General features: G+C 71.9%; 52 protein-coding genes, 1 pseudogene and 1 riboswitch (2 of these 54 running past the window's edge). Of the genes and pseudogenes, 27 read left to right on the top strand and 26 right to left on the bottom strand.

From position 1 onward, the window contains the following. Positions 1-1,659: the 3' portion of a CDP-glycerol glycerophosphotransferase family protein gene (locus KBX00_RS07030; RefSeq protein WP_210824436.1), read on the top strand. 39 nt of this gene lie to the left of the window's left edge; the window shows 1,659 of its 1,698 coding nt (coding positions 40-1,698); its start codon lies beyond the left edge, outside the window; the stop codon is at positions 1,657-1,659. Positions 1,660-1,779: 120 nt separating this feature from the next. On the opposite strand, the gene KBX00_RS07025 is transcribed toward KBX00_RS07030, so the two are convergent. Further along, positions 1,780-2,427 (bottom strand): DUF4360 domain-containing protein, encoded by a 648-nt coding sequence (locus KBX00_RS07025; RefSeq protein WP_210824434.1) that lies wholly within the window; start codon positions 2,425-2,427, stop codon positions 1,780-1,782. Positions 2,428-2,889: 462 nt separating this feature from the next. On the opposite strand from KBX00_RS07025, the gene KBX00_RS07020 reads away from it, so the two are divergent. Further along, entirely contained in the window at positions 2,890-3,540 is a 651-nt protein-coding gene (locus KBX00_RS07020) for a DUF4360 domain-containing protein (RefSeq protein WP_301547477.1), read from the top strand. 136 nt (positions 3,541-3,676) lie between these two features. Here KBX00_RS07020 and KBX00_RS07015 read toward each other — a convergent pair whose 3' ends face one another. The 3 genes from KBX00_RS07015 to KBX00_RS07005 form a co-directional block, all read right to left on the bottom strand. Next, the gene (locus KBX00_RS07015; RefSeq protein ID WP_210824431.1) at positions 3,677-4,525 is read right to left on the bottom strand and encodes a class I SAM-dependent methyltransferase; all 849 of its coding nucleotides are present in this window, start codon (positions 4,523-4,525) and stop codon (positions 3,677-3,679) included. 429 nt (positions 4,526-4,954) lie between these two features. Beyond that, entirely contained in the window at positions 4,955-5,293 is a 339-nt protein-coding gene (locus KBX00_RS07010) for a hypothetical protein (RefSeq protein ID WP_210824429.1), read from the bottom strand. Continuing rightward, positions 5,293-5,601, bottom strand: a complete 309-nt coding sequence (locus tag KBX00_RS07005; protein ID WP_210824797.1) for a hypothetical protein — start codon at positions 5,599-5,601, stop codon at positions 5,293-5,295. Before KBX00_RS07005 ends, KBX00_RS07010 begins: the two co-directional genes overlap by 1 nt. Positions 5,602-5,837: 236 nt before the next feature. On the opposite strand from KBX00_RS07005, the gene KBX00_RS07000 reads away from it, so the two are divergent. After that, positions 5,838-6,650, top strand: a complete 813-nt coding sequence (locus tag KBX00_RS07000; protein ID WP_210824427.1) for a helix-turn-helix transcriptional regulator — start codon at positions 5,838-5,840, stop codon at positions 6,648-6,650. Continuing rightward, the gene (locus tag KBX00_RS06995) at positions 6,641-6,841 is read left to right on the top strand and encodes a DUF397 domain-containing protein (RefSeq protein ID WP_210824425.1); all 201 of its coding nucleotides are present in this window, start codon (positions 6,641-6,643) and stop codon (positions 6,839-6,841) included. Before KBX00_RS07000 ends, KBX00_RS06995 begins: the two co-directional genes overlap by 10 nt. 287 nt (positions 6,842-7,128) lie before the next feature. On the opposite strand, the gene KBX00_RS06990 is transcribed toward KBX00_RS06995, so the two are convergent. The 4 genes from KBX00_RS06990 to KBX00_RS06975 form a co-directional block, all read right to left on the bottom strand. Then, the gene (locus tag KBX00_RS06990; protein WP_210824423.1) at positions 7,129-7,998 is read right to left on the bottom strand and encodes a C39 family peptidase; all 870 of its coding nucleotides are present in this window, start codon (positions 7,996-7,998) and stop codon (positions 7,129-7,131) included. A gap of 236 nt (positions 7,999-8,234) precedes the next feature. Continuing rightward, positions 8,235-8,375: riboswitch (cyclic di-AMP (ydaO/yuaA leader) on the bottom strand. Between the two features lie 277 nt (positions 8,376-8,652). After that, positions 8,653-9,402 (bottom strand): hypothetical protein, encoded by a 750-nt coding sequence (locus KBX00_RS06985; RefSeq protein ID WP_210824421.1) that lies wholly within the window; start codon positions 9,400-9,402, stop codon positions 8,653-8,655. 209 nt (positions 9,403-9,611) lie between these two features. Further along, the gene (locus KBX00_RS06980; protein ID WP_210824419.1) at positions 9,612-10,139 is read right to left on the bottom strand and encodes a hypothetical protein; all 528 of its coding nucleotides are present in this window, start codon (positions 10,137-10,139) and stop codon (positions 9,612-9,614) included. Positions 10,140-10,250: 111 nt separating this feature from the next. Next, entirely contained in the window at positions 10,251-11,564 is a 1,314-nt protein-coding gene (locus tag KBX00_RS06975; protein ID WP_307868207.1) for an acyltransferase, read from the bottom strand. Positions 11,565-11,749: 185 nt separating this feature from the next. Between KBX00_RS06975 and KBX00_RS06970 the strand changes: the two genes are divergently transcribed. The 4 genes from KBX00_RS06970 to KBX00_RS06955 all read left to right on the top strand — a co-directional run bounded on the left by KBX00_RS06970 (position 11,750) and on the right by KBX00_RS06955 (position 16,217). Further along, positions 11,750-12,874, top strand: a complete 1,125-nt coding sequence (locus KBX00_RS06970; protein ID WP_210824417.1) for a glycosyltransferase — start codon at positions 11,750-11,752, stop codon at positions 12,872-12,874. Next, the gene (pseI, locus tag KBX00_RS06965) at positions 12,865-13,917 is read left to right on the top strand and encodes a pseudaminic acid synthase (protein ID WP_210824760.1); all 1,053 of its coding nucleotides are present in this window, start codon (positions 12,865-12,867) and stop codon (positions 13,915-13,917) included. Before KBX00_RS06970 ends, pseI begins: the two co-directional genes overlap by 10 nt. Before the next feature lie 52 nt (positions 13,918-13,969). After that, the gene (locus KBX00_RS06960; protein WP_210824415.1) at positions 13,970-15,076 is read left to right on the top strand and encodes a potassium channel family protein; all 1,107 of its coding nucleotides are present in this window, start codon (positions 13,970-13,972) and stop codon (positions 15,074-15,076) included. Between the two features lie 193 nt (positions 15,077-15,269). Then, positions 15,270-16,217, top strand: a complete 948-nt coding sequence (locus KBX00_RS06955) for a TerC family protein (protein ID WP_210824413.1) — start codon at positions 15,270-15,272, stop codon at positions 16,215-16,217. A gap of 10 nt (positions 16,218-16,227) precedes the next feature. On the opposite strand, the gene KBX00_RS06950 is transcribed toward KBX00_RS06955, so the two are convergent. The 4 genes from KBX00_RS06950 to KBX00_RS06935 are packed head-to-tail and all read right to left on the bottom strand — an operon-like array spanning position 16,228 to position 18,960. After that, positions 16,228-16,659: a hypothetical protein gene (locus KBX00_RS06950; RefSeq protein ID WP_307868204.1), complete on the bottom strand. Its 432-nt coding sequence runs from the start codon at positions 16,657-16,659 to the stop codon at positions 16,228-16,230. Between the two features lie 33 nt (positions 16,660-16,692). After that, positions 16,693-17,451, bottom strand: coding sequence for an SDR family NAD(P)-dependent oxidoreductase (locus KBX00_RS06945; RefSeq protein ID WP_210824411.1), 759 nt, complete (start codon positions 17,449-17,451; stop codon positions 16,693-16,695). Continuing rightward, positions 17,444-18,712: an AMP-binding protein gene (locus KBX00_RS06940; RefSeq protein ID WP_210824409.1), complete on the bottom strand. Its 1,269-nt coding sequence runs from the start codon at positions 18,710-18,712 to the stop codon at positions 17,444-17,446. Before KBX00_RS06940 ends, KBX00_RS06945 begins: the two co-directional genes overlap by 8 nt. Beyond that, positions 18,709-18,960 (bottom strand): acyl carrier protein, encoded by a 252-nt coding sequence (locus KBX00_RS06935; RefSeq protein ID WP_093403117.1) that lies wholly within the window; start codon positions 18,958-18,960, stop codon positions 18,709-18,711. The genes KBX00_RS06940 and KBX00_RS06935 overlap by 4 nt, the downstream gene beginning before the upstream one ends. Positions 18,961-18,987: 27 nt before the next feature. On the opposite strand from KBX00_RS06935, the gene KBX00_RS06930 reads away from it, so the two are divergent. Next, positions 18,988-19,548 (top strand): GNAT family N-acetyltransferase, encoded by a 561-nt coding sequence (locus tag KBX00_RS06930; RefSeq protein ID WP_307868200.1) that lies wholly within the window; start codon positions 18,988-18,990, stop codon positions 19,546-19,548. Positions 19,549-19,616: 68 nt separating this feature from the next. On the opposite strand, the gene KBX00_RS06925 is transcribed toward KBX00_RS06930, so the two are convergent. Further along, on the bottom strand, positions 19,617-21,377 hold the full coding sequence (locus KBX00_RS06925; protein ID WP_210824407.1) for a glycosyltransferase family 39 protein: 1,761 nt from the start codon (positions 21,375-21,377) through the stop codon (positions 19,617-19,619). A 252-nt stretch (positions 21,378-21,629) separates the two neighbouring features. Between KBX00_RS06925 and pseB the strand changes: the two genes are divergently transcribed. From pseB to KBX00_RS06900, 5 genes are read left to right on the top strand one after another with little or no spacing between them, the layout of a single operon-like run. Next, on the top strand, positions 21,630-22,616 hold the full coding sequence (pseB, locus tag KBX00_RS06920) for a UDP-N-acetylglucosamine 4,6-dehydratase (inverting) (RefSeq protein WP_210824405.1): 987 nt from the start codon (positions 21,630-21,632) through the stop codon (positions 22,614-22,616). Beyond that, positions 22,613-23,770 carry a DegT/DnrJ/EryC1/StrS aminotransferase family protein gene (locus tag KBX00_RS06915; protein WP_210824401.1) on the top strand — a complete coding sequence of 386 codons (1,158 nt, stop codon included), beginning with the start codon at positions 22,613-22,615 and terminating at the stop codon, positions 23,768-23,770. The genes pseB and KBX00_RS06915 overlap by 4 nt, the downstream gene beginning before the upstream one ends. 11 nt (positions 23,771-23,781) lie before the next feature. Continuing rightward, positions 23,782-24,618 carry a hypothetical protein gene (locus KBX00_RS06910; RefSeq protein WP_210824399.1) on the top strand — a complete coding sequence of 279 codons (837 nt, stop codon included), beginning with the start codon at positions 23,782-23,784 and terminating at the stop codon, positions 24,616-24,618. Then, the gene (locus tag KBX00_RS06905) at positions 24,615-26,444 is read left to right on the top strand and encodes a class I SAM-dependent methyltransferase (RefSeq protein WP_210824397.1); all 1,830 of its coding nucleotides are present in this window, start codon (positions 24,615-24,617) and stop codon (positions 26,442-26,444) included. The genes KBX00_RS06910 and KBX00_RS06905 overlap by 4 nt, the downstream gene beginning before the upstream one ends. Further along, complete coding sequence (locus tag KBX00_RS06900; RefSeq protein ID WP_210824395.1) at positions 26,441-27,175, top strand: cytidylyltransferase domain-containing protein; 735 nt, start codon at positions 26,441-26,443, stop codon at positions 27,173-27,175. The genes KBX00_RS06905 and KBX00_RS06900 overlap by 4 nt, the downstream gene beginning before the upstream one ends. Positions 27,176-27,180: 5 nt before the next feature. Here KBX00_RS06900 and KBX00_RS29630 read toward each other — a convergent pair whose 3' ends face one another. After that, positions 27,181-27,405 (bottom strand): hypothetical protein, encoded by a 225-nt coding sequence (locus KBX00_RS29630; protein WP_307868197.1) that lies wholly within the window; start codon positions 27,403-27,405, stop codon positions 27,181-27,183. Here KBX00_RS29630 and KBX00_RS06895 point away from each other — a divergent pair. Then, positions 27,346-28,227, top strand: a complete 882-nt coding sequence (locus KBX00_RS06895; RefSeq protein WP_307868249.1) for a spore coat protein — start codon at positions 27,346-27,348, stop codon at positions 28,225-28,227. The two genes, KBX00_RS29630 and KBX00_RS06895, sit on opposite strands and share 60 nt — an antisense overlap. Here the strand turns inward: KBX00_RS06895 and KBX00_RS06890 are convergent. Genes KBX00_RS06890 through trpB form a run of 3 tightly spaced genes read right to left on the bottom strand, consistent with a single transcriptional unit; the run spans position 28,192 to position 30,971 of the window. Continuing rightward, positions 28,192-28,959 (bottom strand): GntR family transcriptional regulator, encoded by a 768-nt coding sequence (locus KBX00_RS06890; RefSeq protein WP_210824393.1) that lies wholly within the window; start codon positions 28,957-28,959, stop codon positions 28,192-28,194. The two genes, KBX00_RS06895 and KBX00_RS06890, sit on opposite strands and share 36 nt — an antisense overlap. A gap of 15 nt (positions 28,960-28,974) precedes the next feature. Next, on the bottom strand, positions 28,975-29,775 hold the full coding sequence (gene trpA, locus KBX00_RS06885) for a tryptophan synthase subunit alpha (RefSeq protein WP_307868195.1): 801 nt from the start codon (positions 29,773-29,775) through the stop codon (positions 28,975-28,977). After that, positions 29,772-30,971, bottom strand: a complete 1,200-nt coding sequence (gene trpB / locus KBX00_RS06880) for a tryptophan synthase subunit beta (protein ID WP_210824391.1) — start codon at positions 30,969-30,971, stop codon at positions 29,772-29,774. Before trpB ends, trpA begins: the two co-directional genes overlap by 4 nt. Before the next feature lie 279 nt (positions 30,972-31,250). Here trpB and KBX00_RS06875 point away from each other — a divergent pair, with 279 nt between their 5' ends. Next, on the top strand, positions 31,251-31,670 hold the full coding sequence (locus tag KBX00_RS06875; protein WP_210824390.1) for a hypothetical protein: 420 nt from the start codon (positions 31,251-31,253) through the stop codon (positions 31,668-31,670). A 206-nt stretch (positions 31,671-31,876) separates the two neighbouring features. Then, a complete protein-coding gene (locus KBX00_RS06870) occupies positions 31,877-32,512 on the top strand; it encodes an alpha-ketoglutarate-dependent dioxygenase AlkB (protein ID WP_210824388.1) in 636 nt (211 codons plus the stop codon). A gap of 97 nt (positions 32,513-32,609) precedes the next feature. On the opposite strand, the pseudogene KBX00_RS06865 reads toward KBX00_RS06870, so the two are convergent. From KBX00_RS06865 to KBX00_RS06855, 3 genes and pseudogenes are all read right to left on the bottom strand, one after another. Next, a pseudogene (locus tag KBX00_RS06865) lies at positions 32,610-33,989 on the bottom strand (RICIN domain-containing protein); the annotation flags it as partial. Positions 33,990-34,203: 214 nt separating this feature from the next. Beyond that, complete coding sequence (locus KBX00_RS06860; RefSeq protein WP_210824384.1) at positions 34,204-36,687, bottom strand: DNA topoisomerase (ATP-hydrolyzing) subunit A; 2,484 nt, start codon at positions 36,685-36,687, stop codon at positions 34,204-34,206. A gap of 31 nt (positions 36,688-36,718) precedes the next feature. After that, complete coding sequence (locus KBX00_RS06855; RefSeq protein ID WP_210824752.1) at positions 36,719-38,776, bottom strand: type IIA DNA topoisomerase subunit B; 2,058 nt, start codon at positions 38,774-38,776, stop codon at positions 36,719-36,721. Positions 38,777-39,115: 339 nt separating this feature from the next. On the opposite strand from KBX00_RS06855, the gene KBX00_RS06850 reads away from it, so the two are divergent. The 5 genes from KBX00_RS06850 to KBX00_RS06830 all read left to right on the top strand — a co-directional run bounded on the left by KBX00_RS06850 (position 39,116) and on the right by KBX00_RS06830 (position 43,618). Then, positions 39,116-40,372 (top strand): hypothetical protein, encoded by a 1,257-nt coding sequence (locus tag KBX00_RS06850; protein WP_210824749.1) that lies wholly within the window; start codon positions 39,116-39,118, stop codon positions 40,370-40,372. Between the two features lie 132 nt (positions 40,373-40,504). Next, entirely contained in the window at positions 40,505-41,350 is an 846-nt protein-coding gene (locus KBX00_RS06845) for an alpha/beta fold hydrolase (RefSeq protein WP_301547503.1), read from the top strand. 174 nt (positions 41,351-41,524) lie between these two features. After that, on the top strand, positions 41,525-42,397 hold the full coding sequence (locus KBX00_RS06840) for a sulfotransferase domain-containing protein (protein ID WP_210824380.1): 873 nt from the start codon (positions 41,525-41,527) through the stop codon (positions 42,395-42,397). Between the two features lie 105 nt (positions 42,398-42,502). Then, positions 42,503-43,141, top strand: a complete 639-nt coding sequence (locus KBX00_RS06835) for a hypothetical protein (protein ID WP_210824378.1) — start codon at positions 42,503-42,505, stop codon at positions 43,139-43,141. A gap of 90 nt (positions 43,142-43,231) precedes the next feature. Further along, on the top strand, positions 43,232-43,618 hold the full coding sequence (locus KBX00_RS06830) for a hypothetical protein (protein ID WP_210824376.1): 387 nt from the start codon (positions 43,232-43,234) through the stop codon (positions 43,616-43,618). A 19-nt stretch (positions 43,619-43,637) separates the two neighbouring features. Here KBX00_RS06830 and KBX00_RS06825 read toward each other — a convergent pair whose 3' ends face one another. Next, complete coding sequence (locus KBX00_RS06825; RefSeq protein ID WP_210824374.1) at positions 43,638-44,531, bottom strand: DUF72 domain-containing protein; 894 nt, start codon at positions 44,529-44,531, stop codon at positions 43,638-43,640. Positions 44,532-44,706: 175 nt separating this feature from the next. On the opposite strand from KBX00_RS06825, the gene KBX00_RS06820 reads away from it, so the two are divergent. Beyond that, positions 44,707-45,753, top strand: a complete 1,047-nt coding sequence (locus KBX00_RS06820) for an NAD(P)-dependent alcohol dehydrogenase (RefSeq protein ID WP_210824372.1) — start codon at positions 44,707-44,709, stop codon at positions 45,751-45,753. A gap of 35 nt (positions 45,754-45,788) precedes the next feature. After that, positions 45,789-46,304 carry a 2'-5' RNA ligase family protein gene (locus KBX00_RS06815; protein WP_210824370.1) on the top strand — a complete coding sequence of 172 codons (516 nt, stop codon included), beginning with the start codon at positions 45,789-45,791 and terminating at the stop codon, positions 46,302-46,304. Positions 46,305-46,418: 114 nt separating this feature from the next. On the opposite strand, the gene KBX00_RS06810 is transcribed toward KBX00_RS06815, so the two are convergent. Genes KBX00_RS06810 through KBX00_RS06795 form a run of 4 tightly spaced genes read right to left on the bottom strand, consistent with a single transcriptional unit; the run spans position 46,419 to position 51,324 of the window. Next, positions 46,419-47,336 carry a siderophore-interacting protein gene (locus KBX00_RS06810; protein ID WP_210824368.1) on the bottom strand — a complete coding sequence of 306 codons (918 nt, stop codon included), beginning with the start codon at positions 47,334-47,336 and terminating at the stop codon, positions 46,419-46,421. Between the two features lie 29 nt (positions 47,337-47,365). Then, a complete protein-coding gene (locus KBX00_RS06805; protein ID WP_210824747.1) occupies positions 47,366-49,465 on the bottom strand; it encodes an iron ABC transporter permease in 2,100 nt (699 codons plus the stop codon). Positions 49,466-49,467: 2 nt separating this feature from the next. Further along, positions 49,468-50,451 carry an ABC transporter substrate-binding protein gene (locus tag KBX00_RS06800; protein ID WP_210824366.1) on the bottom strand — a complete coding sequence of 328 codons (984 nt, stop codon included), beginning with the start codon at positions 50,449-50,451 and terminating at the stop codon, positions 49,468-49,470. A 39-nt stretch (positions 50,452-50,490) separates the two neighbouring features. Continuing rightward, entirely contained in the window at positions 50,491-51,324 is an 834-nt protein-coding gene (locus KBX00_RS06795; RefSeq protein WP_210824364.1) for an ABC transporter ATP-binding protein, read from the bottom strand. A gap of 313 nt (positions 51,325-51,637) precedes the next feature. Between KBX00_RS06795 and KBX00_RS06790 the strand changes: the two genes are divergently transcribed. Next, the gene (locus KBX00_RS06790) at positions 51,638-53,350 is read left to right on the top strand and encodes a hypothetical protein (RefSeq protein WP_210824362.1); all 1,713 of its coding nucleotides are present in this window, start codon (positions 51,638-51,640) and stop codon (positions 53,348-53,350) included. 96 nt (positions 53,351-53,446) lie between these two features. Here the strand turns inward: KBX00_RS06790 and KBX00_RS29140 are convergent, their stop codons facing one another. Continuing rightward, the gene (locus tag KBX00_RS29140; protein WP_301547475.1) at positions 53,447-54,112 is read right to left on the bottom strand and encodes a hypothetical protein; all 666 of its coding nucleotides are present in this window, start codon (positions 54,110-54,112) and stop codon (positions 53,447-53,449) included. A 321-nt stretch (positions 54,113-54,433) separates the two neighbouring features. Between KBX00_RS29140 and KBX00_RS06780 the strand changes: the two genes are divergently transcribed. Beyond that, positions 54,434-55,402, top strand: coding sequence for a helix-turn-helix transcriptional regulator (locus tag KBX00_RS06780; RefSeq protein WP_210824360.1), 969 nt, complete (start codon positions 54,434-54,436; stop codon positions 55,400-55,402). 87 nt (positions 55,403-55,489) lie between these two features. Further along, positions 55,490-56,898, top strand: the 5' portion of a protein-coding gene (locus KBX00_RS06775) for an AAA family ATPase (protein WP_210824358.1). 1,393 nt of this gene lie beyond the right edge of the window; 1,409 of the gene's 2,802 nt are visible here — the first part of the coding sequence; its start codon is at positions 55,490-55,492; the stop codon falls past the right edge of the window.

The raw sequence follows: 56,898 nt of genomic DNA, 5'->3' as shown, positions 1-56,898 counted from the left end.
CTGGCCACCGGTGGGGCGGTCCTGGCGTTCCTGGTGGTCGCGCTCACCGGCGCGACCACCTGGGGGCTCTGCCTGGCCGTGGCGGCACTGGCCGCCACGGTCTGGGAGCGCCGGGTACGACCCGGTGCCGACAACGTCGCGGAAACCACGCTGATCGCGGCCGGGGTGCTTGTCGGCTACGCGCGGCACCTCGACGCCGGCTTCGATCCGGCCCTGGTCACCACTGCCCTGGTGCTGCTGGGCCTGGTGCTGCTCACCGGTCCGCTACGGCAGGCCGGGAACCTGGAGATCCGCGCTGCCAACCTGCCGGTACGCGCCTGGGTGCCGCAGGTCGCGGCGCTTCTCGGTGACGCCGTGGCGGCACTGCTCGCGCTGCTGGCCCTGGCCGCCCTGGCAGGGCTGCCCGCGGCCGTGGCCCTGGCGGCGACGCTGCTGGTGGGCGGCGGCGCCGGGGCGGTCGCCCTCGATCTGGCCCGGCGACGGTTCCGACCGTCACCAGGCGGGTCGGCGGTGGCCCGGGCGCTGCGCCGGCACCAGCCCGAGTTCGTGCTGCACTTCTCCGCCCCGCCGGGCTCGGAGTATCAGGTCACCATGTGGTTGCCGTACCTGGCCCGGATCGGCCGGCCGTTCGTGGTGATGGTGCGGGAGCCGGAGTTCCTGGCCCCCGTCGCGGCGGCCACCACCGCCCCGGTGGTCTACTGCCCCACCACCCGGACCATGGACGAGGTGCTGGTGCCGAGCCTGCGGGTGGCGTTCTACGTGAACCACGGCGCCAAGAACAGCCACTGCATCAGGTTCACGCAGCTCACCCACGTGCAGTTGCATCACGGTGACAGCGACAAGGCGCCCAGCGCCAACCCGGTCTCGGCGATCTTCGACCGAATCTTCGTCGCCGGTGAGGCGGCCATCGAGCGGTACGCCCGCGCCGGGATCGACATCCCCGCCGAGAAGTTCGTGGTCGTCGGCCGCCCTCAGGTCGAGGCGATCGAGGTGCGCTCGCGGCCCGCGCGGGGCCTGCCGAACCCGACGGTGCTCTACACCCCCACCTGGACCGGGCACAACGCCGACGCCGACTACTGCTCGCTGCCCGTGGCGGAGCCGCTGCTGCGACGGCTGCTGGACCGGGGAGCCACGGTCATCCTGCGGGCCCACCCCTACACCGCGCAGAACCCGACCTCGGCCCGGCAACTGGCCCGGCTGCACGACCTGCTCGCCGCCGACCGGGCCCGCACCGGTCGGGCGCACGTCTACGGTGCCGTCGCGAGCCGGCTCACGCTCCCCGACTGTGTCAACCGCGCGGACGCGCTGGTCTCCGACGTGTCCGGGGTGATCTCAGACTGGCTCTACTCGGGCAAGCCGTACGTGGTGACCGACATGGGCACCGACGGCGACCGGTTCGTCGAGCGTTTCCCGCTGGCCGCCGCCGGCTACGTGCTGCGTCGGGACATGGCCGACCTGGACGACGTGCTGACCCGACTGCTCGACACCGACCCGCTCGTGGAGGCCCGCTGGGCCACCCGCCGCCGATACCTCGGCGACTTCCCCGCCGACTCGTACGCCGAGGTCTTCCTGGCCGCCGCTCGACGCGAACTGGACCCGGCCTGGACCGCACCGGCACAACGCACCGCGGTCGCCGCGCCCTCCACCTCCGCCACCTGAGCGCACGGGCGGCAGGATCCACCGGGGTGATCCGGTGCGGCACGGTCCGCACACCCCGGGTGCCCGGTGAGGGTGGCCGGCATCGCCGACCACCCTCCTGAGGCGTAGGCCGGGGTCAGGTCACGGGCAGGGCTGCCAGGCGAGGTGGTACATCGTCTGGATGCTGCCGTCGGTCGAGTCCATCGTGAGGAAGTTCGTGTCCGTGGACCTGCCCCGGCTCAGGCGCAGCTCGGTGTTGATGTTCAGGTTGCGCAGCTCGCCGCAGGGGTGCCAGACCACGGAGGCGATCGGCACCTCGTCGGTCACCATCCAGTTGTCGTCGAGCGGGGCGGGGATCGGGTGGTTACTGAAGGTGCTCTGCGTCATGCCCTGGAAGTAGTAGTTCGCCCGCGCCGAGGCGACGGCGCCCGGGTTGAGCAGCCCGTACCCGCGGTAGTCCACCTTGACGACCGCGAAGGTGTAGCCGGCCGGGGCGTGCACCAGCACGTTGAGCTGGCAGTTCCGACGCCCGTCGGTGACCGGGATGCCCGGGCCCGCCTGGACCAGGTAGTCGCTGTAGATGGTGGTGAAGGCGGTGTTGTCCGGGGAGACCGCGACGTCGGCGGTGCCCGGTCGGCAGCCGGAGCCGGCCATCGCGACCAGGTCGATCACGACCTTGTCGGTGGGCGGATCATCCATGACTCCCTTGGCGGACGCCGGGGCCCCCACGGTCAACGACGAAGCGAGTAGCGCAAGCACCACGCCGCCCCGCGTCAGCAGTTTACGCATGAATCCTCCTCCGGTACAGGAAACGACGCCAGATGCGGAACAAGCTACGTACAGACATAGATGACTGTCAACGTAATCTCTATTCTTTGATGACGAACTACAAACCGAATCTTATTCGTCTAAGTGCGGCGGCATTGCGTCGTCCCACAGGGTGAAGATCGCCGGAAGCTTCGGCTCGCCAGAACGTTCGATCGGGCTCATACCCGTTACGCAGCAACAGTTATAGAGGTTGATCTCCACTTCCGGCAAATACGATCTAGTGTCCGCACGCAATCGATCACATAGACGTACGCTGATGCTTGCGAGGCTCGTTCCGCGTCGCTAGCATCCTCTCGCAGAACGCCACCTGAGTACCCCCACCATCGCTCACCACCGGGTCGGTAGGCGAGAAGTCTCACGGCCGTTCGGCGAAGAAACACGCGTTGAATTGTGTGAACATCAACTGCATCCGAGAGGAACGCAATGACAAAGAACCTCGTCGGCGCGAGAACCGCGATCTTCGCCGTACTCGGCACGGTTCTCGCGCTGTCCCTGTCCACACCGGCTTACGCCGCCCCGGCCAGTCCCATGGCTACGCCCGACAGCGAGATCACCGTCGAGGTGGTGGCGGCCAACGGCTCCGGTTGCTCGCCCGGCACCGCCCGCGTGGTGGCCCATCCCGACAACACCGGCTTCCGGATCCGGTACTACGACTTCGTCGCGACCGCCGGCCGGGGCGTCGAGGTCACCGACAGCCGGAAGAACTGCCAGCTCGGCGTACTCGTCAACGTGCCGGCCGGCTGGACCATCGCCGTCGCCGCCGCCGACTACCGGGGCCGGGCCCGGATCCCCACCGGCGCGACCGGTCGCCAGCGGACGAGCTACTACTGGCAGGGCTCGTCCGAGACCAGCCGCACCGACGCGACCTTCACCGGCCCCTACAACGGCTTCTGGGGCACCTCGGACGTCGCCCCCGTGCTGGTCTACACGCCCTGCGGACAACAGCGGGTGCTCAACGTCAACACCGAGTTGAGAGTGGACCCGGGCACCGCCGGATCGAGCGTCAGCATGTCCATGACGACGACCGAGGGTGACGTCGACACCCTGTTCAACCTCAGGTGGGAACGGTGCTGATCCCCTGATCCGGCAGAGTCACCACGCCGAGCCACCCGGCGGCGGGCACGGGCGAACGACCCGCCCCGCGCCCGCCGCTCTGGGTGCGTTTGGGCCTCGAACTCGGCCCATTCGCCGGGCAACAGGATCTTGTAGATCAGCACGTCGCCATGCTGCCAGAGGGCGCCCTCGGCGGTCGGTCGAGGCGTACGGCGATCTGGAGGGTGTTCAGGTAGTGCTTGCGTACCGTCCCGGCCGGGCGAGCGGCGATCAGCTGCCGGATCCCGTCGAACAGGGTCCGCCGCTGCCAGGGCTCCGCGGCAATGTGATTGGAGTACGTGGACAGCACGGCCAGGTACTCGTCGGCGGTGTAGTCGCGGCTCCAGACGTAGCGGTGCACGGTCGGGCTGGCGAAGAACCCGCTGCCCGCCATCGCCAGCGCATCGGGGGCCGCGATCGCCCCGGGTGGCTGCGGGCCGCCCTGCCCGTCACCCATGCCCACCTCGGCGTAGATCCGCTGGACCTGCCGGAAGAAGTCGTCGCCACCGGCCGGTGACACGTGCTCGGTGGCCACGATCGCCAGATGGCCGCCGGGACGCAGCAGCTCGGCCGCCCGACGGTAGGCGACCTCCGGGTCCAGCCAGTGCCACGCCGTGGCGGCGAAGACGAGGTCGAACGGCACGCTTTCGTCAGCTTCCCACCGCTCGAAGGGCGACACCACCACGCGCACGTCGCCCCGGCCGGCGAGTACCCGACGCGCCACGGTGGCCAGTTCCCGTCCCGGCTCCAGGCCGACCACCTGCCAGCCACGCGCTAACAGCCCACGGGTGGCCTTCCCGGTGCCCGTACCGACCTCCAGCACCCGGGCCGGCCCGGTCACCAGGCCCGTGGTTGCGGCCAGGTCGGCGAACAACCGCTCCGGATAGCCCGGCCGGGCCCGCTCGTACAGCTCGGCGGCCGTGTCGAACGTGGTGGCCAGCCCCACGTACGGCTCCTGCTCCCCCATGGTTCCCCCGCATCAGACGTCGAGGTCGATCTCACCCCTGATCGTCGCATCGCCCGCACCCGCCGTTCCCACCCTCACCGCACCCACCGACGAGCCGCCGCCACGCCCACCGCCGCGTCACCCCCTCGCCCCCGCGCCCCCGCGCCAAGATCCGGGCAACTTCAGGGTTACTGCTGCCTCAGCCGGACTCGAAGCAGCAGCAACAGGGAAGTTGCCCGGATCTTGAACGCGACAGGCCCTGCCGGAACGGCGCACTTGCTCTGCTTCACCTGGCGCGCAGGATCCGCGACGATCCGCAGGATCTCGTCCGGCGCGTACGCCACGCTCGCCGAGATCTTGGACAGAATCCGTTAGCGAAGAACGGAAACCTTCCAAGATCTCATGTCCGCGCCGCTTGAACCCTGGGCGATCGGGGTGGCAGCAGGGTTGCTAGGCGGGTCGGCAGCGGACCCAGGCTATGAAGCGGGTGAAGAGGGTGGCGGGGGTGGGGGCGTCGTGGGGGTTGAGGTGGTAGAGGTCGCGCATGGCGTCGTACATCAGGCCGGCGAGGTAGATGGACAGGCCCGGCAGGTTGCCGTCGTACTCGACGCGCAACAGCAGCCGGGCCTGCCCGCACGGCCAGGGTTGCCCGTCGGCGCGGCAGCACCAGATCGGCCGTAACGGGGTGTGCGGTACCTCGGCGTCGCGGGGGTACGGACGCTGGGGTCGTGGACCCCGCTCGGGAGCGAAGAGTCGGGTGGTGAGCGCACCCGAGCCGCCGGCGGTCATCACCGGCCCCCGTTGGCCCGCCACTGCTGCCCCGGGGTGAGCCAGCCGGGACGCCCCGGACGCGGCATCGGCAACGGCCGGGTCGGCTCCCGCATCCATTCCGGCAGGTGCGTGCCCCGCCGACGCTGCGGCAGGTACGTCTCGTGCCGGCCGTGCGGCAGGTGTGTGCCGTGCTGATCCTGCCGCCTCGGCGAGTGCACCGGCAGCGACTGCCGCCTCGGCGAGTGCTCCGGCAGCGACTGCCGTTCCGGTGAGTACACCGGCAGCAGCGTCGTCGGGCACAGGTACCAGGCAATCCGGGTACGCACATCAACCTCCCAGTCGGCGATCGGAGGGGCCGCCCGGACGCGGGGGAAGGCGCACGGGCGGCCCCGGGACAGAACCGCCCCGTCCCCTGTGGATGGGAGCGGCCCCGTTGCGTGACAGTCTGGTGAGGACGGCACTACGGTCGGAAGGCATCGACGCTGGCCACGGTGGGGTCCGGGTGCCCCGATCCGGCCCTGGGCGGCCTCTTGGCGATCTTGACGGACCCGGTGGAGGGGACATGGAACGCGAGCAGCCTTCCGACCTGCATGAGTTGATCCGTACGCAGCTTCGCCGGCTGCGTACTGCCGCAGGCATGAACCAGGAGGAGTTCGGTCGGCGGACGAACTATTCAGCGTCCCTGGTGTCCGCTGTGGAGGTGGGCACCCGTCCGCTCGATCGGCCGTACGCGAAGCGGGCGGACGAGGTCCTGGAGACCGGTGGGATGTTCGAGGAGTTGCTGCGGACCGCCGAGGTACTGCGCCAACCGGCGTGGTTCCTGCCCTATCTGGAGGCCGAGCGGAACGCCCGGCAGCTCCGCTGTTACCAGCCGACGCTGGTGCCGGGCCTGCTCCAGACCGAGCGCTACGCCCGCGCGGTGATCCGGACCGACGCCGCGCTGACCGAGGCGGGGGTGGAGCGGCGGCTGGCCAACCGGATGGCCCGGCAGACGGTGCTGGAGCAGGACGACCCGCCCCAGCTCGTCGCGGTGATCGACGAGGTGGTGCTGCGGCGGGTCGACGAGGAGCTGAAGGATGTGCTTGTCGAGCAGGTGCACCACCTCATGGCGCTGGCCACCCGGCCCAACATCAGCGTGCACCTGGTGCCCACCGGCGTCGCCATGCACATCGGACTGACCGGCCCCTTCATCCTGGCGAGGGGCGCGGACGGTGGCTGGGTGGGTAATCTCGAAACCCAACTCGGCGGCGTCCTGGTCGACAAGGACGACGACCTGAGTGACCTGCTGTCCCGGTGGGAGACGGTGCGCAACGATGCACTGTCCGGCCGCCAGTCGATCGAGCGCATGAAGGATGTTGTGAAGCCATGGATCTGAACGGCGCGACCTGGCGCAAGTCCACCCGCAGCGGCGCCGGCGGTGGCGACTGCGTGGAGGTCGCGGACAACCTGCCCGGCGTCGTGCTTGTCCGCGACACCAAGAACCGCGACGGCGGCACGCTGGCCTTCACCCCGGCGGCCTGGGCGAGCTTCGTCGGCCAGGCGAAGCAGCACGGCCCGCACGCCTGACACAACACCGCACGCACGCCTGATGCAACCCGAGCGCCGTCGGCCCGACGACGCAACACCGCACGCACACCTGACGCAACACCGCACGCACGCCTGATGCAACCCGAGGTTCGTCGGCCCGACGACGCAACACCGCCCGCACACCTGACGCAGCACCGCACGCACGCCTGATGCAACCCGAGCGCCGTCGGCCTGACGACACAGCACGACCCACCGCTTGACGTACCCGAAACGGAAGCCCTCGGCCAGCGGGCCGAGGGCTTCCGGGTGCAGCGCGAATAGCGCGATCAGGCCGAGTAGCCGCGGGTGGCGGCCCAGTTGGCCAGATCGATGGTGCTGAGCCAGTACGACGGGTAGGAGGCGTCGGCCGAGTCGGCGATCCTCACCAGCCGGCCGGAGTCCTGGTAACCGACCACGGCGATGTAGTGGCCGCCGGGGAAGGAGTGCCAGCGGCCGTCGGTGTCGGTGACAGAACCGGCGACGTTCACCACGACGCCCCGCCCGTCGGTGACGGCGGCGACGACGTCCGCCTGGAGCTGGTCCATCTGGGCCGGGGTGGCCGCACCGCCACGGATCATCGTGGTCTCGTACGGGTCGCCCTTGACGACGGCGTTGAGGACGCGGGTGGTGTCCTCGGCCGAGTTGGTGCCGGCGAACGTGGTGCCGAGCTGGCTGGCCAGGGCGTCCTGGCTACGTCCGACACCGGCGGCGCTCAGCGCGTTGCGCACTGCGGCGGGTCCGCAGTAGTAGCCGTTGATCTGGGCCTGGTGGTCGTACTCCAGCACCTTCGAGGCGGGCGGCTTCGGCGCCGCCTTCTTGCTGACCAGGTCCGGGTCTGCGGTGGCCTTCGGCGACGGCGAGGCGGCGGCGCTGGCCGGCGCGGCACTGCTGGGTGCCGCGCTGCTGGGTGCGGCGGTCGTCGGCGCGACCTCCGCCCGCCTCGGCGCGACCTCCGCCTGGCTCGGCGCGGCCACCGTGTCGCTGCGCAGTTCGGCGGCGGCCGTCGTGGCCTGCGCTGGCGCCGGGGTGTTCCCGGTGCCGGCGAGGGCAGCTCCGGTGCCGGTGGCCAGGACGACGGCCACGGCGGATCCGGCAACGAGCCGATAGGGGCGTTCGGTGACCAGCCGGCGGAGCCGGCGGGAAAGGGTGTGCTTCACGGTTCCTCCACGGGCTGAGGGGAGAACGGCACACCGGCTCCGGCGGTCGGGTCGGCAGCAGGGCGCCGACGACCGCCCGGGTGAGCGGGACAGGCCGTTCAAGGGGTACGCCCGGAAAGCCCGGGCGGTGGCGATGACCGGGGTCAGCTCGCGGCGGTCGGGCCGGCGAGCACGGGCACCGCGGTGCCGTGGAGGCGGGGGAACAGGGGGATCACATCGGACTGCACGAGGGTTGGTACTCCTTCCGTTACCGCCGACCGGGTTAGCTGACGGATTCGGGCGGGAAGACGCCCTACCGCGGGCCGAGGCTCGCGGATTCACCCCAGTGGTGCAGTGGGTCCCCGGTTCGTGAATTCACGATTGAGCGGGTCGGTACGGCGTCGCTTCCTGCGATCGGTTACCGCACCGGACGGGCTGACACTACTGGTCGGTCACCTTGCAGCCAACCCGCTCTGACCTGCTTAAACATGATCGCGCTCGGCAATTTTCGGGTACCTGGGAACTGACGTCGCCCAATGGGACCGACGGCATTTCGGGCGCCTCCGGGTGACAACCGGACGTCAGGTGGAAATGTCGGCGGAGATTACTGCGGCTATCGTCTCACCTACGAACAGTGACCGATTCTCCGGCCAATGTGACCCAGCTCACGGAATTTCAGCCCAGCCGAGCGGGGCGCCAGCGCGGGACAGGGTCGCGCCCGACGGTGGCCGGACCGGAGACGGTCAGTCGGTCCGGTCGGAGCCGCTCGGCGGCCGCGTACGCCTCGGCGGAAAGGCTGCGGGCCGCCTCGGTGGCCAGTTCCGCAGCCCGCCACAGGTCACGCTCCCGCTCGACGGCCGATCGGTAGGCGGCCAGGCGGTTGTCGCGTACCACCCGGGCGAGGACCATCTCCTGCTCGGCCGGGTGACGTCGGGCATCCCAGCCGGACCGGTGCGCCAGTACGTCGGTGAGCTGCCGGACGGTCAGGTCACCGCGCCAGTGGGCGGTCATCGCGGCCCGGTGCAGCCAACGCTCCCGGGCCGCGTACTCGGCCGGGGTGCGCGGGGTGCGCGGGGCCGGCAGTCCGGCGACGCCGGCCAGCCGACGGGCGGCGGCCTCCGCCTCGCCGTACGCGGACCAGGCGCGGTCCAGCTCCGCCTGGGCCACCCGCCACGCCGTACGCCGTCGCTCGGCGTTCTGCCCGGCGCCGGCTGCCGCGACCGCCACCTCCCCGGCGTATCGGCGCAGGTCGGCCTGCTCGGCCGCGAGGCGGGCCCCGTCCTGGTCGGTGGTTTTCTCCACGGCCGGCTCCGGACGGGCGACCAGCACGGTGAGTACGCCCAACGCGAGCACCAGCAGGACCGACCAGATGGCAGCGGCGCGTGGCACCTCGATCAGGAACTGGTAGAGAACGGTCTTCTCCATGTCGGCACCTCGGGAACATCGGTACGGCGTCGGTGGTCGTACCGGCAGCGGATCGGGGATGGCGTTGCGGCGCGGTTGCCGGGTCCGGGCGGGCGGTGCCGCGGGTCATGGCGAGCATCGACGGCGCGACCGGCGGCAACGGGCTGGCACGTGCTCGGCGCGGGTGCGCGGCCGAGCGCGGTGCGGAGGCGGCGAAAGGGTCGCCCGGATCAGGCGTGCGGTGGGGCGCGGGCGACCCGGACACCCGCCACCGGAGCCGGCGATCCCCGCGTGACGCCGGCGGTGCCGCTGCCGAGCGCAATCAGCTCGGGCTGACCAGCGGCCGTCGGTGGCGTCGCGGGCATCCCGGACACGGCGGAGTCACCGGCGTACCCCGGGATCGGTGACCCGGACGTCTCCGCCGCGGCACCGGCGCGCGGTCCGGTCGGCGACGCGGACGCCCCGGCCAGGTCGGCGGCACCGCGACCGCGCACGGTCGGCATCGCCAGGCCGACCCGGTCGGAACCGGTCACCAGGTCGAGACCGACCAGGTCGAGGGGTGCGGCGACGTCGCGGGCCAGGTCCCGTGCGGCGGCGGCCGGTACGGCGACCTCGGCCAGCGACGCGACGGCGGGCGGCTGGTCGGGCAGTGCCCAGGCGCCGAGGGTGAAGGCGGCGGCGACCGCGAGCCCGGTCAGCAGCCGCGCGGCCCAGCGCGCCAACCACCACAACGGACGGACGGGCGCGGCGGGAGGCACCTCGTCACGCTACTGCCACCGACCGCCCGCACGCACCGGTCCTCGGGCGTGTCGTACCGCCCGGCGCGTCGGGTACGCACCTCGATACGCGCAGGTCAGCCCGTCGGCTATCTAGCGTCCCTGGTGGACGAAGCGATCCTGCTCCGGACCGGTGGCGAGGCCCGCGCCACCGCCACCGGACACCCGCTGGCGCGGCAGCCCGTCCACGACCGGTCCACCCGGCGTCCCGGCTCGCGGGGCACCGTTCGGCCCCGTGGACCGCGCCGCGCGGTCCTCAGGGCCGGGACTCGCGGACCGCGCCGCGCCGTCCTGAGGGTCGGATCGTGGTGGCCGGGACGGGGCCAGGCGGCGCATCATCGGCTGTTCCACGTACCGGTGCAGCAGCGCGGCCAGTCCCAGGGTGAGCAGCAGGAACCCGACCACCGCGACCGGGCCCCACCAGCCGGGCAGGCCGGTGCCCCAGTCGCCGGTCAGCCGCAGGATCGTCATGATCACGAAGACGTGCACCAGGTAGAAGGCGAAGGAGACCTCACCCAACCAGACCATCGGTCGGGAACGCAGCGGCGAGCGCCGCCCGTGCACGTCCGCGTCGGCCGCCGCCGCGATCACCAGGACGTACGCCGCCGACAACAGCGCCGCCCAGAATTCCGCCCGGATCCACTGGGCGGCCGCCACCCAGGTCACCACGAAGATCAGACTGGCCAGCGGCAGTCGTGGCCCCCGCCAGCAACCGCGCAGCATGAGTTCGGCGGCGGCCACGCCCATCCAGAACTCCAGCGAACGGACCAGCGGGAAGACCTGGGCGAACCACCAGCGGTCCGGCTCCGGCACCAGCGCCTGCCCGGGCCACAGCGCCAGGATCAGCAGCGGCACCGCGATCACCACGGCCCACAGCAACCAGGGTCGGGCCCGCCGCACCGCCGGCAGCACCAGCGGCAGACACAGGTAGAAGAACAGTTCGCAGGAGAGTGACCAGCTGACGTTGTTGACGCTGTAGAAGTGGCCGGGCCGGGGATCCCAGGCCTGGACGAGGAAGAGGTTCTCCAGCGCCGCCACCGGGTTGATCGGATCGGCGAACCAGAGCATCGCCAGCATGGCCAGCGCCCACAGCACCAGGTGGTTCGGATAGATCTTGGCGAATCGTCGCCGCCAGAACCGGCGGCGGGAAGCACCGGGCCGCATGGACCAGACCAGCACGAAGCCGCTGAGGATGAAGAAGAACTGCACCCCGGACAGGCCCAGGGTGAAGATCTCGCCCACCACCGCCTGTGGGCCGGGGTCGGCGATGATGCGCATGGTGCCGGCGTGGAAGCCGAAGACCAGCAGCGCGGCGATCCACCGCAGACCGGTGAGCGACGGCAGGCGACTGGCATACCCGGGCTCGGCTGCGGGGGTCGGTCGATCGACGGTGATGGTGCTGGTCACCCCGGAACCCTACCCACTGAAACGCGAACTACCTGGACCGTGTGACGGATCAAGAAGGCCGTTCCGGCACCGGTACGCCGCATCCTCAGCCGTTAACCTGATCCCGGCCGGCTGTTCAATTACTGAACCGTCGCCGGTCACGTCAGGTTCCAGGTCTGTCCACCCGGGTGGCCAATTGTTTCCGGGTGGTCACACAGCCGACGCCAACGCCGCTGCTGAGCATCGTCGTGCCGGTGTACGGCGTCGAGGCGTACCTGCGCCAGTGCCTGGACTCGATCCACGCTGACCTCCCGGGTGACGAGGCGACGCAGGTCGAGGTGATCGCCGTCGACGACGCCTCACCGGACCGCTGCGGTGATCTGCTGCGCGAGTACGCCGCCGAGCATCCCGGGCTGCGCGTACTGCACCTGGAGCGCAACGTCGGTCTCGGGCCGGCCCGCAACGCGGGCCTGGACGTCGCCACCGGCCGGTACGTCTGGTTCGTCGACAGCGACGACTGGCTGCCGGCCGGCACGATCCCGGCCGTGCTGGACCGGCTGCGGGTGGACCGCCCCGACGTGATGATGGTCGACCACCTGCGGGTGCACGAGTGCGGGCGCGAGGAGGTGGACGCCAGCAGCCGGCTGCTGCGCGCAACCCCGGGCGTGGTGCGGCTGGCCGACCGACCGCAGCTGCTGCGGGTGCAGCACACCGCCTGGAACAAGGTGGTACGCCGGGAGTTCATGGTCGAGCTGGGCCTGCGCTTCCATCCCGGCTGGTACGAGGACATCCCGTTCAGCCACCCGCTGCTGGTCGGCGCGGAGCGCATCAGCGTGCTGGACCGGGTCTGTTATCTGTACCGTCAGGGTCGCCAGGGCGCGATCACCTCGACGCGCAGCGGTCGGCACTTCGACTCCTTCGAGCAGTACGACCGCCTCTTCGCCTGGCTGCGAAACCGGCATCCCGACGGGCGCTGGCACGCCGAGCTGTTCGACCTGATGGTGAACCACTTCCTGGTGGTGGTGGGCAACGACGACCGGCTGCATCCACACCTGCGGCGGGACTTCTTCCGCCGGGTCGCCGCGCACTACCGCAGGTACCTGCCCAGCGGCGGCTACCCCCGACCGGGTGGGGTGTCGGGGCTCAAGCACCGACTGGTCGGCCGGGACAGCTACCTGGCGTACGCGGCGTTGCGGCGGGCCCACCGGCTCGCCGGCCGGTTGCGGGGCGGCACCGGCGGGGATCCTGCGACGGACGGGACGCAACCGGCACCGGACGGCCCGAAAAAAGACCGCACGTTGGTAAGCACGCACGGAAACGGATCGGAATGACGTTCAAGATCGGATCACATCTGGTCGGCACCGGGGAGCGCCCCTTCGTGGTGGCCGAGATGTCCGGCAACCACAACGGCGACCTGGACCGGGCGCTGGCCATCGTGGATGCGGTGGCGGCCAGCGGCGCGCACGCGCTGAAGCTCCAGACGTACCGGCCGGACACCATCACCATCGACGTGGACACGCCGGACTTCCGCATCTCCGGCGAGCACGAGCTGTGGGGCGGGCAGAACCTGTACCGGCTCTACGAGAAGGCGCACACCCCGTACGAGTGGCACCGACCGATCTTCGAGCGGGCCCGCGCCCTGGGGCTGACCGTCTTCTCCTCCCCGTTCGACGCCTCCGCCGTGGAACTGCTTGAGGAACTGGACGCTCCGGCGTACAAGATCGCCTCGTCGGAGCTTGTCGACCTGCCGCTGATCCGGCTGGTCGCGGCCACCGGCAAGCCGATGGTCATCTCGACCGGGATGGCCACGCTCGCCGAGATCGACGCCGCCGTGCACACCGCCCGCGACGGCGGCGCGGGCGGCATCATCCTGCTGGCCTGCACCGCCTCCTACCCGGCGCCGCCGGCCGACAGCAACCTGCGCCGCATCCCGGTGCTGGCCGACGCCTTCGGCGTGCCGGTGGGTCTGTCCGACCACACCCCGGGTATCGGGGTGCCGGTCGCCTCGGTGGCGCTCGGCGCCTGCTTCATCGAGAAGCACGTCACGCTGGACCGCGCCGACGGCGGGGTGGACTCCGACTTCTCCCTCAACCCGACCGAGCTGGCCGCCCTGGTGGTCGAGTCGGAGCGGGCGTACGCGGCGCTGGGCGGCACGGCGGTCGGGCCGACGCCCGCCGAGCGGGAGGGCCTGCGTTTCCGGCGCTCGCTGTACGTGGTGGCCGACGTGCGGGCCGGCGACGAGGTGACCGTGCACAACGTCCGCTCGATCCGACCGGCCGGTGGGCTGCCCCCGGTGGAGATCGACCGGGTGCTGGGCCGCCGGTTCACCGCCGACGTGGCCCGCGGCGCCGCGCTGAGCTGGGATCTCATCTGACGGTGCCGGGGTGCGTCGTGCCGTTCACCGGCGTACGGGTATACCTCTGCGTATGACCTTGGTGGCGGTGGCGGCGGGCCTGGCGTTGATCGCCGTGGTGGTGGTCGACGTCTGGCTCACCGTGCTGCATCCGGACGCGGAGGGACCGATCGCCCGTACGGTCCGGCGGCTGGTCTGGCGGGCCTCGTCGCTGACCGCCGGCCGTCGCCGTACGCCGCGCCGCACGCCGCTGGTCTGGGCGGGGCCGGTCCTGGTCACCGGCACGTTCCTCGCCTGGCTCGGGCCGCTGGTGCTCGGGGTCGCGCTCGTCGTCTGGCCGAACCTGGACGGCTACCACCGGGTCGCCGGCTACGGCCCGGCGGGTTTCGTCGACGCCCTCTACTACGCCACCGGGCTGCTGACCGTGCTCGGCTTCGGCGACCTCACCCCGGACACCGGGGCGCAGAAGCTGTTCGCCGTGGCCGCCGCCGCCCTCGGTTTCGGCTTCTTCGCCGCGCTGGCCACCTATCTCATCGAGCTGATCACCGGGCTGACGGTCCGTAACCGGTTCGCGTTGACCATCCACGACCAGGTTCGCGGCACCGACGGGGTGGGCCTGCTCGCCCGGAGCCTGACCGACGAGGGGGTCGACGTGGCCCGCGAGCGGTGTACGGCGTGGGCGGCGAGCCTGCGGGAGGTCGACGACACCGTCCGTCGGTATCCACTTGTCGCCCTCACCTACCGGCCCCGCCGCCGGGACTACGACATCGAGCCCGCCCTGGAGCAGATCGCCGCGATCACCGTCGCGGCCCTGCTGGCCGCCCGGTGCGAGCCGTGGCGCGGCCTGCGCCCCCGGGCGGAGGAACTGGCGTACGCCCTGCTGCGGCTCCAGGACACCATCGCCAGTCGCTACCTGGGCCGCCATCTGCTGCCGGCGAGCAGCGAACCGGCAGCGGGTGACGCGGATTCCGATGAGGTGCTCCGCCGTCTGCACGCTCGGCTGGTCGACGAGTTGGGGCCGGGGTTCGATCAACCAGCGGACGGCGACGGGTTGATCGAGGACCTGCTCTCCCGGTCGCTGCCGTTCCACGCGGCCCTGCGCGGCTGGTCGGTGCTCGGGGTCACCCGCGACGGACCGCCGATCGGGGCGGCCCGACCGGACGAGCCGGAGCGACCTTGACGCACGAAGCATACTTCGTGAATAATGGAACGTAGTTCGAGGGGGAGTACCCGACGCACTGCGCGTCACCGTCAGTACGGGCCCGGCCCATCCGGGCCCCGGTGACGCGGCCACCGCACCGGTGGCCGGGGAGACCTTCGTCCGGCAACGCCGGGGCCCTGCGACGGGTCCGGCCGGACGAGAGGTCTTTCCGGTGTCTGTCTCCTGGTGGGTCTGGGCCCTGCTGATGCTGGCGATCGCCGTGATGCTGGCGATCGACCTGTTCCTGCACCGCGACAACCACGTGATCGGCTTCCGCGAGGCCGCGACCTGGTCGGGCATCTGGATCGCCGCGGGCCTGCTGTTCGGGGTGATCCTGTGGGCGTGGCAGGGCGGCGACGTGGCCGGCACCTACTTCGCCGGCTATCTGATCGAGAAGGCGCTGTCCATCGACAACGTGTTCGTCTTCGCGATGATCTTCGCGTACTTCGCGGTTCCCGCCGCGTACCAGCACAAGGTCCTGTTCTGGGGCGTCATCGGCGCGCTGGTGTTCCGGTTCGTGTTCATCTTCGTCGGCGCGGAACTGCTGGAGACGGTCTTCTGGACCGCGTACCTGTTCGGCGCGTTCCTCATCCTGACCGCCTACAAGATGGCGTTCCGGCACGGCAAGCAGACCCCGCCGGACCGCAACCCGGTGGTGCGCCTGGTCCGCCGTCTCGTGCCGACCGATCCCGCCTACCACGGCGACCGGTTCTTCACCCGGGTCAACGGCAGGCGGGTCGCGACCCTGCTGTTCGTGGTCCTGATCGCGGTCGAGACCACCGATCTGATCTTCGCGATCGACTCGGTCGCCGCGATCCTCGCCATCACCACCAGCACGTTCATCGTGTGGACCGCGAACGCGTTCGCGATCCTCGGGCTGCGCAGCCTGTACTTCTGTCTCGCCGGCCTGCTCCGCCGCTTCGTGCACCTGCACTACGGCCTGGCCGTGCTGCTGGCCTTCGCCGGGGTCAAGCTCATCCTGTCCGAGACCCCGGTCGGCAAGCTCCCCATCCCGGTGACCCTCGGCGTCATCGTGGCGACCATCGCGGTCTCCATCGCCTGGAGCCTGCGCACCACCAGTGCCCGCTCGGAAACGCCGCAGCCCTCGCAACTTCCCTGATGATGCGGTCTCAACCGGTGCCGGACACCGCATTATCGGGGAAAGTGCACGGATCTCGGCGGGCGAGGTCGGCGCGGCCGGTGAGGTCGGCGCGGCCGGTGAGGTCGGCGCGGCCGGCGGGGGTGAAGGCGACGGTGACGACGAGGTCGGCCAGCGGCAGGGTGCGCCACAACCAGGCGGTGCCGGGCGGCACCTCCAGGCCGTGCCGGTGCCACCAGGTGGCCACCGGCACGTCGGCGAGCTTGGCCAGACACTCCACCCGGGTCCACCGGCCCCAGAAGTCGGTGGACCCGAACCGGCGGGCCAGCGCGACGGGAGGCGCGGCGGCGGCGCGCTCGGCGTCGATCGCGACCCGCCAACCGGGCACCGGTGGGGCGTACCAGCCGACGCAGCGCCCGTCGCCGAGGTGGCTGCGGGTGACGGCGTCACCCGAGTCGGCCACCGCCGCCACCCGCAGGTGTCGGGGTGCGGCGGGTCAGATCGAGGCGGCACCGTCCACCACGATGACCTGGCCGTTGATGTTGGTCTGGTCGCGCAGCAGCAGCCGCACCACCGGCACCACCTCCTCCGGCTCGGTCAACTGACCGGTCGGCGTACGGCGCACGATCTGGTCAAGCTGGGTCTGGCCGAGCACCGCCGACATCTCCGAGGCGAAGAAGCCCGGGGCCACCGCGTTGACCAGCACCCGCCCGCCCAGCTCCCGGGCCAGCGAGCGGGTCGCCGCGTCCATCCCACCCTTGGTGGCGGAGTACGCCACCAGACCAGGAAAACCGCGCTGCGCGCAGATCGAGGTGATGTTGACGATCCGCCCACGCCGGCCCTGCGCCAGCATCCGCCGCACGGCCAGCCGGGTGAGCTGCAACGGCGCGGTCAGGTTGGTCTCGATGATCCGGGCGATGTCGGCGGTGGCGGTGTGCACGTGCAGCGAATCCTGCCCGACGGCGGCGTTGTTCACCAGGCCGTCGATCGGGCCGAGCCGCTCCTCGGCCGCCCGGACGAACGCCTGCGCGGCGGCGAGGTCGGTCACGTCGACCGAGCCGACGTGGGTCCGCTCCGGGTGGGCGTCGGCGAGCTTGGCCAGCTCGGGCGTGACGGTACGGGCGAAGGCGGCCACCTTCAGGCCCGAGTCGAGCAGGTCGGTGACGATGGCGAGGCCGAGGCCGCGAGATCCGCCGGAGACGAGCACCACGGAGCTGGGCGGTACGGGTCGGGCGGGGGTGGTGGGGTCAGACATCGCTCTTCAGGGTCTCCTTGACGGGAATCTCGGTCAGCACACGAATCCGCCTCGGGACCGCGTACTCGGGCAGTTGGTCGGCGCACCAGCGCACCAGCGTCGCCTCGTCCGGCGTCGCCTCGTCCGGCGAGCTGGCGGTTCCGGTCGGCACCACCTCGGCGACGACCATGTGGCCGAGCAGCGGGGCACGCCGACCGGTGACCCGGGCCCAGGCCACCCGCGGATGCGCGGTCAGCACGTCACGGACCACCCCGGCGGAGACCTTGCTGCCACCGACGTTGATCTCGTCCGCGTCGAGCCGACCGGTGATCAGCACCCGGTCACCGCTCACCTGTGCCCGGTCGCCGGTGCGGACAGGACCGTCCAGCCCGGCACCGTGGTACGGCGAGGTGATCACCAGCTCCCCGTCACGCACCCCGATCGTCGGGCGGCCCGGAGCCGCCCGGTCCAGCCAGTCCACCGGGAACCCGGCTCTCCCGTCGTGCACCACGATGGCCGCGCCGACCTCGGAGGAGGCGTAGATCCAGGAGATCCGGGCGGCCGGGAACACCTCCCGCAGCCGGTCCAGGATGGTCTGGTCGACCGGTTCGCCACCGAGGGTCAGCTGCCGCAGCGGCACCCGGGCCAGCCCGGCCGGATCGCGGTGCAGGGCCCGCCGCCAGAAGGTGGGGGTGCCGGAGGCGGCGTCCACCCCGTGCTCGGCCGCCAGCGCCGGCCAGTCGTCGAGCTGATCCGGTTCCACCACCACCAGGTGCTGCCCCGGCTGGGTCAGCGACAGCGTGACCACCTGCCACCAGGCGTAGGTGCCGGGAGCGTACGGGCAGAGCCAGGTCCGCGCCGGCTGCTGCCCCCGCACGGTGGTGAGCGATTCGAGGGTGTGCCCCACCCGCTTGGGACGACCGGTGGAGCCGGAGGTCAGCAGCCACAGCCGGCCGGACTCGGCGGCCCGCGCTGCGGGTGCCGTCGGGTCACCGGCCGTCGGGGCGCCCAGCTCGGTCACCGCGAACCCGGCGGCGCGCAGTTCCGTGCGCATCGCCGCGTCGACCCGGCTGGCGGTGCTGAGCAGCAGCTCGGTGCCGTGCACCGCGTGGTGCCGGGCGGCGGCGAGCGCGTACCGGGCCGAGTGGGCCAGCGCGGCGACGGGCTCCGGGAGAGTCAGCTCCGGCAGGTCGCGCCAGGTCAGCGTGGCACCGTCGACGACGATCCGGTTGTCCGCCCCCGCCGGGTGGACGGGAGTCTGCGCAGCGGTCTCGACGCTCACTGCCGCTGCAACTCGACGAGGAAGTCCAGCACGTCGCCGACGGTGGCGATCCGGCGCAGCCCGGGCGCGTCGAAGTTCAGCTCCTCCCCCGTGGCGTCCTCGACGCGCAGCGCCAACTCGGAGAAGTCCAGCGACCGGAAGCCGACCTCGCGCAGATCGGCGGCGTCGTCGGCGGGCAACGCCTTGCCCTGGTTCTTGAGAACCTCGCCCATGAGGTCGCGAATCTGCGCCCGACTCAATTCCTTCATGCGGCGGAGTGTACAGCCAGGTGAATCGTGATTAGGGTGCCCGGTGACCAGGTAAACGGAGCGGAAAGCGAGCGGTACGTGTTGCGTGACGCCACCGAGGACGACGTTAACCTGATGTTGTCCTGGCGTAATCAGGAGATCAACCGGCAGGTCAGCAAGACCAGTCACGTCATCACCGCGCAGGAGCACCGACGGTGGTGGTCGGCGGTCCGCCAGGACCCCACCCGTCGGGTGCTGACCTACCTGCGCGACGGGGTGCCCAGCGGCGCGGTCAGCTACTTCGACCTGCGGATGTCCGGCCCGCGTACCGGCGGGTGGGGTTTCTACCTGGACGCCGAGGGGCTGGCCGAACGGGGCGACACACTGCCCGCCTGGCTGGAGGTGATGCGGGAGGCGGTGGACCACGCCTTCGACGTGCTGGACCTGGACCGGCTCGACGGTGAGGTGCTCGCCCACAACACGGTGGTGCGCCAGATGAACCGTCGGTTCCGTTTTGTCGAGGGGCCTGGTCGCCAGGAGACGCACGACGGCCGGGAAATCACCGTCATCCCCATTTCCCTGGAGCGCGCCAACCGCCGCGTTCGGTGATTATTGGCATTCCGTCCACGCATTGTTCACGTGGCTGACGAGTTACGTTGGCCATTACTGCGGGAACGTCACCGGCGCCGCCATGCGGCCCACTGCCGCTGCGGGTCGCCGCCCAGCCGGACGAAGCCGTACCGCGCGCCGTCCCAGTCGCCGGGCTCGCCGGGCGCCCAGCGGGCGAAGACCACCGCCGCGTCGGCCGGCGGCCGGTCGCGGAACCACGGCACCTCGGTCCAGGTGACCTGGTGGCTCAGGTTGAACCGGAGCTGATAGCGCACGCCGGTGGAGGCGGCGACCCGCTCCGGCGGCCGGACCCCCAGTTCGGTCACGCTGGGCACGGGCGTACCGGCCACCGCCAGCGGGCGGATCAACCGCTGCGTGATCACCTGCATGGTCGCCACGTTGACCACGACCAGCGCCGCGAGCACCACCGCCAGCAGGCCGGTACGTACGGCCGGGCGGCGGGTCGCCAGCACGAGCACCAGCAGCAGGCAACCGGCGACCCCGATCGCGGAGCCGACCAGGGGCCGCATCTGTCGCCACCCGTCGGTCAGGGCCATCAGGTCCGGCGCGCTGAACCCACCCCAGCGCAGCCGCGCGCCCTGGGCCTCGGCGTGGTCCAGGCGAAGCCGGATCAGCGCCCCGCCCACCGCGAGCAGCAGCACGGTGACCGCGATCCGGCGCAGCAGCGGCCGGTACGCCGTGCCGAACAGCAGCCCGACGCCGACCAGCATCCAGAACGGGGCGAACACCTGCACGTAGCGGGCGTAGATGGCGTCCGGCACCCGGTCCGGCACACCGGCCAGGACGACCTCCGCGCCGACGGCGACGCCGACGGTGGTCAGCAGCGCCGCCCCGAACGTCCACCTGGCGGCCGCACCGCCCCGGCGGAACACCCTGGTCACCGCCTCGGCGCCGGCCAGCCCGGCCAGCCCGAAGGTGACCACCGTCAGGTACCACAGCTGCGTACCGACCGACGCCAGCACCTGCGACAGTCCGCGTACCGAGGTGAGCGCCCGCACGGCGTTGCCACTGGCCGGGTCGCCGAGCAGGTGCACCGTGTCGCCGAGCAGCCGTGCCCCCGCCTCGTTGCCCAGCGCCGCGACCGCCACCGGCAGCACCGCCGCCAGCAGCGCCGCCGGGCCGAGCCGACGGCGGACGACAAGGGCCAGGGCCAGCAGCGCGAAGCCGGCGACGATCACCACGCCGCGCGAGTGCACCAGGTGAGCCGCGCCCGCCAGGGCACCGCACACCGCCGCGGCGACCGGCCCGGGTCGGTCGACCAGCCGGTGCACGGCGAGCAGCCAGGCCAGCAGCAGCGGCCCGAGCACCGCGTCGGTCATCGCCACCGTGGCGTGGAAGGCCACCGCCGGCAGGGTCGCCGCGACGACCGCCGCCGCCAGGGCCGGACCGGGTCGCAGCCCCAGCAGCCGGCAACCGAGCAGGTACGCCAGCGGCAGGACCGTCGCGTTCAGCGCCGCGTTGATCACCCGGACCAGCAGGTAGGTGTCGAGGAAGTCCCGGTCGAGGAGAAAGGCCGGCGCGATCAGCAGCGGGTAGCCGATCCGGCGCAGCGTCTCGTTCTCGCTGCTGAATCCGCCGGGACCACCGGCCAGGGCGCGTGCGGTGTTGAGGTAACTGTCCTCGTCGGTGTGCGCGAACGGCATGCTGGCGTGGCGGGCCAACCAGACCCGCCAGGCGGTCGCCAGCAGCCAACCGCCGACCAGCAGCAGGGGCAGCAACCAACGTCGGCCTCGCCTCGACGCGGCCCGGCCCGGGTCCGCCGAACCTCCGGTGTCCCCGGCCCGGATCGCCTCGACCTCGATGGTCATCGTTCCTCCCACGACACGGCAGGGTCGGACGCGCCCCCGGTCCCGATCGGGTGGAGACCCTAGCGCCCAGGTGGACGCAGGTCGGCGCGCACGCCGAGACGACGGCAGGTGTTCGCCAACCGGGTGCCCGCCATTCACCGCCGTACGGCACGTGGTTAACCGCAGGGCTCGGGCCCGTTAACCCGCCGCGTCTAGCGTTCCCACCCGGCCGGCCGAGGCCGACCGCGAATCCGACACACACGGGAGCACCAGTTGAGCGAGCTGAACGGATCGTCCATCCTCATCACCGGAGGAACGGGTTCCTTCGGCAGGACCTTCCTGCGGCATCTCCTCGCCGATACCGATCCGGCCCGGGTGGTGGTCTTCTCCCGTGACGAACTCAAGCAGTACGAGCTGCGCCAGCAGCTCGGCGACGACCCCCGGCTGCGCTGGTTCATCGGCGACATCCGCGACCGGCACCGGCTGACCCGGGCCATGCACGGCGTGGATCACGTCGTGCACGCCGCCGCCCTCAAGCAGGTCGACACCGCGGAGTACAACCCGTCGGAGTTCATCGCCACGAACATCACCGGTTCGCAGCACGTCGTCGACGCGGCGATCGAGGCCGGCGTGCAGAAGGTGGTGGCCCTGTCCACCGACAAGGCGTCCAGCCCGATCAACCTGTACGGCGCGACCAAGCTGGTCGGCGACAAGCTGTTCATCTCCGCCAACCACTACGCGGCGCAGCACCCGACCCGCTTCGCCGTGGTGCGCTACGGCAACGTGGTCGGCAGCCGGGGCTCGGTGGTTCCGCTGTTCCGGCGGCTCGCCGCCGAGGGCAAGAGCCTGCCGATCACGGACAAGCGGATGACCCGCTTCTGGATCACCCTGGACCAGGCCGTGCAGTTCGTCATCGACTCGTTCGACCAGATGCAGGGCGGCGAGCTGTTCGTGCCGCGCATTCCCAGCATGCGCATCCTCGACCTGGTCGAGGCGGTCGCCCCGGACGCCACCACCCACGAGATCGGCATCCGGCCCGGCGAGAAGCTGCACGAGGAGATGATCGCCCCGGACGACAGCCGCCGGACGCTGATCGCCAAGGACCGGTTCATCGTGCAGCCGACCATCGCCACCTGGGGTTACCAGCCGCCGGTCGGCTGCGAGCCGGTGCCGGACGGCTTCGCGTACCAGTCGGACACCAACGACGAGTGGCTCACGGTGCCCCAGCTGCGTGAGATGCTCGGCATCACCACCGCGTGATGGCGATGCTCCCCTACGGACGACAGTCGGTCACCGATGAGGATGTCGCGGCGGTCGTGGAGACCCTGCACAGCGACTGGTTGACCACTGGTCCGCAGGTCGCGGCGTTCGAGGCGGACCTCGCCGGGTGGACCGGCGGGGTCGGCGTCGCCGCCGTGTCCAACGGCACCGCGGCACTGCACGTGGCGTACGCGGCGGCTGGCGTGGGGCCCGGCGACGAGGTGGTCGTACCGCCGATGACGTTCGTGTCGACCGCGAGCACCGCGGTCGCCCTCGGCGCCAAGGTCGTCTTCGCCGACGTCGAGGACGAGACCTTCTGCCTCGACCCGGCGGCGGCCGCCGCCGCGGTCACGCCACGCACCAGGGTCGTCTCGGCGGTCGACTACGCCGGCCACCCCGCCGACTACGACGCGCTGCGCAAGTCGGTCGAGGGCAGCGACGCGCTGCTGCTGTCCGACGCGGCGCACTCGATCGGCGGCCGGTACCACGGTCGGCCGGTCGGCTCACTCGCCGACCTGACCACCTTCTCGTTCTTTCCGACGAAGAATCTGACCACCGCCGAGGGCGGCGGGGTCGCCGCGCTCGACCCGGAGATTCTCAAGCGGGCCCGCCGGTTCCGCAGCATCGGAACGGTCCGCGAGCACGACGAGTTGCACCTTCCCGACGAGGGCGGGTGGTGGTACGAGGTGCACGAGTTCGGGTTGAACTACCGCCTGCCCGACGTGCTCTGTGCGCTGGGCCGCAGCCAGCTGCGCCGGCTCGGCGACTTCGTCGCCCGGCGGGCCGCCCTGGTGGCCCGCTACAACGAGGCGCTGGCCGACCTGGACGGGGTGCGGCTGCCGGTCCAGAAGTCGTGGGCCGACCCGGCCTGGCACCTGTACCCGATCCGGGTGCTCGACGGCCGCCGCCGCGAGATCTACGACCGGATGCGCGCCGCCGGCATCGGCGTCCAGGTCAACTACATCCCCGCGCACTGGCATCCGGCCTTCGCCGAACTCGGCTACCGGCGTGGCAGTTGCCCCGTGTCGGAGGCGTTCTACGCCCAGCAGTTGTCGCTGCCGCTCTACCCTGGACTGCGCGACGCCGACCAGGACCGCGTCATCGACGCGTTGGCCGCGGCCCTGCGCGGCACCTCGCTCCGGCCCGCCGCCTGAAGGAACGCTCGATGCACCATGCGAACCACTTCTATGGTCACGCCCACGTGCTGGCCCGCTATGCCGGGCTGGGTGACGGCCACCCACCCCGGATCAACGGGTACGTCCAGCACGGCTGGAACATCGGCGACGGCCTCGCCCCCGGACACCCGTACGCCGAGCGCACACCGAGTCTGCTGTGGTCGGAGCAGACCCGGCGGCGGGCCTGGTCGGTCGGGCGGCGCAACGTCACGGTGATCGGGGCGCCGTTCGCCTATCTGCTGGCCATGCGGCCGGCGGAGGAATCCCAGCCGCCCCGGGAGGGGACCATCTGGTACCCGTTCCACGGCTGGGAGGGCCAGCACGTCAAGGGTGACCACAAGGAACTGATCGCCCGCATCCGGGACACCGAACCCGGCCCGGTCACCGTCTGCCTGTACTGGCACGAACACCGGATGCGGCGGGTACGCCGGCTCTACGAGAACGCCGGCTTCCGGGTCATCTGCCACGGCTACCGGGGGCACTGGTGGAAAGACACCGACCCGCTGTTCCTGGACCGTCAGCTCGACGAGCTGCGCCGGCACCGTCGGGTCGCCTCCAACCGGCTGACCAGCGCCATCTTCTACGGCATCGCGGCCGGCTGCGAGCCGGCGGTGTACGGCGACCCGATGGTGCTGGCCGACGAGGACCCGACCTTCGGCGGCACCGCCCGCATCCGCCGGCAGTGGCCGCAACTGCACGGCGAACAGGTGCACCTGCCGACCGCTGTCGAGCTCGCCCACGCCGAGTTGGGCACCGACCACCGCTACCCACCCGCCGCGTTGCGGGAACTGCTGGGGTGGGCGTACCTGCAGGAGGAGACGACGTGACAACCGAGACGGCGTCAGCGGTGACGCTGCCCGGCGGCGAGATGCTCGCCTGGTCCGACCGGACGGACTCAGCCGCCGACGGCCCGCTCGCCGGGTTGGTCGCCCGCCTGGTGCCGGCCGGCGCCCGGGTGCTGCTGGCCGGGCCGCACGGTCCGGCGCTGCTCGACGCGCTGGCCCACACCCGGCTCACCTGCCTGTTGCGCGGCTACCCGGACGCGGCGGTGGTCGCCGGACAGGTGGACCGGGTGCTGGTGAGCGGCCCACAGGGCCTGCCCGCCGGCGAGGAGTACGACGTGGTGATCGCCGGTGCCGGGCTGGACGCGATCGAGTCGGTCGAGGGTGAGCGCCTCGGCTGGGACGAGCTGCTGGCCCGCCTGGTGGCGGCCGTCCGCCCCGGCGGTGACCTGCTGCTTCGGCTGGACAATCCGCTCGGCGTGCACCGGCTGGTCGCCGCCGAAAGCTGGTACGCCGGCCGGGGCGATGCCGAGTGGACCGTCGGTGGGGTGCTCGACGCTACCCGCCCCGCCAACCTGGCGCAGCTGCGCGAGCGGCTGACCGCCGCCGGGATGCGCACCGGCACCTGCTACGCCGGGTATCCGCATCCCGACCTGACCAGCGCGCTGCTGGCCGTCGACGAGCTGACCCGGCACACCAGGAGCGGGCTGTTCGACGCGGTGCTGCACGCCGCCTGCACCACCGGGTACACCGGCCGCTTCGTCCTCGCCGACCCGGCCCGGCTGGCCGTGGACGCCCTGCACGCCGGTCGCGCCGCCGACCTGGCCCCGTCCTGGCTGGTGCTCGCCCACCGGCCGGCCACCGAGCCGGCCGGCATCGACGAGGAGCCGGTCGACACCGGCGACCCGGCGCACCGTCTGCCGCGCGTCGACCGGCCGGAGCACCCGGGGGTCGGTGGGCCCGCCCGGCTGCCGGTGGCGTTCGTCGCCGACTGGACGGCAGACGGCACCGTGGTCGAGGTGCGGGACGGGCCAGCGGGCTGGCACTGGCACCGCACCGGCGTCGCGGTGCCCCCGGCCACGGCCGGCGCACCGTACGCCGGTCGCGGGACGGCGCACCACGACCCGGCCGCTCCCGACGGCCCGGTGCCCGACGGGCGTCTGCTGCGCAGCCTCCTGCTCGACGGGTGCCTGCGCCGCGACACGGCGCTGCTGCGCCGACTGCTACGCGGATACGCCGACTGGCTCGACGGCCAGGCCGAGCAGGGACGGCTCGCCGGGGCGGTGGCATTGGCCGGGGCGGACAACCTGGTCGTCGACGGTGACCGCTGGGCGGTGCTCGACCGGGGCCGGCGGGCCGGCCCCCCGTTGCCGGTCGACGTGGTGCTGGCCCGGACGCTGTGGCGCTTCGCCGCCGACCTGCTCACCGGCGGGTACGCCCACCCGTGGACCGCCACGCTGGACGTGGTGGGGTTGACCGTGCTGCTCGGTGGGGTCGCCGGACGTGACTTCGACCGAGCCGTCGTCGAGGCCGCGACGGAGACGGTCGCGACGGCTGCGGAGGCCGCGGTGAGCCTGACCGACCCGCCGCCCGGCCCCCGCAGCTACCAGCAACTGCGCGAGGCGTGGCTGCGCCAGCGGGAGGAGAACACCCGGCTTGCGGCGCTGCTCAAGTGGACCGAGGATCTGCTCACCTCGCGCGAACGTGCGTTGCGCCGGGCCGAAGCGAAGATCAACCTGCTGAGTGGTTCGCTCAGCTACAAGGTCGGGCGGCTGGCCTTGACCCCGGCCCGGATGGCCAAGCGCGGCGCCCGCGCCGCCAAACGCCGGGCCCGCACCACCATCGCCGTGAAGCAGGAAGGACCGGAATGACGGACCGTATCGTCGGCATCGTGCAGGCGCGGATGGGCTCGTCCCGGCTGCCCGGCAAGGTGCTGCGCCCACTGGCCGGACGCAGCGTGCTCGGCCGGGTGGTCCGGGCCGCCCAGGACAGCGGTGTGCTCGCCGACCTGGTGGTGGCGACCAGCAGCGACGGCAGTGACGACGCGATCGTCGCCGAGTGTGACCGGCTCGGCGTCGCCTGGCACCGCGGGCCGGTCGATGACGTACTGACCCGCTTCGTCGGTGCCCTGGACGCCCATCCCGGCGACGCGGTCATGCGGTTCACCGCCGACTGTCCGCTGCTGGATCCGGAGATCGTCAGTCTGGTCGCCTCGGTGTACCGGGCCGTGCCGGGACTGGACTACGCCAGCACGTCGATCGCCCGTACCCTCCCCCGCGGTCTGGACGTGGAGATCATCCGGGCCGACGCGCTGCGTACCGTCGACCGGCTCGCCACCGACCACCACCGGGTGCACGTGACCTCGTACGCGTACGCACATCCGGAGGTGTTCCGGGTGCTCGGCGTGACCCTCACCCCGGACCGTTCGCAGCTGCGCCTCACCCTCGACACCGACCGCGACTGGGAACTGGTCCACGCGGTGGCCGACCACTTCGGTGACGTCAGCGTGCCGCTGGCCAAACTCGTCGACTGGCTGGACGGGCAGCCGGCGCTGCGCGCGCTCAACGCCGATGTCCGGCAGAAGCGGTTGGAGGAGCGCTGAGCACGTTACGCGTCGGGCTGCGCTGCGACGCCGGGCCGCTGCGTGGGGTCGGGCACCTGGTCCGCTGTCTCGCCCTCGGTGAGGAGTTCCAGGCCCGGGGCGCCACCGTCGAGGTCTTCGGCACCGTCGACGGCGTCGGCTGGGCGGCCGACCAGCTCACCGCCCGGGGCATCACGCTGCACCCCGGCCCGGACACCCCGGACGGTCTGGTCGCCGCCGCCCGCCGGCACGACCTCGACGTACTGGTCCTCGACTCGTACGAGCTGGATCCCACGGCTGCGGGGGCGCTGCGGGCCGCCGGGGTGCTGACCCTGGCCATCGTCGACGGGGAGACCCGGGGACAGGACGCCGACCTCTACCTCGACCAGAACTTCGCCACCGACTTGGCCGTGCCGGCGGGCCGGCTGCTCGCCGGCAGCGGGTACGCCCTGCTGCGCGCGGGTGTCCTGGCCGCCCGGCCGGCGGCCCCGCGCCCGGCGGTGACGGTCGATCCCCCCTCGGTGCTGGCCTTCTTCGGCGGCACCGACGCGGCCGGCGCGGCACCGGTGCTGACCGAGGTGCTGCTGTCGACCGGCCGGCCGATGGAACTCACCGTCGTCGTCGGCCGGCCCGAACTGGCCGCGCGGATGGCCCGGCTGACGCCGGGGCCCGGCCAGTCGCTGCTGCCGGTGCCACCCACCGGTACGCTGCCCGCCCTGATCGCCGCGGCGGACCTGGTGGTCAGCGCGGCCGGCACCTCCACCTGGGAGTTGTGCTGCCTCGGGGCCCCCTCGGCGCTGGTCTGCGTGGTGGACAACCAGCGCGAGTCGTACCACCGGGTGGTGGCCGCCGGGCTGGCCGCCGGGCTCGGTGAGCTGCCCGCGCTGGCCGGTGACCCGGCGGCCGTCCGCGCCGCCGCGGGCACCCTGGCGGGGCTGCTCGACGACGGGGCGCGCCGGGCGGAGCTGTCCGCCCGCGCCTGGGCCGCGGTGGACGGGCGCGGGCGGGAACGGGTGGTGGACGCGGTGCTGGACGCGCTACGGCACGTCGCGGCTGGCTCCCCAGTGCAGTGACAGGCCGCGCGCAGCGCGGTCGGTGTTGATCTGCATCATGCTGCCGAGGATCGTCGCCCGGTCGACGACGATCGCGGTGCCGTCAAGCGTGTGGGTGGTCCGGTCGCTGATCAGCACGGCAGCACCGGGCGCGTCGTCGAGGTGTGTCGCCAGCGCCGCGTCGAGGGTGCCGGGCCGGATCGTCTCGGTCGCCCGGGCGACCGAGACGCCACCGGCGGCGAGCGCCTCGTACAGCGACGTCGCGGTGAAGTCCACCTCGCGCAGACCGTCGGCGTGCGAGGCGCGTACCCACGAGACCTGGTGCACGGCGCGGCGGCCGGCGAACGCCCGCACCCGCTCCAGCCGCAGCCCGGTGTCGGCGACGCCGGCCCGCAGCGTCCCGGCGATCCGCGCCGGCAGCCGGCGCACCGCCCGGCCGACGACGGTGGTCCGCACCTCGTGGCCCTGATCCCGCAGGTCGTCGGCGAAGCTGCGCAGCGAACCCAGCCGGTACGCCAGGTGTGGCGGGGTGACGAAGGTGCCCCGGCCAGGTTGCTGCTCGATCAGCCCCTCGTCGCTGAGCTGCCGCAACGCCTGCCGCAGCGTCATCAGCGTGACGCCGTAGGCGGCGCTGAGGTCGCGTTGGGAGGGTAGCGCCTCGCCGGGCCGGTAGTCCCCGGCTCGGATCCTGGCGGCAAGGTCGGCGGCGATGGTGCGGTACCGCGCCGCGGGGGCGTCCTGCCCGGTAGCCATGCCGCCGCCCGCCCCCTAACCTCCGGCGTCCGCCGATGTCCGTGCCGGCACGCCGTCCAGCGCTCTGCGCAGTGACCGGACGAATCCGGCGGTCGACGCCGGGTCCGCTCCGTCGAGCAGGCGTCGCATCAGCGCCGCCCCGACGATCACACCGTCGGCGTCCCGCGCCGCGACGGCCGCCTGCGCCGGTGTCGAGATGCCGAATCCCAAGAATACGGGCCGGTCCGTGACGCCCCGCAGGCGCCGCGCCAGTGCGGCGGCCGAGGCGGCGAGTTGCCGGCGTTCACCCGTGGTACCCATCAGGGAGACCGCGTAGACGAAGCCGCGACTGCGCTCGGCGATCTCCCGCAGCCGCAGTGGCGGGGTGGCGGGCGAGGCCAACAACGCGAGGTCGACGTTCGCGGCCCGGGCGGCCGCGCTCGTCGCCCCGGCCTCTTCCAACGGCAGGTCGGGCACGATCAGGCCCTGGACGCCCGCCTCGGCGAGGGCTCGGCAGAACCGGTCCGCGCCACGGCGCAGGGCGAGATTCGCGTACGTGCTGACCACGACCGGCACCTCGATCCGGTTCCTCGACAGGTCGGCGAGGACGCCATCGGTGCTGGCGCCCCGGGCCAGCGCGGCGTCGGACGCCTCCTGGATGGTGACGCCGTCGAGGGTGGGATCGGAGAAGGGGATGCCGACCTCGATCGCGTCGGCCCCGGCGTCGGCGATCGCGCGCAGGTGGTCGGTCCAGTCCGGGGTGACTCCCCCGGTGAGGTAGGGCATGAGCAGCTTGCGGCCACGGTCGCGCCGCAGCCGGGTCTCCAACGTGGTCACCGCGCCTCCTCGTCGCCCAGGTACGCCATGAGGGTCGCGATGTCCTTGTCGCCGCGGCCGGAGAGCGTGACGAGCACGCTGCTGCCGGTGGGCAGGTCGGTGGTGCCGGCCGCCCGGACGACCCAGGCGAGCGCGTGCGCCGACTCGATCGCCGGGACGATGCCCTCGGCGCGGGCCAACCGGACCGCCGCCGCCAGGGCCTCCTGGTCGGTGGCGGTGACGTACTCGGCCCGGCCGAGGTCACGCAGGTGGGCGTGCTCCGGCCCGACTCCCGGGTAGTCCAGGCCCGCCGCGACGGAGTGCGCCTCGCGGATCTGGCCCTGCTCGTCCTGAAGGAACAGCGACTGGAACCCGTGCAGGACGCCGACCTCACCCAGCGCCGCGCCGGCACCGCCCGCCGCCTCGACCCCCACCAGGCGGGCCGGCGTCTCCACGAAGCCGGCGAAGGTGCCGGCGGCGTTGGAGCCACCACCGACGCAGGCGACGACCTGATCCGGTGTGCCGGCCGACAACTGCTCGGCGCACTGGTGTCGCGCCTCCTGGCCGATGACCGCCTGTAGCTCGCGCACCAGCCACGGGTACGGGTGCGGCCCGATCACCGAGCCCACGCAGTAGTAGGCGTCCTCCGTGGCGCTGACCCAGTGGCGCATCGCCTCGCTTGTCGCGTCCTTGAGGGTCCGGCTGCCCGAGCGCACCGGCACGACCTGCGCGCCGAGCAGCCGCATCCGGAACACGTTGTGCGCCTGCCGCTCGATGTCGCGCTCGCCCATGAAGACGGTCACCGGCAGGCCCAGCAGGGCACCGGCGGTGGCGGTGGCGACGCCGTGCATTCCCGCGCCGGTCTCGGCGATCAGCCGCCGCTTGCCCATCCGGCGCGCCAGCAACGCCTGCCCCAGCACATTGTTGATCTTGTGCGAGCCGGTGTGCGTCAGGTCCTCCCGCTTGAGCAGCACCGTCACGCCGAGTTCGGCCGACAGTCGCAGGGCCGGAGTGAGCGGGGTCGGTCGGCCCGCGTACCTCGACAACAGCCAGGCCAGATCGCTGCGGAAGCCCGCATCCGCCCACGCCTCGGTGAAGGCCGCCTCGACCTCCTCGCAGGCGGCTATCAGCGGCTCGGGCACGAACCGGCCACCGTGCCGCCCGAACCGGCCGGCCACCGGCGCGGCGGACGGGTCACGCAGTGCCAGAGCTTCCATGGCGACCTCCAACTGTTCTATAACTCTTGTCTAGAGTTATAGAACAGTTGGCGAGGTGCGCGCAAGGCTTCGCCGGGGCGCCAACGTCTCCTTCGGCTCGCCCCCGCCCACCACTGCACCGCCCACGCGGCGCCGGGGCCAGCCCGGCCACCTGTCGCCGGCAAGCCGTGACTACAGTGACCAGCGCCCAGGTGGATGACCGCCTGTAGACCGTTTCTCGGCGGCTCCCGCGATCCGATCCACCCTCCATCGTGTAGTCACAGAGGAGTACATGTGATCTTGTCTGTACGAAGAGCGGCCCTGTTGATGCCGGCGCTTGCCCTACTGACGTCCGCCGCCCTGGTGGCCCCGATGGCGACGAAGGCGGAAGCAGCGACCTGCGTACGCTCCTGGAGTGCCTCGGCGGGCGACTCGGTCGGGACGGGCCTCGGATTCAGCTACTCCGGATGGCCGGGTGGAAATGCCCGGGTGAAGGCCACGTACAAGATCTCGGGCACGGTCAAGTCGATCCGGGTACGCATGTCGCAGGGCGGCACCAGCACCTACACCACGCTGCTCGGCACCAGGGGCAGCAAGGTCACGAAGGACGTCGCCGTGGGCTATCGCACCAAGGGCAGCGGCACGCTGTGGTTCGAGCCCAGGGGTGACAGCACGACCACCGGTCGCACTCTCTACTCCTTCTGCCTGTACCGGAGCTGATCTTCCGCGCCCGCCAGGACGCGCGGGCGCCGTAGAGACGCAGGATGCTGTGACGCAGCACCGCCGCCGCCAGCACGGTGGCCATGCGGCCGGCGATGACCTCACCGCCGGCCGCATGACCGAGCGCGCTGGTCGCGGCCACCGAGGGATGCAGCAGCCACCAGCCAAGTAGCACTGGTGTGCTAAGTCCCTGCTAGGCTGCGGGCATGTCGCAGACCGCGTACCAGCCGTCGATGCTGGAGGTCACCGACGCGGCGCCCACCCTCGGCCCGCTGGCCGGGCAGCCGCGCCGGCACCCGCTGAGCCGGGGCGCCTGGGTCGACCACCTGCCCGGCTGGGTGCACGGCTCCGACCAGGTGCTCGACGTGCTGCTACGCGAGGTGCCGTGGCGGGCCGAACGACGCACCATGTACGACACCGACGTCGACGTGCCCCGACTGCTCTGCTGGTACGGTGCCGGCCGAGCACTACCGCACCCGGTGCTCACCGCCGCCCGCGCGGCACTGACCCGCCACTACGCCGACGAACTCGGCGAACCCTTCGTCACCGCCGGCATGTGCCTCTACCGCGACGGCCGGGACAGCGTCGCCTGGCACGGCGACACCCAGGGGCGCTCCGCCCACACCGACACCCTGGTCGCCATCGTCTCCTTCGGCTCGCCCCGCCAACTGCTGCTGCGCCCGCGCGGCGGCGGCACCAGCCTTCGTTTTCCGCTCGGTCACGGTGACCTGGTGGTGATGGGCGGCTCCTGCCAGCGCACCTGGGAACACGCGATACCCAAGACCGCCCGCCCGGTCGGCCCCCGGGTCAGCGTCCAGTTCCGCCCAGCCGGCGTCGCCTGACCCACGCCGAGCAGTCACCATCCGTGGCCGGTCCGCCAGCCAATGGACGGCGCGTCGGAGCCCCCGGCCTCGACCGGGGACTCCGACCCTCAACTCAGAACTGCGCGAAGAAGCGCCACACCTCGCCCTTGGTCCAGGTCCTGGCGCCGCTGTCGCCACCGCCGTCGACCGGGCCGGGGGTGTGACCGCCGTCGAACGCCGCCCACTGCACGGAATAGCCGGCGCTGCATCCCGAGTAAACGGTGGTGATGTGCGTCCGGCTGCCCGCCGCCGGCTCCGGCGGGTTCTGCGGGGTGCAGCCGTTGTTGCGGACGAACCTGTCGCGCAACGACCGCCCGCTGGTGATGTTGTCGGAGATGCCGTGGATGCCGAAGTACGCGATCGGCTGGGTACCGCCGCTGCATCCGCTCAACTCCCGGGGAGCGCCGTAGACCGCGACGGCCCGGAAGACGTTCGCGCGGGCACAGGCGAGGGCGTAGCTCATCGCCCCGCCGTAGCTGAACCCGAGAGCGAAGCGCTGCGTCGTGTTGACGCACAGGTCGCCCTCGATCCGACGGATCATGTCGTCGACGAAGGTGACGTCCTCGCCACCGGAGTTGGCCCAGCCGTTGCCGATGCCCTGCGGCGCGACCAGGATCGCGGTGTTGTTCGACTGCTCCTGCTGGCCGTAGTAGGCCCAGGCGGCCCCGTCGGCGCCACCGTAGGCGACATCGCCGGCGGTGCCGCCCCACCAGTGGAACGCGAACATCAACCGGTAGCGGGTGTTGCTGTTGTAGTTGGCGGGGAGCCTCAGGATGAAGCTGCGACTCTGGCCGCCGCTCTGGATGGTGTGCGTACCGTTGCCGAGCGTCGGCGTCCGGCCGCACCCCGCGCCCGGCTCACCGGTCGGTGGTGGCGACGTGGGGCCGCCCCCGCCGACCCGGGCCAGTTGCCACTGCTGGTTGGTGCCGTTCCAGTCGGCGTACTGCACGATGTTCGCGCCATCCGCAGTGGAGGCACCCTGCACCTCAACCACCTTGCCGCTGTGCCGGCTGACCAACCGGACGTGACCACCGTCGGAGTCGGCCAACCGGAACTGCTGATTCGTGCCATTGTGGTCCGACCACTGCACGACAGCCGCGCCGTCGGCGGTCGACGCATTCGACACGTCCAGAACCTTGCCCGAATGCCGCGACTTGAGCCGGTAGTAGCCTCCACCAGAGTCCACGAACTGCCACTGCTGATTCGCGCCGTCATTACGGCTCCACTGACTGATCCGCGCACCGTCGTTGGTCGCCAAGCCGTACACATCCAACGCCTTGCCACTGTTGCGGTTGACCAGCACATACCAGGCGTTGGGATCGACTGTCGCCGCCGCTGCGGGTGCCGCATTGATGGCGACGAGGCTGCCGGCCGCCAGGACAGCCGCACCGACCGCCGCCACGACCGACCATTTCCGACGCCTGGGGGGAGAGGCGGGACGAACCTCACCAATCATTGATCCACTCCTTCGACTAGGACCACGCGCCGTCGGGAGGGACGCGCGTTGTCGCAGGCACCGACGTTGTGGATGGTGGTGTCGACACGTCGGGCCGCCAGCGAGCAAGCCTCAACGTATCGTCGTCATACGTCATACGTCAATGACAGGTGTCGATGGATTGCGGCGCACCGGACGGTCGCGTCCGGCACGCCGCTGTCGAGCAGGCAGCTACCTACTGGCGGTCGATCTGGTGACCCACCACGGCCGGGCCGAGCATGACGGCGAAGCCGGAACCATCGCGACGCGGGTCGGCCGCCGGCAGCTCCACCGCCTCACCGTTCGCCGTCGAGCCCACCGGCCGGGGACCGACCCACCCGACCACCACGTCGGTCTCGCCCCTGAGGAACCGATGCGCCCGCACCCCGCCGGTCGCCCGCCCCTTCGCCGGGTACGCCGACAGCGGCGTCACCTTCACCGTCGCGCCGGTCGAGGTGACCACCATCGGCTCACCGTGCGCCGGATCGTCGGTGCGGACCGCGCCGAAGAACACCACCCGCGCCCCGGACGGCAGGGCGATGCCGGCCATCCCGCCGCCCTTGAGTCCCTGCGGCCGGATCGTCGCGGCACTGAAGCGCAGCAGCGAAGCCGCGCTGGTCAGGAAGGCGAGCGTCTCGGCGCCGTCGACCAGCCAGGTCGCCCCGACCACCTCGTCGCCGTCGCGCAGCCCGATCACCTCGAACTCGTCGGATCGCACCGGCCAGTCCGGGGCGCAGACCTTCACCACGCCCTGCCGGGTACCGAGCGCCAGGCCCGGTGAACCCGCCGCGGCAGCACCCAGCGGCGCCAGGCCGACCACGGTCTCCCCCGGCTCCAGCGGCACCAGCTCGGCGGCGGACATCCCGCCGCGCAACGACACCGTGCCGGCCTGTTCCGGCAACACCGGCAGCGGCAGCACGTCCACCTTGAACGCCCGGCCGGCACTTGTCACCAGCAGCACCCGACCTCGGGCGGTGGAGTGCACCGCGGCGCGTACCGCGTCGTGCTTGACCCGGCCGTGCCGGCGGCGTCCCTCGGCGGCCTCCTCCGACTCGGCCGCGGTACGGGCCACCAACCCGGTGGCCGACAGGATCACCTGGCACGGGTCGTCGGCCACCTCAAGCGGACCGGCCGGCGCGGACGCGGCCAGCACCTCCTTGAGGTCACCGTCGACGAGCGTCGTCCGCCGGGGCGCGGCGAACTGCTTGACCACCGCGGCCAACTCGTCCGAGACGACCTTCTTGAGCACGTTCTCGTCGTCGAGGATGGTCGACAGCTCGACGATCTCGGCCCGCAGCTTCTGCTGCTCGGCCTCCAACTCCAGCCGGTCGTACTTGGTCAGCCGGCGCAGCGGAGTGTCCAGGATGTAGTTGGCCTGGATCTCGGAGAGCTTGAACTGGCGCATCAGGCCACTGCGGGCCGCCTGGGCGTCGTCGCTGCCCCGGATCAGCTTCACCACCTTGTCGATGTCGAGCAGGGCGATCAGCAGGCCGTCGACCAGGTGCAGCCGCTCCTCCCGCTTGCGCTTGCGGTACGCGCTGCGCCGGGTCACCACCTCGTAGCGGTGCGCCAGGAACACCTCAAGCAGCTCCTTGAGCCCCAGGGTGCGCGGTTGCCCGTCGACGAGCACCAGGTTGTTGACACCGAACGAATGCTCCAGCGGGGTCAACCGGTAGAGGTCGGCGAGCAGTGCCTGCGGGTTCACGCCGACCTTGCACTCGATGACCAGCCGGGTGCCGCTCTCCCGGTCGGTGAGGTCCTTGACGTCGGCGATACCGGTGAGCCGCTTGGTCTTGGTCACCTCGTTGGTGATGGCGGCGATGACCTTTTCCGCGCCGATGCCGTACGGCAACTCGACAACCGTGATCGCCTGCCGACCTCTGCTGCCCTCCAGCGGCCCGATCTCCACCTTGCCGCGCATCCGCACCACGCCCCGGCCGGTCTCGTACGCCCGGCGCACCTCGTCCAGGCCGAGCAGCATGCCGCCGGTGGGCAGGTCGGGACCGGGCACGAACTCCATCAGCTTGTCGAGGGTGGCGTTCGGGTGCCGGATCAGCCACCGGGCCGCCGCGACGACCTCGCCCAGGTTGTGCGGGATCATGTTGGTCGCCATCCCGACCGCGATCCCGGCGGCACCGTTCACCAGCAGGTTCGGGAAGGCCGCCGGCAGCACGGTGGGCTGGGTCAGTGAGCCGTCGTAGTTGGGCTCGACATCGACGGTGTCCTCGCCCAGCTCACCGACGAGCAGCATCGCCTCCCGCGACATCCGAGCCTCGGTGTATCTCGCCGCCGCCGGTCCATCGTCCGGGCTCCCAAAATTTCCATGCCCGTCGATGAGTGGGACGTTCAGTGAGAAGTCCTGCGCCAGCCGGACCATCGCGTCGTAGATCGCGCCGTCGCCGTGCGGATGGTACTTGCCCATCGCATCCCCGACGATCCGGGCGGACTTCACGTGCGCCCGGTCCGGGCGGTGGCCCTGCTCGTACATCGACCAGAGGATGCGGCGGTGCACCGGCTTGAGGCCGTCGCGGGCGTCGGGCAGCGCCCGGGAGTGGATGACCGAGAAGGCGTACTCCAGGTAGGAGTCGGACACCTCGGTGGTCAGTGGATTGTCGATGATCCGCGCACCGGCCAGGTCGAACGCGGAATGGTCGACCTTCGTCTCCTTGCGGCGTGCCATGGCTCAGCTTTCCTTCCGAGAGACGCGGTGATCAGGCGTCGATGGCGGCACGGTCGACCCGGTCGGCGGAGTCGATCAGCCAGTTGCGGCGCGGCTCGACCTTCTCCCCCATCAGCAGTTCGAGGATCCGCTCGGCGGCGTCGACGTCGTCCAGGGTGATCCGGCGCACCGCGCGGGTGGCCGGGTTCATGGTGGTCTCCCACAACTCGTCGGCGTCCATCTCGCCGAGGCCCTTGAACCGGGGCACCGGGGTGACGATCTGCTTGCCGGCCTTCTCGAACCGGCGCACCGTCGACTCCATCTCCGCCTGGGTGTAGGTGTAGACGGTCTCCGGGTTGCGCCCCCTGGTCGTGATCTTGTGCAGCGGCGGCATCGCGGCGTAGAGCCGGCCCGCCTCGATCAGCGGTCGCATGTACCGGGCGAAGAGGGTGATCAGCAACGTCCGGATGTGCGCGCCGTCGACATCGGCGTCGGCCATGATGAGCACCCGCCCATAGCGCAGCGCCGACAGGTCGAAGGTGCGCCCCGAGCCGGCACCGAGCACCTGCACGATCGCCGCGCACTCGGCGTTGTCGAGCACCTGCTGAAGGCTGGCCTTCTGCACGTTGAGGATCTTGCCTCGAATCGGAAGAAGTGCCTGATATTCCGCAGAACGGGCAAGTCGACCTGTCCCGAGGGCGGAGTCCCCCTCCACGATGAACAATTCACTCCGGTCGATGCCCGAGGCGCGGCAGTCGACGAGTTTGGCGGGCATGGCCGCGCCTTCGAGGGCGGTCTTGCGGCGGGCCGCGTCCTTCTGCTGCTTCTGGGTGAGGCGTACCCGGGATGCGTCGACGATCTTCTGGAGGACCGTACGCGCCTCGGTGCGCGTCTTGCGGTCGTCCAGCCAGGACTTGAGGTGCTGCTCCACCAGCCCCTGCACGACCTTGGTGATGCCGGCGGTGGAGAGCTCGTCCTTGGTCTGTGAGGTGAACTGCGGCTCGGGCACCCGCACGTGCACCACCGCCGTCATGCCCTCCAGCACGTCGTCCAGGGTTGGCGCGTCCTCCTTGGCCTTGAGCAGGCCCCGGGTGTTGCGTACGGCGTCGGCGAGAGTGCGCGCCAACGCCCGCTCGAAGCCCTTGCGGTGGGTGCCGCCGTGGGCGTTGCGGATGGTGTTGGTGAAGCACTCGACCGTGCGTTCGTAGCCGGTGCCCCAGCGGAAGGCGATCTCGACCTCGGCCCGCCGCTGCACGTTCGACTGCATGACGCCGTTGGCGTCGGCGGCGTTCTCCCGGTACGTGCCCTCGCCGGTGACCAGCAGGGTGCCGGAGACCGGCCGGTCGCCGGCCGGGGCGAGGAACTCCACCATGTCGGTGAGGCCGTTGGGGTAGTGGAAGCGCTCCTCGGTGGATCCTTCCGTGGTGCGGTCGTGCAGGGTGTAGCCGACGCCGGGGACCAGGAAGGCGGTGTGGCGCAGCTTGGCCCGCACGGCGTCGTGGTCGAGGGTGGCGCCGGTCTCGAAGTAGCGGGGGTCGTGCCAGTAGCGGATCGAGGTGCCGGTACGGCGGCCGCGCTTCATGCCGCCGACGACCTGGAGCCCGGGGCCGGGAGTGAACGGCGCGTCGGGACCGTCGCCGTCGAAGACGCCGGGCACCCCGTGCCGGAACGACATGGCGTGCACCTTGCCGCCCCGGCGCACGGTGACGTCGAAGCGGCGGGACAGGGCGTTCACCGCCGAGGCACCCACGCCGTGCAGGCCGCCGGAGGTCTTGTAGCCGGAGCCACCGAACTTGCCGCCGGCGTGCAGGCGGGTGAGCACCAACTCGACGCCGGAGATGCCGGAGCGGGCGTGCACGTCGGTGGGGATACCCCGGCCGTCGTCGTCGACCTGCACCGACCCGTCGGAGTGCAGGATGACCTCGACGCTCGTGGCGTGGCCGGCGACGCCCTCGTCGGTCGAGTTGTCGAGAATCTCGTTGACGAGGTGGCCCACGCCACGGCTGTCGGTGGAGCCGATGTACATGCCGGGCCGCTTGCGGACGGCGTCCAGCCCCTCGAGGTGGGTGAGGTCGTCGGCCCCATACAGGGTGTCAGGCTCTGCGGTCAACTGGTCGTACTCCCCGGTCTCGGCGATGTGCTTCCCCGCGCCGTCGGCGGTCGGCCCGGCCCGGGCACGCCGCAGCGAGCGTAGCCGCACGCCCCGACAACCTGTGCGGACACCCGTCCGGCACGCCGAGGGCCGCTGCTGGCGGACCTGCCGCGGTCAACGCCTCGACGGCCGGCCTTATGCCCGGCGCCGGCACTCGACGCCGGTCGCGGGAGCATCCCTGACCCCGCCGGACCCGCCTGTCACGGTTGTTTCCCACTGTTGACGTTCGTCACACCTGCGTGATCTCATCACCGCACCAGAGGATCTTTCACATTTCTATGAATGGATGGGATGCCGATGTCCGCGTTGCGTCGTACCGCCGCCGCGATGGCCCTGGCCGTCACCGCGGCGACTCTCTCCACCGCCGTCGCGGCCCCCACCGCCTCGGCCGCACCACCCACCGCGGCGGTGGCTCTCGGCGACAGCTTCATCAGCGGCGAGGGCGCCGGCTCCTACCAGCCGGTGGTCGACGTGACCGGTGTGGCGCGGAGCTTCCCAGGGTGGACAGCGCCCAACAGCAACGCCTTCTTCTGCCACCGCTCGGCAAACGCCTCGCTGCACAAGGCGACGCTGCCCGGCATCCAGGACCGGTTCAACCTGGCCTGCTCCGGCGGCCAGCCGCACGACATCGCGGCCGCCTCGTCGGCCCGGACGAACGGCCGCCAGGTCGCCGCCCAACTCGACCAGCTCCGCACGGTCGCCCAGACCCACGACATCGATCTGGTGCTGATCGGGCTCGGCTCGAACAACAGCTCCTTCACTTTCGGCGGGGTCGCCGAGAAGTGCGCCAACCGGTTCATCGCCGACGCCTGGACCGGCTGGTGGGAGTTCTGGGCGTACCTGAACGGTCCGGTGGAGCAGAACCCGTGCAGCGACGCCGACCTGGCCACCCCGGCTCAGATCACCGCCGCCACGTCGGAGACCACCGCGGCCGTACGCCAGATCCTGACCACCCTGCGCGAGGTGGACGCCGACGGTCAGCACCGGGTGGTGTTGCAGGACTACACCAACCCGCTGCCGCTGGACCTGGCCCCCACGTACCACTCCGAGGACAACCGGGACGACACCCGGGACAAGTTCCGCGCGCTGGGCGCCGAGCGGTACGCGGCCGGCTGCCCGATCCACCGGGCCAGCCTCGCTCCCGGTCATCGGTTCTCGCAGGGCCTCGGCACCATCGTGCGCTCCGCCCGGGACACCCTGGCCGCCGAGTTCGCCAATGCCGACCTGGTCTACCTCAACGTGCAGCGCGCCTTCGACGGCGCCCGGCTCTGCGAGAACTCGAACAGCCCGACCGGCACCCTGGCCACCCCGATCCGGCTGATGGACAACCCGCCGAACGGCACCTTCGTCACCAGCCTCTCCGGCAAGGACAAGATCGCCATCCAGCGGATCGCCAACACCTGTGTGAGCTACTTCCAGACCTGCCAGGAGTCGTGGCACCCGAACGCCGCCGGGCACCAGGTGCTGGGCCAGTGCCTGTCCGGCGCGGCCACCACCGGGGCCCGCACGGTGGCCTGCGTACGCTCCGCCAACGGCACGATCGGCGTCTCCTGACCGACCTGACCCCGGCCACGGCGTGCCCCGGAGCCCGGCAGGGTTCCGGGGCACCCGTCGCTCCGGGCGCTCCCGGCGGGGGCGAGCCCCCAGCCATTACCTACCCGCCGGTAACCTGTTGGCGTGAACGCGATGGAGTACCAGCAGGAGTTCGTCCAGGTCGACGGCGCCCGCCTCGGCGTCCAGATCTATCCGGAGCCCATCGGGGTGGTCGACGCCCCGGTGGTGCTGATCGTGCCGGCGATGGGGGTCCGGGCCCGCTACTACCGACCGTTCGCCGCCGCGCTGCGCGCCGCCGGGCTCGCAGTGGTCGTGGCGGACCTGCGCGGCACCGGCGAGAGCACTCCCCGACCGAGCCGGACCTGCCGGTACGGCTACGCCGAGCTGGCCGCCGACATCGGGGCGGTACGCACGGCGCTCAAGCCCCGGCTGGACGGCCGGCGGACCCTGCTGCTGGGGCATTCCCTCGGCGGCCAGGCCGCCGTGCTGCACCTGGCCCTGCACGGCGAGCACGAGGTGGACGGGCTGGCCCTGATCGCGGTCGGCATCCCCTACTGGCGTGACTTCACCGGCCTTCGGCGGTACGGGTTGCTGCCGTACACCCAGGGCATCGCCGCCACGGCCCGGCTGCTCGGGGTCTGGCCCGGGTGGGGCTTCGGTGGCCGGCAGGCACGTGGCGTGATCCGCGACTGGGCGCACACCGCCCGCACCGGAGAATTCCCCGCGTTGGACGGGGTGGACACCGAGGCGGCGGTACACCGGATCCGCACCCCGGTGCTGGCGATCAGCGTCGACGGCGACCAGTACACCCCGCATCCCACGCTGGACCGGCTCTGCGCCAAGCTGACCGCAGCTCCCGTCGAGCGGGAACGCTACGGCGCGCCCGACACCGGCCTGGACCACTTCACCTGGGTACGCGCCAGCGAGCCGCTGGCCGCACGGGTGGCCGACTTCGTCACCGCCCGGCCAGCCCGCTGACGCACCGCCGGCCAGCCGAGAAACTCCACCTCGGGATTGACATTGATAGGACCGTCGGGGATATTCCTAGCGCATTGTCGGCGGCACAGCCCCGGAGGTCTGCGGCCGACCTGACCCAGGCGAGCAGACACCGGATCAACCTCGTCTTGCAGGCACACGGATAAGGTTTGAACGATGATCAATCGAACACTCGATTTCGCCAAGCAGCACGCACCCAATTCGGTACGTGTCGCGGTACGGCGCGCACAGCTCGAAGCCCACAACGCCCGGATGCGGCTGACAGTTCCGGTGGTCGCGCGCTGCGAATACGACAACATCTACCACTGCACGGTGCACAAAACGGGCAGCCAGTGGGTGAAGGCGCTGTTCAGCGACCCCACCGTCTACCGTCACTCCGGCCTGCTGCCGTACGATCCGCGCTTCTACAAGGGCCAACTCAACGACATCCCGCCAGGCCGTGCGGCGTTGGCTGTCTTCCGTTCCTACAAGCGCTTCCAGGCCATTTCGAAATCCGACAACCATCGCGCCTTCTTCGTCATCCGGGATCCCCGCGACATCGTCGTTTCGAGCTACTTCTCGCTACGTAACTCGCATGCCCCGATGGGCGACATTCTGCAGGCTCGGAAAATTTTGCAGGAACAGTCGATGAAGGAAGGGTTGCTGTACACCATCAACCGCCTCTCCGAACGGAACCTGTTCAAGAGCCTCCGGTCGTGGGCGGCTGCGAAGCCGTCGGAGAAATTCCGCCTGTTCCGTTACGAAGCCCTGACCGGCGAGCGGCAGCTCGACGAGGTGGATCAGCTGATGCGGCACTGCGGGATCGCCCTGCCGCCGTCCGAGCTGACGAACCTCCTCGACCGTTACAGCTTCTCCCGGATGCGGAAGGAACAAGAGAACTCGGGCCGGATCTCCCACTACCGGAAGGGTAAGGCCGGCGACTGGCGTAATCACTTCGATGACGAGATCTACGAGGCTTTCACCGCCGCCACCGGCAACCTGGTCGAAATCCTTGGTTACCCGGCGCGTGACCGAGCGACCGACGCCTGAGGCGGGAAGTGCGCCACCCCGACTCACTCACCCCGCCCCAGTCGGGCGATTAGCGGTCCCGAACCTGGGTAAGCCGCTGCGCCCGACACGGGGGAAGGGGACCAGATGTCTGACAGCCACACCGCACTACGTTCGATGCACGACCTGGGCCTGGCGGCCTGGTTCGGCGGCAGCCTGATGGGTGCCTTCGGCGTGAACGGCGCCGCGGCCCGGATCGGTGACTCGACCCAACGACTCTCGGTGGCGTCGACCGGTTGGAACCGGTGGACGCCGGTCAACGCGGCGGCCATCGGCGCTCACCTCGCCGGAGCGGTCGGCGAACTGGTGACCGAGAGCCCGCGCATGGCCGCCCAGGCCGGGGTCGGCCGGGCCAGCACCGTGAAGACCGCGCTGACCGTCAGCGCCCTGGCGGTGACCGGCTACAGCCGACTGCTCGGCATGCGACTGGCCAAGGCCGGCCAGGCGTCGGTCGAGGGGGTCACCGAGCCGAACGGGCAGACCCCGTCGAACGTGGCCTCCTGCCAACGCCAGATGAAGATGCTGCAGTGGGCGATTCCGGCGCTTACCGGCGCCCTGATCGTGGTCACCGCGTACATGGGTGAGCAGCAGAAGCCCGGGCAGGTCCTGCGCGGCATGCTCGGCCGCGTGGGCGGCATCGGGCACGCGTCGAAGACGATGGGCAAGGGCGCCGGCGGGATGGCGGCGGCCCGGGCGATCCGGCAGATGACGATGTCCGGCCGCTGACCGCTGAACCGCACGAACGCCAGCGCACCCACGTGCCGGCCGCCGGTGGCGCGGTTGACCGGCGACCGCGCACCGATCAGCGAGGTGGCCATGACGGACAGGGACAGGCAGGACCGGGCACCCGAGCATGTCGCCCCCTGGGGGACCGCCGACGGCTTCGACGCGGATCCGCCGTGGGGCGCCGGTGAGGACTCCCCGATGGACGAGGGCAGCGAGGAGACCGCCGTGCCCGAGGGCCGACGCGGTGAACGACGCGCGGCCGGCACTCGCGCCGGTGACCCGACGGACCGGCCCGCCGGGCGGCACGGGTTCGGCTCGGTGGAGCCGACCCGTACGCCGGTGGCCGGGCCCGGGGCACCGCCGGACCCGGCGCCCGCACGGCGCAGCTTCCCGGACGACTCGGCCGACGGGGACCTGCCGGACAACGCGCTGGAGGAGGCGACCGGGATGCACCCGGAGGGGACCTGGCGAGGGTGAGCGCCCCCTCGGCGTCCGGTCAGGACGGTACGGCCCGCCGGTCGGCCCGGTCGAGCAGGCCGGCCAGCTGTTCCGCGTCGCGTTGGGCCTGACCGGCGCAGCAGTTGTTGAACAGCACGTGCAACTCGTCGGCCTGCCCGGCGAGGTCGATCAGCAGCTCGGACCAGCGGCGCAGTTCCTCGTCGCCGTAGGCGTACCGGAACCGGTTCTCCTTGTCGCCGCTGGTCCAGGCGCTGCTGTGGCCGTGGAACCGGATCATCGCCAGATCGGCGGTGGCGATCGGGATCGGCGGCACCGAGTCCGGGTGGCCCTGCGGCATGTCCACGCAGCAGAAGGTCAGCCGCTGCTCGCGCAGGAAGGCCAGCGTCTCCAGCGCCGCCGCCCCGTCGAACCAGGAGGCGTGCCGCAGCTCGACGGCGACCCGCCACGGCCGGCACCGCGACGCCAGCTCCGCGATCCGTCGGCGGGCCGCCTCGCCACGGGCCAGCCACGGCGGGAACTGCAACAGCACCGCGCCGAGCCGGTCGGCCGCCGCGATCGGCGCCAGCGCCGCCCGGAACCGGTTCCACAACTCGTCGTACGTGGCCGCCGGCAGGTCACGCCGCCGGATCCGAGCGGAACCGCCGGCCGGGCGCAGGTCGGCGGGCAGGGTGGCCACCGGGGTCGGGTGACCGGTGAAGAGGCTGAACGCCTTGACGTTGAAGGTGAACCCGTCGGGGGTGGCGTCGACCCAGCCCTGCGCGGTCTCCGGCGCGGGCACCGCGTAGTACGACGTGTCCACCTCGACCAGGCCGAACCGATCGGCGTAGTGGCGCAGTCGACCGGCCGGTGTGTTGGCCCGGCGCGGGTACCAGCCGGAACGGACGAGCGTCCGGTCCGCCCACGAGGACGTGCCCACCTTGATGACACCCATGTAGTTCAGTGGACCGCCGAACGGGCCGATCGGCAACCGCTGGGACGGTGACCTGCGGGCCGACCCGTCGGTGACGTGCCGCGATGACTCTGCCGCGACGATCCGCGGCGGAGGTGGTTTGAGTCGGTGTCCGTCGGGGAGCCGTGGGCCGGCGTGACGGCGACGGGAGACAGAGATGCGTGCACTGCGGCTGCCCGCCTGGAAGACCGGGCCGGAACTGATCGAGGTCGACGAACCGACACCCGGCCCGGGCCAGGTGGTGGTGCGGATCGGAGCCGCCGGTGCCTGCCATTCCGACCTGCATCTGATGCACGACTTCGAGGCCGGCGGCCTGCCCTGGAATCCGCCGTTCACGCTTGGCCACGAGAACGCGGGCTGGGTGCACCGGCTCGGCTCCGGGGTGACTGGGCTGGAGGTGGGCCAGCCGGTGGCCGTCTACGGCCCGTGGGGCTGCGGTCGCTGTGTCCGCTGCCGGGTCGGTGTCGACAACTACTGCGAGGACCCGGCCGCCGCGCCGGTGCCGGGCGGTGGTGGTGGCCTCGGTCTGGACGGCGGGATGGCCGAGTACGAGCTGGTGCCGGACGCCCGGCACGTGTTGCCGCTACCGGAAGGGCTCGATCCGGTCGGCGCGGCGCCACTGACCGACGCGGGGCTCACCCCGTACCACGCGATCCGCCGGTCGTGGCCGAAGCTGCCACCGGGCAGCACCGCGCTGGTGATCGGTGTCGGTGGGCTCGGGCACGTCGGGGTGCAGATCCTCAAGGCGACCACCGCCGCCCGGGTCGTGGCGGTGGACACCCGGGAGGAGGCGCTGCGGCTCGCCGAGGAGTGTGGTGCCGACCTCACGATGGGCTCGGCCGAAGGCACCGCCGAGGAGATCCGCCGGGTCACCGGCGGCCGGGGCGCCGACGTGGTGCTCGATTTCGTCGGCGCCGATGCCACCCTCAGGCTGGGCGTCGCCGCCGCCCGGACCGTGGGTGACCTGACCATCGTGGGGCTCGGCGGCGGCTCGCTGTCGGTCGGCTTCTTTTCCGTGCCGTACGAGGTGAGCATCCAGACCACCTACTGGGGCAGCCGTCCGGAGCTGCTCGAGGTGCTCGACCTGGGCGCACGGGGCCTGGTCCGACCGAAGACCACCACGTTCGGCCTGGACGAGGCGATGAGCGCGTACCGGATGATGCGGGACGGCACGCTCGATGGTCGGGCCGTCATCGTGCCGTGAGCCGCCCTTACGGCGCACCCCTCTAGAATGATCATGTGGTCGCCGCGTTGGAGCTGTACCTGGACACCGTCGCCACCCGGCGGATCCGGGTGCTGTGGGACGCCCTGGAGGCCGAGGGGGTGCAGAGCATGCGCTCCCTGCTGGAGCAGCGGCACCGACCCCACGTCTCGCTCGCGGTCGCGCCGCGCTTCGACCCGGAGCAGGTCACGGCGGCGCTGGCCGGCACCACGGTGGCGGCGCCGCTGCGGTTGTCGTTCCAGCACGCCGGCCAGTTCGTGGGCCGGGTGCTCTGGCTGGGTCCGGTGCCCACGCCGGAACTGCTGGCGCACCACCGACGGGTGCACGACCTGCTCGTCGCGGGCGGGGTGCCGCTTGTGGAGCACTACCGACCCGGCCGTTGGGTGCCGCACTGCACCCTCTCCATGCGGGTCCCCAACGCACTGATGGCCCCCGCCGTCCGCCGCTGCCTGGAGGTCCTCCCGCTGGAGGCCACGGTCGTCGCCGCCGCCCTCACCGACCACGCCCGCAACATCACCCACCCCCTCCCCTGACCCCCGGCGATCTTGCACTTTCGGTCGCCGATATGCGCCTTTCACGACTTACGCGGGGACAGAAAGTGCAAGATCGCGGGGCCGAGGGGTGGGGCGAGCAGGGAGGGTGGGGGGTCAGGAGGGGTCGGGGCGGCCTTCGCGCCAGTAGCCCATGAAGGCTACGGCGCGGCGGTCCAGGCCGCGTTCGGTGACCAGGTGGCGGCGAAGGGTACGGATGACACCGGCCTCTCCGGCCAGCCAGGCGTAGAGGGGGGCCGTTGGGGGCGCGTCGGGGACCTCCCAGAGGATCTCCTGGTCCACGTCCACCTCGTCGACCAGTTGGCCGGCCGGAGCCACCGGCGCGCCCGCCACACCGGCGAGCAGGTCGCCGGCGGCTGCGGCGACGGCGGCGACGAGGCGGCTGCCGTACCCACCGGAACCCCGGGGCAGCCAGGTCACCTCGACACCGGGCGGCGTGATCAGCGACAGTGCGTCGCCGGCCTCGGGAACCTCCAGCAGTACCCGGCCGCGCGCGTCCAGTGGCAGCCGCTCACAGATGCCGCTGATCGCCGGCACCGCCGTCTCGTCCCCGGCCAGCAGCAGGCACCCGGTCGACGGGGGCCGAAACTCGACCCCACCGTGGTCGCCGCCGTACGCCGAGTCCGGGCCGACGATGGCGATCTCGTCGCCGGGGCGGACCCGGCGGGCCCACCGGGTCGCCGGTCCGCCGTCGCCGTGCAGCACCAGGTCGACGTCGACCTCGCTCAGGTACGGCCGGACCGCGCGCACCGTGTAGGTGCGGATCGGGTTGCGCTCGCCATCCGGCAGGGCCCGCCACCGCGCGTACCAGTCCGGCCCCTGTGGAAGGTGCACGCCGGCCTGGCCGGGCAGCGGCAACGCCAGCTTGATCCGTTGGTCGTACCCGTTGTCGGCGAAGCGATCGAGGTCGGGACCGGTGAAGGTGACCCGGACGAAGGACGGGCTGAGCCGACGTACCGCGCGCACCTCGACGGCGAACAGCCGCCACGGTGCGACGGGCAGGGTGTGGGTCATGATGCCTCTCCGGGGTCGGGCCGGTGCGCTTACCGGGATTGGGTGGCGGCGCGGGAACGCCACAGCAGCCAGACGAAGTACGGGGTGCCGATCATGGCGGTGACCAGTCCGGCGGGGACCTGCGCCGGCGCGATCACGGTGCGGCCGAGCGTGTCGGCGAGGCTGACCAGGGCCGCGCCGAGCAGCGCGGCGACCGGGAGCACCCGGGTGTGCCGACCGCCGACGAGGGCCCGGGCCGCGTGCGGTGCGACCAGGCCGACGAAGCCGATCACGCCGACCGCGGAGACCGCCGTCGAGGTGAGCAGGGCCGCCGCGCCGAGCGCGATCAGTCGGGTGCGTTCCAGCCGGACGCCGAGCACCCGTGGGGTGTCGTCGTCGAGCGTCATCAGGTCCAGCTCGCGCCGGGCGGCCACCACGGCCGGGGTGAGCACCAGCAGGGCTATCGCCACCGGCAGCACCTGGGTCGCGGTCCGCCCGTAGGTGGAGCCGGAGAGCCAGGTGAGGGCCTTGCCGGTGTTCCAGGGATCGAAAGCGACGATCATAAAAGTGATCAAGGCCATGCCGCCCTGCCAGGCTCCGAAGCCGATCAGGACCAGCCGGTCCGAGCTGAGACCACCACGCCACGCCGCACCGTAGACCAGGGCGAAGGCCAGCATGGCACCGAGCCCGGCGACCCCGGAGACGGCCCAGACACCGGCCAGCGGCACGAAGGTGAGCAGCGAGACCGCGCCCAGTCCGGCACCTGCGGTGATGCCCAGGATGCCGGGTTCGGCCAGCGGGTTGCGGCAGACCGCCTGCACGGTGGTGCCGGCGACCGCGAGGGCCGCGCCGGCCAGCATCGCGGCGGCGACGCGCGGCCACCGCTGGTCCAGCACGAAGGTGTACGCCGGCCCGGTGCTGCCGTTGATCCAGTTGACGATGTCGCCGAGCAGCAGCCAGGTGTCCCCGGCGAGCATGCCGAGCAGCACCGCCCCGGCGGTGACCGTGGCGGCGACCGCCACCACGGTGCGGTGGAAGGTCGCGGAGCGTACGGCGGCGTGGCCACCGGCTGGGCGGCGGGTGGGGCCGGCATCGCGGTGCCGACGGGCCAGCCAGATCAGGATTCCCGCGCCGAGCAGGGTGGTCACCACGCCAGTCGGGATGTCGACGCCGGCCTGGCCACCCATCAGGGCCCGCAGCAGCACGTCGGAGCCGAGGACGATGATGACGCCGGCCATGCCGGACAGCGGTAGCAGGATCCGGTGCCGGTGGACACCGGGCACCAGCGGACCGAGCAGCCGGACGATCACCGGCGCGCAGAGGCCGACGAAGCCGACCGGGCCGGTGAGGGTGACCGCGGCGGCGGACAGCAGCACGGCCAGCACGGTGACGACCAGCCGGGTGCGGCGTACGTCGATGCCGAGCACGGTGGCGGTGTCGTCGCCGAGGGCGAGGATGTCGAGGCGGTGGCCGAACAGCATCAGCGCCGCCACGGCGGCCACGATCACGGGGGCGAGCTGGGTGAGGGTGTCCAGGTCGCTCTGCACCAGTGAGCCGTTGCCCCAGGCGAACAGACCGATGGTGGCCTGCTCGAACAGCAGGAGCAGCAGCATGGTCACCGAGCTGAGCGCGAGCGCGGTGGCAGAGCCGGCGAGGATCAGTCGGGTGGTGCCGGCCTGGCCGCCGGAGGACATCGCCATCACCAGGCCGGCGGCGGCGAGGCCCCCGCAGAAGGCCAGGCCACCGGCGGGCAGCGCGGGCAGCGCGATGCCGAACGCGGCGACCGAGACGATGGCCAGGTGAGCGCCGGCGTTGACGGCGAGGGTGTCCGGGGACGCGAGCGGGTTGCGGGCGATCGACTGCAACGCCGCACCGGCGAAGCCGAGGGCGACACCGATGGTCAGCCCGGCGAGCAGTCGGGGTATCCGGGAGGCGACGAACACCCGGGCGGTCTCGTCGTCCCCGCCGGTCAGCAGGCGGAGCAGGTCGAGCGCGCCCACGGCGGAGGTGCCCTGGGTGAGGTGCACCGCCACGACCACCAGCAGCAGCGCGGTGGCCGCGAGGAAGATCCCGACGACGCGCGGAACCGAGGGGCGCCCGGCCGGAGCCGGCTGAACAGCCGGCTCCGGCCGCGAGGGCGCGGAGAGCATGGTCACCCCGCGTACGTGGTGACGAACTGGTCGATGTACTGCTTGCCGGAGAGCGGCCCGCCGAAGGTCCAGATGCCGTCCGGCATCCGGTGCAGGTTGCCCTGCTTGACGAAGGGCAGCGACTTCCAGATGGCGTTGCTGCTCAGCCCGTCGGCGAAGACGTCGACGCCGTCCGAGGCGTTGTAGAAGAAGTGCAGGTCCGGGCTCTTGAGCACGGTCAGGCCCTCGACGTCGGTCTGGCCCAGGCCCCAGGCCGGGTCGGTCTCGCCGGTCCAGGCGTTGGTGAGGCCGAGCTGGATGCCGATCTGAGAGACCAGCGCACCCTCGCCGAACATCCTGATGCTGACCGTGCTGCCTTCCTTCCAGCCGTCCGCGATGGCGAACGGCCTGCCGGCGGCACCGGCGTCGGCGATCTTCTTCTTGCCGTCGGCGATGGCGGCGTCGAAGTCGGCGAGCAGCTTCTCCGCCTCGGCGGTCTTGCCGACCGCGGCGGCGATCATGTTCAGGTCGGCCCGCATCCGGCCGAGGTTGTCCGAGGCGTCGCTGCCCTTGGTCACGATGACCGGGACGTACTTCTCCAACTGCGTGATGACGTTGGCGCCCCGGTCGTCCTCCATGACCACGAGGTCGGGTTGCAGCGCCACGATGGAGTCGATGCTCGGCTCACCGCGCGTGCCCACGTCCTTGACGCCCGGGTCGAGCTTGGCGGCGCTGACCCAGGTCGCGTACCCCTCGGGGTCGGCGACGCCGACCGGCATGACGCCGAGACTGACAAGCATCTCGACCTCGCCCCATTCGAGACCGACCACCTTGGTCGCGGGGGCGTCGAGCTTGACCTCCTTGCCCCGGCTGTCGGTGACGGTGACCGGGCCGCTGGCGGCGGAGGTGGCGGCGGCGGGCTCGGTGGTGTTCTCGGTGGTGCCGCAGGCGGCCAGCAGCACCGCGGCGGCGGCGGCGACCAGGGCGGTTACACGGGTACGGGGCATGATGTTCTTTCTCGGGTGGGTTTCGTGACCGGTCTGTGCTCAGACCGGGATTCGGGCCAGGTGTCGGCCCACGGGGCGGGTCGTCACCAGCCCGCTGAGCGGGTCGGTGCTGACCTCGATCCGGATGCCGTAGGTCTCGGTCAGGTCCGGCTCGGTGAAGACCTCGGCCGGGGTGCCGGTGGCGCGGACCCGGCCACCGTGCAGCAGGACCACCTCGTCGGCCACCGCGGCGGCCTGGTTGAGGTCGTGCAGCACGACGCCGACCGCGACGCCGTGGTCGTCGGCGAGGTCACGCATCAGGTCGAGAATCCCGACCTGATACCGCAGATCAAGGAAGGTGGTGGGCTCGTCGAGCAGCAGCACCGGGGTGTCCTGGGCCAGACAGGTGGCCAACCAGACCCGCTGGAGTTCGCCACCGGAGAGTTCGTCCACCGGCCGACCGGCCATCGCGCTGACCCCGGTGACCTCCATGGCCCGGGCGATGGCGGCTGGGCCGTCCGGATCGTCCGCGCGCCACCGGCCCCGGTAGGGGTGGCGGCCGTAGCCGACCACGTCGCGGACGGTGACGCCGTTGGGGACCGGCCGGCTCTGGGCGAGCAGGGTGACCCGACGGGCGTACTCCTTGGCGGGCAGACCCGCGGCGGCGAGGCCGTCGGCGAAGAGCACACTGCCGCTGTCCAGCGGATGCAGCCGGGCCAACGCCCGCAGCAGGGTGGACTTGCCACTGCCGTTGGGACCGACGAGAGCGGTCACCGTGCCGGGACGCAGGGTGATCGCAGCGCCGTGCACCACCCGGGTGCCGTGGTAGCCCAGGCACAGGTCGACACCGCGCAGGCTCTGTTCGGCGTCGTTCGACGTCAGTCCGCTCGACATGCGGTTAGGCTAACCTAACCTAAGTAGGTGTCAAGACGCGGGTCCGCTTCACTTTCATCACCCCACCAGCCCCTCTCGACGCCGGTGAGCAGGGTCGATACGTCACGCCGCTTTGCCGGCCGGTCCCCCTGGCGGGGAACCGGGACAAGCAGCCATGTGCGATCGGCGGGACGCCGATGCCGGACCACCCGTCAGGCGGCGCGAAATCCGTACCGGGGTGGGAGGACAGAGCAGTCGGAGCAGCGGTAACGTTGCGCGTCATCCGCCGCCGGCCCGCCGGCGTGGCGCTCTTCAATCCTATGGAGGATGGGGCATGTCCATCGGCGAGGAGCCGTTCGCAGTCCGCGACGACCTGGCCTCGCGGCCGAATTTCGAGGTCACCCTGCGCGGGTACGAGAAACGGCAGGTGGAACGCTACGTCGAGCAGATGGACGGCCGGCTAGCCGCCATCTCCGCGGAACGGGACCGGGCCACCGCACACGTGCGGGAGCTGAGCGGAAAGCTCCAGGCGGTGCAGAGCGAGATGGCCGAGCTGCGGCAGCGACCGGCGCAAGTGGACAAGGCCACCTTCCAGGACGTCGGCCCGATGGTCGGCCAGATCCTGGACCTGGCCGAGAAGCAGGCCGCGGCGATCATCGAGACGCACAGCCAGCGGGCCACCAAGCTCCAGGCAGAGGCGGAGAAGACGCTCGCCAACGCGCGGGAGCGCACCGTAAAGGCTCTTGCCGACCTCGAGGAGGAGCTGGCCGGCCGGCGGGCCGAGCACGAGAAGACGTACGAGGAGTTGCGGGCGGCCGCCGACGCGGAGCTGACCGAGACCCGCGAGCGGGCCGACAAGCTGCGCGCCGACGGGGAGGCCGCGCACGAGCGTGCCCAGCAGGAGGCGCAGCGGATCGGCGAGCAGTGCCGCCAGCAGGTCGAGCAGGCCCGCTCGGCGGCAGAGGCGCTCACCACCTCGGCCCGTACCCAGATCCACCAGGAGATCCAGGCGGCCCGGTCGAAGAGCCAGCAGGAGCTGGCGCAGTGGCGGGCCACGGTCGAGGAGGAACTGGCCGAGCGGCGGGCCACCGCCGAGGAGGACCTGACCGAGCAGCGGGCGGCCACCGAACGGGAACTGGCCGCCCAGCGGGCCGCCGCCGAGCAGCGGGTCAGCTCGATGATCGCCGACGCCCAGCAGTACTCCGCGGAGATCCGCAAGCGCGCCGACGAGCAGGCCGCCGAGGTACGCAAGTTCAGCGACGAGCAGGCCGCGGCCGCCGAGGAACAGCTGCACGCCGTCCAGCTGGAGGTCGGCGAGCAGCGTCAGGTGCTGGCGCAGCTGCACGAGCAGTTGGACGACGCCGAGCAGCAGCTCGACGAAGCCCGTCGCACCAAGGACGCCACCGAGACCGAGCTGACCCGGTTGCGGCAGTTGCTGGAGGAGACCAGCCACGAACTCGTGGCGGAGCGCCAGCGGCTGGACGAGATGCGCCGGGCGGCCGAGGCCGCCCAGCGGCACGCCAAGGAGACCCGGGCCCGGGTGCAGCGGGAGGCCAAGCGGGTCGCCGATCTGGCGGCCGCGGCGGTGATCGCCGCCGCGGCGGGTGGCGGCGAGACCGCCGAGTACCCGATGGTCGCCGCCCGACTCGGGGTGTCCCGGACCGGTGACGACGCTGCTGCGGGGGGCGGTGGCGAGGTGACCTCGGCCGCCGAAGGCCACGCCGAGGACGCCGCAATCGATGCCGAGGGCAACGCCGAGCGGGCCGGGTCGGACCCGCAGCACCCGGTCACCGAGCCCACCGAACCGGCAGGCCCGGAGCGCAGCGCTGCGGCCGCCGGCCGGCCGGGCCATCCGCAGCCAGAGCACAGCGGACGCCCCGTGGTGGATCCGGTGGCTCGCGCGGCGGCCGCGGTGGCGGCCGGTGGGCCGGGTGGTATCGACTGGTTCGCCGGTCAGGCCGGGCACCAACAGTCCGAGGCGGAGGAGCCGCCGCCTCCGGGAGCGACCACGGCCGACGACCGGGCGCCGGAACCCGCGGCGAACTGAACGGACGTCCGGGCCCGCTCCGTCGGGCTACCGACGGCGGGCCGCCCGACCCCGAGGCTCGGGTGGGGTGGCCCGCTGTGGTCAGGACCGGGCCGGTCAGAACGGCCGGCGTGGCAGCCAGCCGAGGAAGCGGTTGCGTGCCCGGGCCAGCGGCAGCCCGGGCAGATCCCGGGCGGCGGCGAGCAGACAGGAGCCCAGGTAGACCGCGAGCGCGGCGCGGGCCCCGCCGAACTCCGCGAGCAGTTGACTCTGCTTCACCGCGCACGGCCACTCCTGCCCGCAGCCGGTGCAGGTCCAGGTCGGCGGCGAGGGCAGGTGCTCCGGGGGCTTGGCCGAGCGGTAGCGCACGGCGGCACTGTTGCGTCGGCCGACCCGGGTAGGCAACGGGTGCGGACCGCCCGACGCGGGATGCCGATCGGTGAACAGCTCCCGGCGGGCCAGTCCGAGCGCCCCGCCCACCCGAACCAGCGCGTCCGGCCCCGGGCGATAGCCGACCACGGCACCCAGCAGGTGGTGACCCAGTAGATCGAAGGCGTCCGGCCCGAGGGCGAGTTCGCGGCAGAGCGCGATCAGCCGCGTCGGTGCCGCCACCCGCTGCGCCACCAGGGCACAGCGCAGCACGTCCCGCAGGCCGCCACCCAGGTCGGACAGGCGGGTTCCCACGATGCCGGCAAGGTCCGCCTCCCCGGCGACCCGCCGGAGTGCCTCAGCCGTCGCCAGTCGGACGATGTCAGTCGGATCCTTGGTCTCCAACGCCCCCACCCCTATCCGTTAGGCGAACAATTGCCCTTGTTCGACACCCTTCGCATGATCACGGCCACGGACGGTTGCTGGCTAGGCCGGTTCGCGCAAGCCGGACCGTACCGACTAGCCCAAAAACGAAAACTCCCCCGACATCGAGAACGAGCGAGATCCACCGGCGCGACGGATGCGCCACGAAAACTTCATGGGACTCCTTCCTTTGTGGATACCATCGGTGGGAATCCTGGCTCCGCATGTCCTACCGCTCCGGATCCACCACGTCCCGCCGGGCACCGTCCCGGCGTGCTGAAGCGCCCTCCGTCCAGGTGTCGATGGAGACGTATGAAGACGAAGGTTCCGACCGCCCACCGGTTCGACAGCGGCGACCCGGAGACGATCCGCGACTTCCTGGCCCACGCCTACCACTCCACGGTCGCCATCCGCGCGACCGTCGACGCCCGCTACCGCCTCCGCCACCACCGGGTGGACGCCGGCTCGTTCTGGTGGGAGACGGTGGACCAGTCCACGCAGCTCGATATCGATGTCGGGCCGTCCGCCGCGCTGGTGATCTGCGAGGTCGTCAGCGGGCGCGTCGACCGCTCCTGCGCCGTCGCGTACGGTCGGTTCGGGCCGGGGGACGTCTTCCTGGCCACCCTGCCCGGCCTGGCCTGCTCGCTGCGCTGGCTGCCCGGCAGGATCACCGCCTGCCTGCTGAGTCTCTCCGTCCTGGATCAGGTGACCGGCACCGCATCCGCCGGCCGGGCGAGCACGGTCCAGTTCACCGGCCTGGTCCCCGCCTCCCCCATCCTGGCCGGGCTGTGGCGGCACACCACGAACTACCTCAACCACGTCGTACTGGGCAATCCGTACGCGTACCGCGAGCCTCTGGTCATCGCCAACGCGGCCCGGATGCTGGCGGCCTCGGCCCTGGCGGTCTTCCCGCACACCAGCGCCGCCTGGCGGTCCGACATCGACCGACGCGCCGCGACCACCGCCGCGCTGCGCCGGGCGACGGCGTTCATCGAGGAGCACGCCGACCGCGACATCGGTGCCGCCGACATCGCCGCCGCGGCCCAGGTCTCGCTGCGGACCCTGCAACTGGCGTTCCGCCGACACCTCGACACCACCCCGATGGCGCACCTGCGCCGGGTCCGGCTCGACCGCGCCCACCACGACCTCATGCAGGCCGACCCACGGCGGGAAACCGTCTCGGCGATCGCCTCCCGGTGGGGGTTCCTCAGCCACAGCCGGTTCACCGCGCGCTACCACGCCACCTACGGATTTCCGCCAAGTCGCACCCTGCACGCCTGACCGCCCTGACCGCCCTGACCGACCGCCGGTGGCGGATCACCGTCCGCATGATGGCCGCACCATCTCATCGGTGCCAGAATCGCAACCATGCGGGGTGCGCTCGTCGGCCGGGACGGGGTGTTCGATCAGGCTCGGCGCGCACTGCGCGAGCCGGGCTCGGTGCTGTTGGAGGGCCCGGCCGGCATCGGTAAGACGACGCTGCTACGGGAACTGGTCACCGAGGCGACCCGGGCTGGCTGGTCGGTGCTGAGCTGCGCGCCGACCGAGTGCGAGACCGATCTCCCCTTCGCCGCCCTCGCCGACCTGCTCCGCCCACTGACGGACCTGGTGACGGCGTTGCCCCGCCCGCAGCGCGTCGCGGCCGAGATGGTGCTGCTCACCCGGGACAGCGACGAGACCGTCGACGAGCGGGTGGTCGGTGCCGCCACCCGCTCGCTGCTGGAGGCGGCCCTCGCCGCCGGCCGGCCGGTGCTGGTCGCCGTGGACGACTCGCCGTGGTTGGACCGGCCGAGCGAACGGGCGCTGCGGTTCGCGCTTCGCCGCGTCGGGCCAGGGCTGTCCATCCTGGTCAGCTGCCGCACCGACAACAGCCCGACGCTGCGGATCGCGCCGCTCGGGCTCGACTCCGGTCCCGGCCGGCTGACCCGGCTGCCCCTGGCCCCGCTGGGCGTGGGTGCCCTGCACCACGTCCTGCGCGAGCGGGTCGGTGGGGCCCTGAGTCGTTCGCTGCTGGCCCGGATCGCCCGGGAGGCCGCCGGCAACCCACTTGTCGCCATCGAGGTGACCCGTGCGGTGCAACGCCTGCCGCAGCCACCGGAACCGGCGCAGGATCTGCCGGTGGCCTCCTCCATGCACCAGCTCCTCGGCGAGGTGCTCGCCCGGCTGCCGGGACGCTGCCGGGACGCCGTACGGCTGGCCGCACTGCTGGGCGTACCCCTGCTCCGGGACCTGGCCGCGGCGGGGATCTCCCCCGCCGCGTTCGACGCCGCGGAGGAGGCCGGGCTGCTCGTGGTCGGAGCCGTGCGGGTGGAGTTCACCCACCCGGTCTACGCGGCCGCGGTCCGCGCCGGCATCCCGCCCGGTGTCCGGCGCGGCCTGCACCGCAGGCTGGCCGAGGTGGTCACCGATCCCGACGACCGGGTCCGGCACCTGGCGCTGTGCACCACCTCGCCGGATCCGGTGGTCGCCGACGCCCTCGCCGCGGCCGCCGCCCGGCAGTACGCGCGGGGCGCCCCGGAGGCCGCCGCGAACCTGTACGAGTCGGCGGCACGGCTCACTCCCGTCGACGACGAAGCCAGTCGTGGCCAGCGACTGCTGGCGGCGGCCCGGTCCCGCTTCGGATGTGGCGACCATCCCGGGGCACGGGCCGCCGCCGAGGCGGTGGCCGCCGCGTTCGGCGGCGACGTCCGGGCGGAGGCGCTGCTGCTGCGCGCGGTGGTCGCGTGGAGTGCCGACGAGTCCGGCGGTACGGCGGTCGAGGCGGCCGGTCGGGCCCT

The organism is Micromonospora sp. C95, assembly GCF_018070465.1.
Lineage (GTDB): Bacteria > Actinomycetota > Actinomycetes > Mycobacteriales > Micromonosporaceae > Micromonospora.
This window is presented reverse-complemented; position numbering and strand designations above follow the sequence as displayed.

Bases quoted from the DNA above. Each gene is read 5' to 3' on its own strand.
- KBX00_RS06800 (WP_210824366.1), bottom strand. From the start codon at position 50,451: ATGCCCCGTACCCGTGTAACCGCCCTGGTCGCCGCCGCCGCCGCGGTG.
- KBX00_RS07000 (WP_210824427.1), top strand. From the start codon at position 5,838: ATGGAACGCGAGCAGCCTTCCGACCTGCATGAGTTGATCCGTACGCAG.
- KBX00_RS06835 (WP_210824378.1), top strand. From the start codon at position 42,503: ATGTCTGACAGCCACACCGCACTACGTTCGATGCACGACCTGGGCCTG.
- KBX00_RS06805 (WP_210824747.1), bottom strand. From the start codon at position 49,465: ATGCTCTCCGCGCCCTCGCGGCCGGAGCCGGCTGTTCAGCCGGCTCCG.
- KBX00_RS06845 (WP_301547503.1), top strand. From the start codon at position 40,505: ATGGAGTACCAGCAGGAGTTCGTCCAGGTCGACGGCGCCCGCCTCGGC.
- KBX00_RS07025 (WP_210824434.1), bottom strand. From the start codon at position 2,427: ATGCGTAAACTGCTGACGCGGGGCGGCGTGGTGCTTGCGCTACTCGCT.
- KBX00_RS06795 (WP_210824364.1), bottom strand. From the start codon at position 51,324: ATGTCGAGCGGACTGACGTCGAACGACGCCGAACAGAGCCTGCGCGGT.
- KBX00_RS06790 (WP_210824362.1), top strand. From the start codon at position 51,638: ATGTCCATCGGCGAGGAGCCGTTCGCAGTCCGCGACGACCTGGCCTCG.
- KBX00_RS06850 (WP_210824749.1), top strand. From the start codon at position 39,116: ATGTCCGCGTTGCGTCGTACCGCCGCCGCGATGGCCCTGGCCGTCACC.
- KBX00_RS06890 (WP_210824393.1), bottom strand. From the start codon at position 28,959: ATGGCTACCGGGCAGGACGCCCCCGCGGCGCGGTACCGCACCATCGCC.
- KBX00_RS06860 (WP_210824384.1), bottom strand. From the start codon at position 36,687: ATGGCACGCCGCAAGGAGACGAAGGTCGACCATTCCGCGTTCGACCTG.
- KBX00_RS06820 (WP_210824372.1), top strand. From the start codon at position 44,707: ATGCGTGCACTGCGGCTGCCCGCCTGGAAGACCGGGCCGGAACTGATC.
- KBX00_RS06985 (WP_210824421.1), bottom strand. From the start codon at position 9,402: ATGGAGAAGACCGTTCTCTACCAGTTCCTGATCGAGGTGCCACGCGCC.
- KBX00_RS06780 (WP_210824360.1), top strand. From the start codon at position 54,434: ATGAAGACGAAGGTTCCGACCGCCCACCGGTTCGACAGCGGCGACCCG.
- KBX00_RS06995 (WP_210824425.1), top strand. From the start codon at position 6,641: ATGGATCTGAACGGCGCGACCTGGCGCAAGTCCACCCGCAGCGGCGCC.
- KBX00_RS07015 (WP_210824431.1), bottom strand. From the start codon at position 4,525: ATGGGGGAGCAGGAGCCGTACGTGGGGCTGGCCACCACGTTCGACACG.
- KBX00_RS06960 (WP_210824415.1), top strand. From the start codon at position 13,970: ATGACCTTGGTGGCGGTGGCGGCGGGCCTGGCGTTGATCGCCGTGGTG.
- KBX00_RS06935 (WP_093403117.1), bottom strand. From the start codon at position 18,960: ATGAAGGAATTGAGTCGGGCGCAGATTCGCGACCTCATGGGCGAGGTT.
- trpB (WP_210824391.1), bottom strand. From the start codon at position 30,971: ATGGAAGCTCTGGCACTGCGTGACCCGTCCGCCGCGCCGGTGGCCGGC.
- KBX00_RS06925 (WP_210824407.1), bottom strand. From the start codon at position 21,377: ATGACCATCGAGGTCGAGGCGATCCGGGCCGGGGACACCGGAGGTTCG.
- KBX00_RS07010 (WP_210824429.1), bottom strand. From the start codon at position 5,293: ATGACCGCCGGCGGCTCGGGTGCGCTCACCACCCGACTCTTCGCTCCC.
- KBX00_RS06830 (WP_210824376.1), top strand. From the start codon at position 43,232: ATGACGGACAGGGACAGGCAGGACCGGGCACCCGAGCATGTCGCCCCC.
- KBX00_RS06840 (WP_210824380.1), top strand. From the start codon at position 41,525: ATGATCAATCGAACACTCGATTTCGCCAAGCAGCACGCACCCAATTCG.
- KBX00_RS07020 (WP_301547477.1), top strand. From the start codon at position 2,890: ATGACAAAGAACCTCGTCGGCGCGAGAACCGCGATCTTCGCCGTACTC.
- KBX00_RS06945 (WP_210824411.1), bottom strand. From the start codon at position 17,451: ATGTCTGACCCCACCACCCCCGCCCGACCCGTACCGCCCAGCTCCGTG.
- KBX00_RS06910 (WP_210824399.1), top strand. From the start codon at position 23,782: ATGCACCATGCGAACCACTTCTATGGTCACGCCCACGTGCTGGCCCGC.
- KBX00_RS06870 (WP_210824388.1), top strand. From the start codon at position 31,877: ATGTCGCAGACCGCGTACCAGCCGTCGATGCTGGAGGTCACCGACGCG.
- KBX00_RS06810 (WP_210824368.1), bottom strand. From the start codon at position 47,336: ATGACCCACACCCTGCCCGTCGCACCGTGGCGGCTGTTCGCCGTCGAG.
- KBX00_RS06825 (WP_210824374.1), bottom strand. From the start codon at position 44,531: ATGGGTGTCATCAAGGTGGGCACGTCCTCGTGGGCGGACCGGACGCTC.
- KBX00_RS06900 (WP_210824395.1), top strand. From the start codon at position 26,441: ATGACGGACCGTATCGTCGGCATCGTGCAGGCGCGGATGGGCTCGTCC.